Raw genomic sequence first — 56,945 nt, 5'->3', positions numbered from 1 at the left:
CCGCACGGTCTACGCCCACGCCGTACGCCACATGACGCGATCCGCCAACTCGGCGCTCCACCACGCAGGTTGGGCCACGGACACGGTACGGGCCTTCGTCGGCCACCAGGCCAACCAGCGCATCCTGGACTCCGTCGCGGACCGCCTCGGCATCGCACCCGCCCACCGGTTCGGCAACATCCGCGACCTCGGCAACACCGCGGCCGCCTCCATCCCCCTCGTCCTGGCCGACCCGGCCGTGCACCAGACCGTCGCACCCGGCGCACGCTCCCTGCTGACCGCCTTCGGCGGCGGACTCACCTGGGCCTCCGTCGCCCTGCACTGGCCCAGCGCCGCCCCCCGCACCGAAGCACCGCCCAGCGACCTGCTTCGCACCCCCGACCTCTCAAGGAGCCACCCGTGGACCGCGTCTACGACCACCTGGTGACCCTCCTCAGCGACAAGTTCGAAGTCGACCCCGACCGCATCGCGCCGGAAGCCACTCTCGACACCCTGGAACTGGACTCCCTCGCCGTCGTCGAGCTCTACGTCACCCTCCAGGAGCAGTGGCACATCCCGCTCGACGACTCCGCCGCCTCCGGCGAGCTCACCGTCGCCGACGTGGCTCGCGCGGTGACCGAGCTCCTGGACGAGAAAGAAGCCGCCCCGGGACACAAGGCCGCGCAGTGAGCGACGAGGTGGCCGTCACCGGCATCGGCCTCGTCACGCCCGGCGGCATCGGTGTGCAGGACACCTGGGAAACGGTGTGCGCGGCCAGACCCACCGCGCACACCGACCCCGTCCTGAGCGACCTGCCGGTGACCATGTCCTGCCGCGTGCCGGACCTCCCGCCCGGCCGGGGCCGCCTGTGGCGCTTCGACCGCGGCACCCGCTTCCTGCTGACCGCCGCCCGGGAGGCCCTCGACTCCGCAGGCCTCGATCCGGCCGACTGGGACCCCGCCCGCGTCGCCGTGGTCATCGGCACCGCGGCCGGCGGCATCGACAGCCTCGAAGCCCAGCACCACAAGTTCCTCACCACCGGCCCCGCCGCCCTGTCCCCCCTCACCATGCCCGCCTTCCTCCCCAACATGACGGCCGGCCACCTCGCCCTCGACCTCGGCATCACCGGCCCCTCCCTGCAGACCTCCACCGCCTGCGCCTCCGGGGCCACCGCCCTCATCACCGCCTGCCTGCTCCTGAACGCCGGGGCCTGCGACATCGCCCTCGCCGGCGGCACCGACGCCATGGTCACGCCCCTGTGCGCCGCCGCCTTCGCCAAAATGGGCGCGCTGTCCCGCCGCAGCACCGACCCCGCCCGTGCCTCACGTCCCTTCGACAAGGACCGCGACGGCTTCGTCCTCAGCGAGGGGTCCGGCATCCTCGTCCTCGAACGCCGATGCCACGCCGCCGCCCGCGCCGCCCGCACACTGGCCCGCCTCGCCGGCCACGGCACCACCAGCGACGCCCACCACCCCACGGCCCCCCACCCCGAGGGCGCGGGCCTGCGGGCGGCGGCCCTCACCGCCCTCGGCCAGGTGGGAGCCTGCGCCGACGACGTCGACCACATCAACGCCCACGGCACCAGCACCCCGCTCAACGACAGCGTGGAAGCCACGGCGATCCGCGACCTCTACCCCCGCCGACCTCCCTCCGTCACCTCCGCCAAAGGAGCCCTGGGACACACCATGGGCGCCGCCGGCGCCATCGAGGCCGTCCTCACCGTCCTGACCATCGCCCACGCCATCGCGCCACCCACCGCCAACTTCACCGCCCCCGACGCCACTACCACCGGCATCGACATCATCACCACAGCCCCCCGCTCCCACCCCGTCCACTTGGCCCTCAGCCACTCCCTGGGCTTCGGGGGCCACAACACGGTGCTGGCCTTCACCGCCCCGTGAGGGACGGGGCGTCGGGGGGCTAACGGCCCTTCGGCCAGGCACATGAGCAGAGCCGGCGACGTCACTCCATTGACTCCAGAATGCGGTCGAGCGTCCGGCGCCCCATTCTGCTCATCGTCGGATTGCTCTCGGCGTAGTACCAGAGGACACCCATCGCCTGCTCGAACGCCCATGCCTTGCCGCGCTCCCACTCCAGATCGTCACAGGCCAGTGCCCGCCGGAGCACTTCTCGTGGACCTGACTGCAACAGGTGCCAGGCACTGACCAGATCCAGCGAGGGGTCGGCCGGGCCGAAGCCACCGGTGTCGAGTACGCCGCTGAGCCGGTCTCCCGCGACCAGTACATTGCCGGGAATCAAGTCACCATGGCTCATCACGTCGGCACCCGTGCGCGGCAACTCCCGCAAGCGGCTCCACACCTGACGGAGCCGGGGCACGTCGAGCAGACCCTCACTCTCCTCGAAGCACTGCGCCATCCACGAGTCGTGGTCGGTGAGAACGCCGCCACGGTTTTCGCCGCTGAAACGCCGCCCCCGCGTCTCGGCGTCCCGCAGGTCGGCGATGAAGGCCGCGAGGTCCCTGGCGAAAGCGTCCGACCCACTCGGATCGGCATCAAACGCGACGGTTCCCGGCAGCCATGTCTGGACCGACCACGGCATGGGGTAACCCGCGCCGGGCTTTCCCAGGGCGACGGGTTGCGGGGCGGGGAACCGCGACACCTGCGCCAGCTCCGCGCTCGCCCGGGCTTCCTGCTCCAGAACAGCCAGCGCCTCGGCGGCGTCGACCAGACGCAGGGGGAAACGCGCGGAGAGGTCGTTCCCGATGCGGAAGATGGCGTGGACCGTCCCCGTCGACGACAGGGGCCGGATCGGCTTGCCGCTCCACTGAGGGAACTGCTCCTGGATCAAGGCCGCGACGATGTCGGTGGTCAGGTCCACCTGGTCGTCGTGCATCGTCATTCGCGCGGGCCTTCCACTAGTCCATTTCGAACAGTCCATCTCGAAACGCCGGAAGCAGGCCGGACCGCTGAGACGACAGCCAGTATTCATGCGCCAGCGGCCGGATCAACCGAGATTTTCGCCCACGCAGGTGTGCCGACCGTTCTGGTCGCCCCCGGTCCCTCCTCGTCATCGACAGAGTCACCGGCCCGCCGAAGGTGCAGCGGTCGACGACAGCAGCCGCCACAGGGACCGTGGCCCAGGTGCCCTCGTGGTGGGCACGCCACCAGACGAGCGGGATGGCGTAGGCGTAGACCGCCCGGCCAGTCGGACGCCACCTCCCTGCGGTGGACGGCATCCGACTGGCTGACCGCTGTGCCCAGCTACGCGCTCCGGGCCAGCAGACTGGCGTCGATGACCTCAGCGATCAGGCCGGCGCCGCGGCTGTTCTGGTGGATGTGGTCGGTCGTGAGCACGAGACGTCGCCGCCGCGAGATCGTGTCGAGGCTGCGGCGCAGCACCGCGTGCTGGAGGAGGACGCCGGCGACGGCTGCGGGCGTCACCTCCCGGTAGGTGATCGGCGGCGGGTCCGCGTGACGCAGTTCGTCGATCTGGCGTTCGTGGAGCGGCAGGTAGGCCACCTCGTTGGTGGCGGCGACCTCGGCGATCATCCGGCTGTACGCGTGCGATGCCTGTGCGGCTGCTCCGTCGAGTTGTTGGCCGAGTACCGGTATCGACAGCAGACCGACCGTCGCGTCCGTCTCCGCTCGCAGCCGGGCGACGACGGCTGCCAGGCACTGTTGGAACCAGTCGGCTGAAGGGCGATGGGGGAGCTGTTTCCGCTTCATGGCCTGCTCGACGGGGTAGCCGGCAAGGCTCGCTCGGGCGTCGTTGGTCCCGATCAGCACGGTGATCACATCGGGTGGGTTCGTGACGACGGCGTCGAGGCGCTGCAAGAGGTTGTAGGCGAAGTCGCCGTTGACGCCGAATCGGGCCGGCTGCACGTCGCCGGGAGGGTGGCGTCGTCCGAGACGATCCAGGTAGTCGACGCTGAACTGCGCGCGGGTGAGGCTGTCACCGAGGCACGCGATGCGTGTCGTCACGACGCTTCCTCCGGGCTGGGCGTGCCGACGCGCCCGGTCGGGAGAGTGTCGGTCCGAGGACGGTGGTCGGTGCCGAGGGTCGCGGTGATGGCCAGGATGGACGTGGGCCCCTCCATGTCGACCACGTGCCACACCCCGGCCGGGTTGATGGTGGCCTCGCCCGCCCCGAGCAGAACCTGCTCGGGCACCCCGTCGACGACGCGGGTCACCGTCACGGATCCGCTGAGGCAGACGACCAGTTCGTCGCCTGCGGGGTGGCTCTCCCAGTGGTCGCCGGGCCCGTCACCGTCGAAGATCATCACCATCCGGCCCTCGGCGCCGTCTGCCTCGACCGCGGCGCTGTAGGCCTGGAGCACCTCCGGGTCCCAGGCGAAGCCCTCGACGGGTTTCGCTCTCGATCCCAGTCCGAGGTGCACGGGGGTGGTGCGCAGGTCCATGGCATGGCGTTCGTGGTTGACGAGTCTCATGCCGGTGATCGTCCACGACGGCGACCGGGCGGTCTTGAAGAAAAGGGAAGGGAAATCGACGCGGAGGGCAGCGGGTTGGCGGCTACCCGGCTCCGAGGAGGACTTCGCCGCGACGCCAGACCGTCGGCGATCGGCCCGTGAACTCGCGCCAGTCCCGCACGAGATGGGCCTGGTCGGCATAGCCGGAGACGCTGGCCACATCGCCCCACGGGAGCGGGTCCTGCGCCGTCGCCAGTTCGTGCGCGTGCTCGAAGCGCAGGACTCGGGCAAAGGTCTTCGGCGACAGGCCCACCTCACCGCGAAACCGGTCGGTGAGGTACCGACGGCTCCAACCCAGTTCCGCGGCGACCGCACCAACCTGGACGCAACCCCGCGCGGCGACGAGACGGCGCCACGCCTCGGCCACCTCGGGACGCACCCCCCGCACAGGGTCGCCGCAGGCGCCACGACCGACAGCTCGCAGGAGCAGTGCGTCCAGCGCCGTGAACCGCGCCGCCCATGTGGTCGCCGATCGGAGCCGGTCGACCAACTCGACGCCCAGCGCTCCGAGGAGCTCGTCAAGTGGGACGAGTTGGTGGGCGAGTTCGGAGGCGGGCATGCCGTAGATGGCCCGGGCCCCGAGCGGTGTCAGCGGTACCTGAACACCCAGCTGACGTCCGTCATGGTGAATCGCCACGGACCGGCACATCAGACCGCCGGCCAGGCTGTCGAACCGGGTGACCGGTGACCCGTCGTCAACACCCGCCGCCACCTCCAGAGGTTCCGACAGGCTGATCACCGCCGTGAGCGCGCGACTCGGCGGGCCGCAGTGCACCCCGGTCGGGAGCCCGCGAAGGTCGAAGCCGACATACGAGTCGACGTACTGCCGCAGGACGGGCGCCGGACGTGCGCCGATCTCCGTGGCCGTATGGTCCTTCATTTTCGTCAGTGTACGAGCCGGCCGGTCCAGGAAGATCAGCATCCCAGGACCGATGACCGCGGTGCGGGCGCGCATCCAGCTCGGCGGGCCCATCGTGCTCGTCCGGGACACCGCATGCCGCCATCTCGCAGCCGGGATGCGGGAGTTCATCGCTGCGAACGCGGCGGGGGTCGCGCACACCGCGTCCGGCGAGCGCCGCCCGTGTGGGCCTTGGCGCCCACCGGGCGAAGCGTCTGATCTCGGGGCTGCGATCGGGGCTGGGGCCGTGCCGCCGGCTCAGGCGTCGATGATGACGGGGATGATGAGGGGCTTGCGGCGGTGGGTGCGGAAGGCCCAGTTCGCTACGGCGCGGGCGAGGAGCTGTTCCAGTTGGCGGGCGTCCCCGACGCCTTCCTGGGCCGCGGTGGCCAGGGTCTTCTCGATGACCGGGATGACCGGTTCGAAGGTGGTGTCGTCGTGGACGAAGCCGCGGGCGAGGAAGTCGGGGGCCTCGGCGAGGGCGCCGGTGTCCGCGTCGACGATCGCCACCACCGTGACGACGCCTTCCTCCGCGAGGGTGAGGCGGTCCTTGAGGGAGGCCTCGGTGGCGCCGCCGACTTCCATGCCGTCCACGTAGACGTTGCCGGCGGGCACCTTGCCGGTGATGGACGCGCGCCCGTCGATGAGGTCGACGACGACGCCGTCCTCGGCGATGACGACCCGGTCGGGGTCGACACCGGTACGGATGGCCAGGTCGGCGTTGGCCCGCAGGTGGCGCCATTCGCCGTGCACGGGCATGACGTTGCGGGGCTTGACGATGTTGTAGCAGTACACGAGTTCGCCGGCGCTGGCATGCCCGGAGACGTGCACCTTGGCGTTGCCCTTGTGGACGACGTGGGCGCCCCACCGGGTGAGTCCGTTGATCACCCGGTAGATGGCGTTCTCGTTGCCGGGGATGAGGGAGCTGGCGAGCAGGACGGTGTCGCCCTTGCCGATGCGGATCATGTGGTCGCGGTTGGCCATCCGTGACAGCGCGGCCATCGGTTCGCCCTGGGAGCCGGTGCACACCAGCGTGATCTTGTGGTCGGGGAGCTTCTCCAGCTCCTTGGTGTTGACGACCAGACCGGAGGGGACCTTCAGATAGCCCAGGTCACGTGCGATGCCCATGTTGCGGACCATCGACCGGCCGACGAAGGCGACCTTGCGGCCGTGCTGGTGCGCGGCGTCCAGGACCTGCTGGATGCGGTGCACGTGGCTTGCGAAGCTGGAGACGATGACCCGCCGCGGCGCGGTACGCATCACCTGCTCGATCGCCGGGTTCAGCTCACGCTCGGAGGTGGTGAAACCGGGCACCTCGGCATTGGTGGAGTCGGTGAGGAACAGGTCCACACCCTCCTCGCCGAGCCGGGCGAAGGCGCGCAGATCGGTGATGCGGTCGTCGAGGGGGAACTGGTCCATCTTGAAGTCGCCGGTGTGCAGCACCATGCCGGCCCGGGTGCGGATCGCGACCGCCAGGCTGTCCGGGATGGAGTGGTTGACCGCCACGAACTCGCAGTCGAAGGGGCCGAAGGTACGCCGGTCGCTCTCGCGTACCCGCACAGTGCGGGGCCGGATGCCGTGTTCCTTGAGCTTGGCCTCCAGGAACGCGAGCGTCAGCTTGGAGCCGACGACGGGAATGTCGCGCCGTTCGCGCAGCAGGTACGGCACGCCGCCGATGTGGTCCTCGTGGCCGTGGGTGAGGACGATGCCCACAATGTCGTCCAGCCGGTCCCGGATCGAGGTGAAGTCCGGCAGGATCACGTCCACGCCGGGCTGGGTCTCCTCGGGGAACAGCACGCCGCAGTCGACGATGAGGAGCTTGCCGGCGTGCTCGAAGACGGTCATGTTGCGGCCGATCTCACCCAGGCCGCCCAGGGCGATGACGCGCAGCCCTCCTTCGGCAAGGGGCGGGGCGGCTTTCAATTCGGGGTGCGGATGACTCATACCCCAGACGGTACCCGGAGTGCGGAACGAGATGATCCATTGGCTGTGTGATCTCTCCGCTCGCTGGGCAAGACCGCCGTCACCTGCGTCCGCACCTGGGCCGAGGAAGCCGTGACGCCTACGGCGGGATCCGATCAGCCGCTGGATCTCGACGGCCTCTTCATGCGGCAGGTCGCCGCCGACCACGAGCGCGCGCCCGGCAGCGAATGCGCAGCGCGGCGGCCCAGCCCTGTGGCCGCGGGAGGTGCCGGAGGGCAGGGCGAGCTGCCTTCGAGCCGCCTCACGACGTTCCCTCGCGCAGGGCGTCGGACACGGACTGTATGACGCCCCCGCGGTGCGCCAGCTCGGCATCGAGCCGCGCGTGGAGGTCTCCGTCGACAGCTTCCAGCTGCTGCCCCTGATGGTCGCAGGCACTCGGCGAATCGCTCTGGTGCAGGCCCGCCTCGCCCACTTGATGGCGCCGCTCGCCGCCGTACGAGGCCGTTCCCCTGGGGGAGGCACTGTGGTGGCACCCGGTGCACACCCACGACGCCGCCCATATCTGGCTGCGCGAGACGGCCACGCGGGCCGATCGCCGCGTCAACGACGGGAGCCTGACCGCCATGCGGATCGTTGCCGAACGGCCCGCGCGCCATTCACTCCGAGGCAGTTGACCGGGAGGGCTCGAGTGCCGCCGTCCCCCGCACCCGTAGTGCCAGTGGAGCCGCTGCTCCCGCCACGATGAACAGGGTGCCCAGCACCAGCCACCCCGCTCGCGGGTGGTCGCCGAGGCAGAGTGCCGCTATCAGTGCCGGAGCCACCGCGGTCGCGGCGCCGCGGCCCAGGGAGAAGAAGCCCTGGTACTGGCCGTGCTTGCCGTCCGGGGCGAGGGAGAAGCTCAACCCGAACGAGCCTGCTGACAGCCACAGTTCGCCGAAGGTGAGGGCGGCCGCGAACAGCAGCAGGAGGACCGTGGCCGACCAGCCGCCCAGGCCGCCGGTGAACGCCACCAGCACGCACGCGATGAACAGGGCCATCCCCGAGTTGCGGCACATCCGGGCGGCCCGGCCGTCGTCCTCGGCACCGCGGCTGAACCGTATCTGGAGACAGATCACCAGCACCGTGTTGACGGCGACGATGCCCGACACCAGGACAGGGGGAGCCTCGGTGTGCTGGAGCACCCACAGCGGCACCGCGAACGACAGCACCTGCGCCTGGAGAGACAGCACACCGCAGATCAGGGTGACGGCGGCGTACCGGCGGTCGCGCAGGACCTGCCAGCCGGAGCCCGTGCGTTCGGACGTCCCGGCCGGTCGGGTCTGGTCCGTCCGCAGCCACCACAGCGGCACCGCCGCCCCGGGGTAGGTCAGCGCCGTGCACCACAGCAGGGCCATGTACCCGGCCTCGGTGTCGGCCTGGATGACCAGCGCCGAGGCCGCCGCACCGACCGTGATGCCGATGTTGGTGACCACGCGCAGATAGGCACGCAGCCGCACGCGCTCGGCGCCCTCTCCGACCGTGGCGACCAGCGCGCCGCGGGCCGCGGTGCTCCCCTGTTCGGCCAGCAGGAAGACCAGGATGAGCGTCAGGAACGCCGGGAAGGTGCGGGCGAGGGCCAAGGCCGCCATGGTGGCGAACTGCACGCCGAGCAGGACGGTGTACGTCCGCCGGGGGCCGAACCGGTCCGCCAGCGTGCCCAGCGGCACGGCACCGGCCAGCGCCGCGATCCCGGCGACGGTGAGGCCGGAGGCCACCTGGTGCACGGGCAGTCCGACGACCCGGGTGAAGAACAGGGTGCTGGTGGTCAGGTAGAGGCCGCTGCCGATCGTCTTGACCAGCCAGGACACGGCGAGCAGCCGGGGTGCGCCGGGGGCGGGGAGCGCGGCGTCGAGGGCGGCACGGGCCCGGGCCGGTCGGTCTTTGCGCGCGGTGGTCATGCCGCGGGCTCCGTCATCGTGTGCAGCGCCGTGATGAACGCCTCGGCGGCCGTCTCGTCCGGAGCGGCGAAGTAGGCCTCCAGGTGCCCGGGGCTCGCGCACTCCTCGGGTGTCAGCACCTCCAGCACACCGGGTACGGCGAGCACGCGCTCCCGCAGGCCGGGCAGGGCGGGCAGCCGGGTGCGGCCGACCGTTTCGGGACGCGGTGCGTGGTCGGGCCGGCCGGGCCGTTCGCCGGTGGTGACGCGGACGAACTCCTCCCACAGGTCGACCCCGAAGGCGTGCCACCACATCCGGGAGATTCCCATGCCGCCCGGCCGGACGGCCACTTCGCCGATGACCGGGCCCGCCTCGGTACGGAACACCTCCAAGTGGGTGACCCCGGCCGACAGGCCGAGCGCGGCGACCACGCGCTGGTGCAGTTCGAGAACCTCGCGGGAGAACGGGTCCGTCTGGTCGGCCACGTACCCGCTGTTCAGGCTCGGCGAGGTGTGCAGCGGCGGGAGGAAGTAGCGGGAGACGGCCGCGCGGACCACCTCTGCGTCGTGGACGACGCCGTCGCAGTGGTACTCGTGGGTGAACCGCACCAGGCGCTCCACCTGGACCGGCAGCCGCTTCTCCGCGAGGTCGGCGAACTCGCCGCCGCTGTGCCGCGCGGCGAACTCCTCGGGGGAGTCGACGCGGTAGGTGCTCTTGGAGCCGGCTCCGAACACCGGCTTGATCATGACGGGCCAACCGACCCGCTGAGCGGCGCGGGGTACGTCGTCGACCGTGGCGGCCTGGGCGTAGTCCGTCACCGGGAGACCGGCGGCGCGCAGCGTGTCCTTCATGGCCCGCTTGTGGGCGCCCGCCAGGGACTGGTCGAATCCCGGCCCTGGCACCCCGAGCAGCATGCGGACCAGGCCGGCGGCGGGCACGCTCTTCTCCGTGGCCGCGACGACATGCTCGACGGGACCGTGCGCGGCCAGTTCGTAGGCTGCCTGCTCCACCTGCGTCAGGTCGGCGAAGCTGTCGACGTACGCCACCTCATGGCCCCGGTACAGGTCCGCGTAGGCCTTGCGGGTGATGACGCGGACCGTCACGTCGGGGCGGCGGGCCAGTGCCTGGAGGACCTCGGGCTTGTCCGAGTTGAGCAGGAGTACCTGCCGGGTCACTTCTTCTCCGTGGGGTGCGGGGCCGTGGGCCGGGGGCTGTGGGTCGGGGATCCGTGGTCGCGCGGGGCGTCGGTCAGAGGGCCGTGGGTGGTGGGGCGGTGTGGTGGTGGGTGACGGTGGCGGCGGCCTCGTCGACGACCACCCAGGCGGGGGAGGGGCCCCGGTCCGGGGCGCAAGCCGTGACGGAGCCGACGTTGACGACGTAGCGGCCGTCCGCCGCGAGCGGGAAGGGCTCCCCGAACCGGACGGGCAGCCGCTCCACCCGCACCGGACGGCCGGGGCCCTCCGGCCAGAGCCGGTGCAGTGCGCTGCGGTGGTGGTGGCCGTGCACCAGTGCCCGGCCGGGGAAGTCCGCGTCCGCCGGGCACCACAGCCCCGGCTCCGTCTCGCGCCAGGGCAGCGGATGGCCGTGGCAGTACAGGGCGAAGTCGGTGCGGTGTGCCAGCGGGGCGTCGAGCAGGGCGCGGGTCCAGTCGGGCAGCTCGGGGTCGGGCACCAGGGTGCGGATCCGCTCCTCCTGGTTGCCGCGCACCAGCTCGACCCCGTCCAGGAGGGCGGCGAGTTCGGGGTCCGCGTCGAACACGTCCGCGAGCCGGCCGCCGTACTCGTACCCGGCGGCCTCCCGCTTCCCGATCCGGCACTCGAAGACGTCACCGAGGCAGACGACCCGGTCCACCCCTTGCTCGCGGATCCCCTTCAGGACGGCCCGCAGCCGGGCGGTGTCCCCGTGGATGTCGGTCACGACGGCATGGCGCACCGTTCTCACTCACCCGTTTCGATCAGGATCCGGTCCGTCAGGTCCTCGCAGATCCGCGCGGCGTCGGCCGCGTCCGTGCCGTCGGCGATGACGTACCCGGCCCGGTCCTGGGAGCTGCGCACCGGGCGGATCCGGTCGCCGACCTTGACGTCGAGGTGGATCTCGGCGGTGGTGCCGTCGGTGTCGGGCAGGACGATGTTGCGGACCGTGCCGGGCGGGGGAGCGAGGAAGCGGATGGCCGCTCCCCGGCGGGCGGTGGGCGGGTCGGCGGGTGGCTCCAGCAGGCCGAGCGGGCAGCCCACGGTGAGGCCGACGACGTCCAACCCGTAGGCCCGGCGCAGCAGTTCGCGGATCTTGTCGCCGCCGATGCGGTTGTGCGACTCGAGGATCCGCGGGCCCTTGCCGGTGACCTTCACCTCGGTGTGGGCGGGGCCCTCGACGAGGCCCACGGCGTCCAGGAAGTCCTGGACGAGGGCGCCGACCTCCGCCAGGACGGGGGCGGGCAGGGCACTGGGCTGGGTGTGCCCGGTCTCCACGAACGCGGGACCCACCCGTTTGTCCGTGACGGCGAGCACGGTGTGCTTGCCGTCGTAGGAGAAGCTCTCCACGCTGATCTCGGGTCCGTCGAGGTACTCCTCGGCGACCGGCCGGGTGCCGCCCGCGGCCTCGAAGGCCCGCCACACGTCCTCGGCGGCCTGCGGTCCATCCACCCGGAAGACGGCCTGGCTGCTGGTGCCGGCCGCGGGTTTGAGGATGACCGGCCCGCCCGTCGTGCGGCAGAACGCGGCGAGTTCGGCCGCGCTGCCCGGGGCGGCGGTGTGCACCGGGCCGACACCGCGGGCGTTGAGGAGCTCCCGCATGCGCCGCTTGTCCTGCAACAGGCCCACGGTGTGCAGCGAGTTGCCGGGCAGAGCGAGCCGCTCGGCGACCGCGGCGGTGGGCAGCAGGCCGCGCTCGGTGAGTGACAGCACCCGCCCGAAGGGGCGCGCGGCGTGCAGCGGCGCCAGGGCCGCGTGCAGCGCGTCGGTGTCCGCCAAGTCCACGGCGAGGACCGCGTCGGCCTCCGCGGCCACCGGCGGCGCCGGCTGCGCCGCGTCGTGAACGAAGACCGTCTCGACCCCCAGGGCGCGTGCCGTGCGCACCAGTTGGGGGGTGCCCGCGAGCACCGCGATACGCGGTGTCGCGGGCACCTGCTGCCCGAAGGTCATGCCACGGGCTCCGGCTGGTCCGCCACCGCCTCGGCCGCCTGCGGCGCCACCGCCTCCGGGTCGCCGAAGCGCTCCTTGAGGTACGCGATGATGTCGGCGTTCTCCCGCAGCTTGCCGGGGATGATCGTGGCGCCGTCCACCAGGGCCGGGATGAACTTGCTGCCCGTGGTGCGGATCAGCTCGTGCCGCTCCTCGCGGGGCTTGGGCACGTTGATGTTGATGTAGGACACCTGGAGCTTGGTGAGCAGCTCCCGCACCGGCTTGCAGTCCGGGCAGGTCTCACGCTGGAACAGGACGAGCATCAGCGGCTCTCCTCGTGGAAGGTACGGATGACTTCGCCTACGCCGGAGCCCGGCGTGAACGTGTGGCCCAGGTCGAGCAGGGCCATTTCCAGGGCGCCGAAGATGCCGCTCAGGTCGAGGGCGTCGGCCGCGCCCACGTGGCCGACCCGGATCAGCTTGCCCTTCAGGTGCGCCTGGCCGCCGGTCATCGTCAGGCCGTACGACGTGGACAGCGTCTTCAGCAGCTGGCCGGTGTCGATGCCTTCGGGTGCGAGGGCGGAGGTGATGACGTGGCTGCGTCGGTGCGGGGCCTGCACGAAGGTGCTGAACCCGAGCTTCAGCAGGCCGCGTTCGGCTGCTTTGCCCAGGACGGCGTGGCGCCTGCGGAAGGCCTCCAGGCCTTCCTCGTCCAGCATCTTCAGCGACTCGTGCAGCGCGAGCAGCAGGGACACCGCAGGTGACGAGGACGACATCGGGTAGAAGTGCCGCAGCCGTTCGAACGACCAGTAGTAGTTCGGCCCGTTCGACCGTTCCACGGCCGTCCAGGCCTTGGCGGACAGGGCGACGAAGGCGAGGCCGGGCGGCAGCATGAAGCCCTTGTGGGAGGCGGCGAGGACCACGTCCAGGCCCCAGGCGTCCATCTCCAGCGGGTGCACCAGCAGGCCGCTGATGGCGTCGACGACCACGACCACGTCGGTGTCGCGGAAGATCCGCCCGATCGCCTCGACGTCGTTGAGCGCACCGGTGGAGGTCTCGCTGTAGACGACGAACGCGCCCTTGATCTGCGGGTGTTCGCGGTATGCGGCGGCCACCCGTTCGGGGTCGGCGCTGGTGCCCCAGTCGCTCTCGACGACGTGCACGACGAGCCCGTAGGCCTTGCAGATCGCCTGGAAGCGTTCGCCGAAGTAGCCGTTGGAGACGACCAGGACCTCGTCGCCGGCGGAGAAGCAGTTGGCGACCGCGGCCTCCATCGCGCCGGTTCCGGAGGAGGCGATGGTGTACACCGGGGCGGTCGTGCCGAACAGTGGCGGCAGGCCGCCGCTGATCTCGTGGATCAGCTGCTCCATCTCGGTGGAGCGGTGGTGGATGATCTCGCGGGCCCCGGCCATCAGCAGACGCTGCGGCACTTCGGTGGGTCCGGGGGTGGCCAGCCGCAGCTTCATCGGCTGTTCTCCTCAACCTCGGTCGGGTGGGGGTGGGTGGTCGCCGGCCGGGGCGCGTCGACGAAGACGCGGCGGGTGGCGGGCTTCAGGTCGAAGTCGAAGAGCACCACGCGGTGGCTCGGCGACATGGCGAGGCGGCCGTCCCGGAAGGGGACGAGCAGACTGGTGCCGAGCAGCGAGGACTTCAGGTGCGAGAAGCCGTTGGGGTCGGCGGTGGTCAGCTCGTGCAGATAGCGGCTGCCGTCCGCGGGGGACTCCGGGGCGATCCGCTCCAGGGTCCGCAGCAGGTCCTGGACCGCGCCCGGCTCGTAGCGCATCACGGTGAGGCCGATGGTGCTGCCGTGTGCGAACACCCCGGCGAGCCCGTCGCCCGTGCCGTGTTCCTGGAGGGACGCGGCGATCTGGTCGGTGAGGTCGTAGTGGGAGTTGAGGCCGGTGCTCTCCACCGTCAGTTCGATCACCGGGCCACCTCGGCGGGCCCGGCGATCAGCGGCGGTGTGTTCTCGGCCGTCAGGTCGCCCGGACCGGTGAGCGTCCAGGCGGGTACCTGGGACAGGGCGTCGGTGATACGGGTGAGCTGTGCGGTGTGGGCGGCGCGGTTGTCGTCGAGGTAGTGGTGCCATCCGGCGTTGGAGCCGTCGAAGGCCGACTCCACGTTGGCGCGCAGCACCTCGGCGTGCTCCTGGCGGCTGCCGGTCAGCGGCTCGACGACGGTGTGCTCGCCGGGGCCGATCGAGGGGTGCAGGATCGCCGCGACGGGCACCCGCACCCCGACCGGGGCGCTCGGGAAGCGGTCCCGGAACGGCAGCGGGTCCACGGCGAACTTCCCCACGGGCGAGAACGCGTGGCCCTCGGCGGGCACGTAGTCGTCCCCGATGCCGGCGATCTCCTTCAGCCCCGGGTACTTGGCGACGGTGCCGTAGCCCAGGTGCGGGTAGTCGGGCCAGCCGGCCGCGACGACCGAGCCGTCCGGCAGCTCGTGCAGCACGGTCTTGTCGCCGCTGAGCACCTGGTAGCCGAAGTGCTCCACCAGTTCCAGCAGCACCGTGCTCTTGCCGGCCCCCTTCGCCCCGGTGACCAGCACGACCTCGCCGTCGCGGTAGGCGGCGGTGGCGTGCAGCACCGCGGCGCCGGTGTTCTCCTGGTGCTTCAGCACCAGGTCGCGCACGAGCTCGACGAGGTCCATGTGCCCGCCGGCGCCGAGTGTCACGTCGACGGTGCGGGCGGCGCGGTCGAAGACGAAGCGGCTGCCCGTCTTGGTGCACTCCAGGAACTCGCGTCCGTCGACGACGGCCCGCCGGGCCGGCACGGTGAAGAACTCGCTGGCGCTCTTGCGGAGGTAGATGTCCTCCGGCACGGTCCCGGCCGGGGGTGCGAGCCGCTCGGGGTCCGGGGCGTGGACGCGCAGGGTCGCCACCGGCTCGCGGTCGCTCTCGCCGGGCTTGGCCTCCTCGGCGATCAGATGCGTGGCGAGGAAGGCGAGCGCGTCGTCGATGTCGGCGCCGGACGCCACCTCCAGGTCGAGGTGGGTGCCGTGGAAGTCCAGCCGCAGGGCGGTGACGTCGGTCGGGCTGGTCACTGTGCGGCCTCCGCGAGTTCGCGTCCCAGGGACTCGTAGCGTTCCTGCTGTTCCAGCATCTGCGGCATGCGCTGCAGGTCGAAGATCTCCTTGAGCGGGGCGAGTTCGGGCTCCACGTTCACGGTGGTGCCATCCCTCATGATCTTGGTGAGGGTCTCCCGCATGGCTCGGATCGAGCTGCGCAGCGCCTGGTTGGCGTAGATCGCCATGGCGAATCCGCGCTGCTCCAGCTCCTCGACGGTGACCTGGTTGTAGGTGGTCGGTACGACGATCACCGGGAGGTCGCCGCGGTAGGCCTCGCGGAAGGCGAAGACCTCCTCGGGGTCCTTGCGCTTGGAGTGGATGAGCAGGGCGTCCGCCCCGGCCCGCTCGTAGACGTCGGCCCGGCGCAGCGCCTCGGCCATGCCCTGCCCGGAGATCAGCGCCTCCAGGCGGGCGACGACGACCATGTCGGTACGGGTCTCCGTGGCGGCGCGGATCTTGCCCGCGAAGTCGTCCAGCGGGGCGAGGTCCTGGTTGCCCTCGATGAAGCTGTTGAGCTTGGGGAACTGCTTGTCCTCGATGCACACGCCGGCCACGCCGCGCGCCTCATAGGAGCGCACCATGTGGATGACGTTGTTGACGTTCCCGAATCCGGAGTCGCAGTCCGCGAGGACGGGGAGGTCCACGGCGGAGGCGAGGCCCGCGGCCGAGTCGAGGCACTCGCCCATGCTGAGGATGTTGGCGTCGGGCACGCCGGCCGTGGCGGAGATCTCCAGTCCGCTGGACCAGATGACGTCGAAGCCGGCCTCTTCTGCGAGGCGCGCACTGAGCGGGCTGTGCGAGCCCATGGCGCGGGTGAGGGGCGGGGCGGTCAGCGCCGTGCGCAGCCTTTGTGCCGCACTCGGTGTGCGGTCGTGCTGGTCCTGCCGGGGCGGTCGGCTGTGGGTCATGCGTCCCCTCCGTTGGTGGTCGTGGCCGCTGCGGCCAGCTCTCGGCACACGTCCTCGACGGTGTCGTCGAGGACCTTGCGCGGCTGTGCCGCGCCGATCCGCCGCCCGACCTCCCACGGGTCGAGCCCGTGGCGGGCGCTGATCTTCTCGATGCGGTCCTGGAAGTAGAAGTGGTGATCGTTGATCCCGGCCGCGATCTCGGCCCGGCGCACGGTCATGGGGCGCGGCAGCACCCGCTCGGCCACGTACTCGGCGGCCTCGGCGACCAGGGGCAGATCGGCGTGGGTGTCGTACTTGGGCCACGCGGTGAGGAACGCGGCCGCCTGCTCGGTGGCGAGGTTCCCGGCACCGCGGGCCATGGCGCACAGCGAGGCGTCGAGCCAGCTCACGCCCGCGTCCAGGGCGGCGACCGCGTTGGCCGCGGCGAGACCCAGGTTGTTGTGGGCGTGGATGCCGAGCGGAGTCGGCAACCGCTCGGTCAGCAGCTCGAAGCGGCGGCGGACGTCGTCCGGGGTGAGCGCGCCGAAGGAGTCGGCGATGTAGAAGACGTCCGGCAGCTCCGACGCCACGACCGCGGCGACCTCGGCGAGCTGCTCCTGGGTGGTGTAGCTGACGGCCATCAGGTTGACGCCGACCTTGAGTCCGAGCGCCCGCACGGCGCGGACGTACTCCGGTACCCCGTCGATGTTCCACGGGTAGGCGGCGATGCGCACCATGGACACCGGGCTGTCCGGCAGGTCGTCCATGGCCCGTACCGGGCACACGGTGGGGACGACCATCACGGCCAGTTCGGCGTGCGAGACGGGCGGCAGCGCCGCGAGGTACTCGGGCGTGCAGTGCGCCGAGGGTCCCGCGGTCGCGCTGGCCCTGCTGCCGGAGCCGCCGCGGTAGCCGACCTCGATGACATCGACGCGGGCGGCGTCCAGGGTGCTCACGATGGTGCGCACGTCGGTGGGGGTGAACTGCCAGTCGTTCTGGTTCCCGCCGTCGCGCAGGGTGCAGTCGAGCAGGGTGGGTTTCACACGGCTCCTTCCAGATGTGCGGCGGGGGTGCCCAACTGGGTGCGGAAACGTTTCACCAGTTGTTGTGGGGTCTGCTGCACGCGCTTGCCGGCAGGGTGGCTGCGGGGCTTGCAGCGGACTCGCACCAGCGTGGGCGTGCCGGTCAGGTCCAGGGCGGCCAGCTGGTCGAGGTCGTCCACGGTGTGGGCGGCGGCGTAACCGGCCGCGAGGGCCATGGCCGCCGGGTCGCCGAGGGCGGCGGTGCGCTGCCCGCCGGTGCTCTCGTGGGCGCCGTTGTCGAGCACGACATGGACCAGGTTCGGCCGGTGCTCGGCGATCATCGGGAGGCAGCCCGGATTCATGGCGAACGAGCCGTCGCCGTCCAGCACCAGCACCCGGCGGTCCGGATGGGCCAGTGCGATACCGAGCCCGATCGGCGCGGCCATGCCCATCGAGCCCACCAGATAGAAGTGGTTCGGGCGATCGGCGATGTTGTACACGTCGCGCGTGATGTAGCCGCACGTGCTCACCGTCAGGGCGGTGGACTCGCGTTCCAGCAGTGCGCCCAGGGCGTCACGAATGTCCAGCAACGCTCAGATCCCTTCCCGGACGATCAGTACGGCGGTGCTCCGCCCGGAGTCGTACTGCTTGAGGAACGCCTCGACGGAGTCCTCGGGGCGCTCGTTGTCCAGCACGGTCCACGGAAGGCCGAAGACGTCGAGCAGCCGGGTCAGTTCGCGCCCGATGACGTCGTGCTCGACTGCGTCCGTGCCGTCATGCCCCCGCCAGCTGACGACGATCGGCAGATGGACGTCGTAGATGAGGTTGAACGAGGTAAGGACGTTGAGCGAGTAGCCGAGGCCGGAGTTCTGCATGAGAACCACGGGCTTGGCCCCTGCCACGGCGAGACCGGAAGCCACGCCCAACGCGCTGTCCTCACGCGGCGCGGGGATGTACGTCACCGGGCAGTCGGGCTCCTCGAGCAACCGGAAGAACCCCTTGAGAAGGGAACACGGTACACCGGTGAAGTGCGCATACCCGCGGGTTGCGAAGGCGTTGAGCAAAGCCTCGGCGACTTTATCCCGGGATCCTGCCGCCAATGAAGATTCAGGCAGCACGCATGACCTTTCTTTTACGGAGCACGCGGACGTGATAACGCCCGGCCGGGAGCGTCTTCCCTGCTCGCGGCGATGTGGATCATGCATGACCTGTCAGTGAACCCGCAATTACGTTCCAGAATTCGGACAGCGGAATTCTATGGAATTTAGTAGACATGTCGCATATTCAGCGACCTTATGAGGCACCATCGAAATCGGCCGCCACCGGGCTCTGATGGCCGAATATCGATGTTTGAACCGCGGCGTCGCGGCGCCGCAATCGCAAAGGTAGGACGCCGGTCGCGGCAGGCGTGGCCCGGCGCGAACGCGCTGTCGCCGAGGACGGCGCGGGTGAGATCGACGGACTCGACCTCACCCGCGCCGTCGTGAGAGGCAGGCGCGAGCCGGCCCGTCGCTCCAGCAGCGCGGTCTGAGGGAGGGCCTGACGGTCAGGCCCCCTCCCTCAGGGAAGGCCTGACCGTCACGCCGCCGTCAGGGAAGGCCTGTCGGTCAGGCCACCGTCATAGAACCTCGGCGAGACGGTCCACCTGGTGCGCGTCGAGGCCGTAGCAGTAGAGCATGACCTCGTCGGCGCCGAGGTCGGCGAAGCCGGTGATCGCGTCGCGGATCTCAGTCGGCGTGGTGAGCATTCCGGCCACCATCCGGTCGGCCATGCCGGTGAAGGTGTAGTACGCGTGCATGTTGGCCTGGGCGTCGTGGACCACGTGTTCCGGGCCGAGCGCGACGTTGACCTGCGCGACGATGCGCGGTTCGCCGTCGCGGTCGTACTCCTTCCAGAACCTGCGGGCGGTGTCGAACAGGCCGCCCGCCCAGGAGGGCGCCGCGGCGGCGAGGAAGCCGTCACCCCAGCGCGCGACGCGTTCGATCGCGGCCGGCTGGAACCCTCCGAAGAGCACCTCCGGGCCGCCGAGCCGGGCGGGCGCAGGACCGATCGGGCCGACGCCGTCACCGTACGGCTCGCCGGACCACAGGCGGCGCATCACCGCCATCTGCTCGTCGAGGCGTCGGCCTCGGGTGCGCTTGTCGATGCCCGTGACCTGGTGGTCGTCCTCCCGGCCGCCGATCCCGAGGCCGAGGACGAGGCGGCCACCGGTCATCCGGTCCAAGGTGGCGGCCTGCTTGGCGAGGAGGGCGGTGTCGCGCAGCGGGGCGAGCAGCACCTCGGTCTGGACGCGGATGCGGGAGGTGGCGCCCGCGAGGACGGCGAGCGCGACCAGGGGTTCGGGGTTGTGGTAGACGAGCCGGTCGAGCAGGCCGAGCGTGCTGAAGGGCCCGGCGTCGGCGCGCTGGGCCCAGGTGAGCAATGTGGCAGGGTCGCCAATGGGCAGACCGATACCGACGTTCATGAAGGAGACCTCCGAAGGGAAGGGTCGACAAAGACTCTGCCGCCCCTCCGGCACCTCAGTGAGGTGGGACGCTCCCGCCCTGCGGCGTGCTTCTGGGGAACGTCTCGTCGAAGTGATCTCACCCTAGGGCGCGTCGGTTTGGTGGGACAAGCCAATTTGGGCGGGCCAGCTCCTGCCCCCGGCCGTTGGCCATCTGGAATTGGTCAGTGCAGACAAGGTCCGGCATGGCGGTGCCGTCGGCCGCGCTCGCCCGGGTCGGTTCGGGGCAGGGTCCGGATGCCGGTGAGGACCGCAGAGGGCGACGCCCGCAGGTTTGGCCCGCACGGCAAGGGCGAGCAGAAGGGCCGCGCCGCCGTCCGCAAGAAGCGGCCGTCAGGACCCGCGCCCGGTGTTTCGCCGGAGACGGACGGCGGCGACGGCACCCAGGAGCGCGCCGACCGCGATGACGAGGAGCCCGCGGGCCCACACCTCGCCCTCGATCTGGGTGGCCAGCACCACGCAGGACAATGCCCCCAGGACCGGGACGGCGGTCCACGCCCTGAAGTGGGGTCGCGCGGCGGGGTCGCGCCGCTGGACGAGCACCGCGGTGTTCACCAGGAAGAACACCACGAGCAGGAGCAGGACGAGGGTGGAGGCGAGGGTGGCCACGTCCCCCGTGAGAGCCAGCGTGAAGGACAGGGCGGTGGTCGCGGCGATGGCCGCCCACGGAGTACGGCGTCCGGGAAGCACGCGGGTCAAGAAGCCCGGGAGCAGTCCGTCGCGCGCCATGCCGTAGGCCAGGCGGGAACTCATGATCCCGGTGAGCAGGGCGCCGTTGGCCACGGCGACTAGGGCGATCGCGCTGAACAGCTTCTGCGGCACGCCGCCCGCCTCCTTCACCACCTCGAGCAAGGGACCGCTGGAGGCGGCGAGCGTGGCGGTGGGGACGGCGGCCGAGGCGACGATCCCGACGAGGACGTACACGGCGCCCGCCGTCGCCAAAGCGCCGAAGAGGGCGCGCGGATACGAGCGGCGGGGATCGCGTGTCTCCTCGGCCACGTTGACGGAGGTCTCGAAGCCGACGAAGGAGTAGTACGCCAGGACCGTTCCGCTCAGCGCGCCCGCCGCGGCCCCGGTGTCGGCGGTGCCGAGGCGGGTGAGCCGGCCGGGGTCGCCGTCGCCCCGCAGCAGCAGCCACGCACCCAGGCCGATCACCAGCAGGAGGCCGCCCACCTCGATGACGGTGGCGATCGCGTTGGCCCGGGTGGATTCGCTGATGCCCCGCGCGTTCAGCAGGGCCAGGGCGCACAGGAACACGGTCGCCACGGCCGCGACGGGCAGGGTGACGAAGCTCGTCAGGTAGTCGCCGGCGAAGCCGCGGGCCAGCGCGGCGACGGACACGATGCCCGCGGCAAGCATGCAGAAGCCGGCCAGGAAGCCGGCGAAGGGTCCATAGGCGAGGGTCGCGTAGTGGGAGGCGCCGCCTGCCCTCGGGTACTTGGTGGCGAGTTCGGCGTAGGAGGCGGCGGTCAGGAGCGACAGCAACAGGGCGAGCAGGAGCGGCACCCACACCGCTCCGCCCGATTCCGCCGCGATCTGGCCCACGAGGACGTACACCCCCGCCCCCAGAACGTCGCCGAGGATGAAGAAGTACAGCAGCGGGGTCGTCAGCGCCTTCTTGAGCGGGGCCGCCTCGTCCGGAGGCGAACCGGCGGATTTCTGGTCGGTAGATCTGGCCATTGCACTCCGGTACCCCGTGCGGCGGGTTCCCAGACGACGGACGGATGCACGGTCCGCACGTCGAGCGTCGCGGCACACCCCACCGTGGCCGCCATCCGCATCGGGCATCGGCCTCCGGGACAGCGGCGACCGTCCAGGCTCCGAGCACACGATCCACCCGGACGGCCCTCGGCAGCACCAACCCGGTCAGGGAGCTGTCGCCTCGGGAAGCGATTCCCCGAGACGGTATCGGTCTCGATGTCACGAAATAGCTGGCCTTGGCAGAATTGGTGGCGTCCCGTCGACAGCCACTGCTACTTTGGCGACGATGAGGGCGAACAATAGCTCGCCCTGCCGATCGGCTGATTGCTGTCGCTCGTTGCGAGGGGCGGCGCCGACGCTGTATCGCAAGCAGCCCGATGACCGTTTATGGCGATCGTCGTCACCAAAAGGACGCGGCACCTTTTCCGGCTCAATAAACGCGTGCACCGGGCACGCGTAAAAGGCGCTTCGAGCTGGTCGGTGGCAGCCTGGATGTCGAACACCTACGGCTGGGGGGCTTGGTGTCGAAGGTACGCATGGCGCTGTGGCCGGTGATCGTATTTCTTCCCGGCTTCGCCGCCTTATGGGTCTTCTGGCTGGCCGCCGAACGAAGGCCTGATCTACCCGGCCTCTTCGCATTCCGCAGCGCCACATGGGGCGACGGAATCCTGTTGCCGCTCCTCGCCCTCTGCCTGCGCGTGATGACGGACCGGCTGCGGCCGCCGCAAGGGATCGCCCATCGCAAGAGAGCGGTGACGGCGGGCGCCTTCGCAGGGGCGGCCGTCGGCGCAACCGTGGTGGGCACGTGGCTCGTCGAGGACCGGCCGGCGCTCAACTGGACCATGCAGAGGCCGCATTCCTTCACGGCGGCCGGCATGTGGCACGCGGTGTTTCTCGTCGCGGCATGCGCGTTCTTCGCCTGGCTGGCGACGGACCTGGCGCTGCACCTGCGGCACAGCGGTGACGCCGCGGTGAGACGGTCACTCTCGTCCTCCTGGGCGACTGTGGCCCTCGCGTGTACCGCGGGCTACGCCTGGCTCGGTATCTCCGACGCACTCGGCTCGGGCGGGAGCGTCGGCGGACCACGTCACTCGTGGTGCTGGTGGGTGCCGCGGTAGTGGTGGGCTGCGCCATGTTCCTCGTGCCCGGGGGATTCCATCGCCGGTACGCGGATGTGTTGCTCACCTCGTCGATTCTGACGGCGTGCCTGATCGTCTTCGTCGACGCCCATCCGCATATGGGAGCCCTCACCTACGCGGCACTCATCAGTGCTGTGACCTGTGCGGTCGGTCTGGCGGGGACGACAGTGGCCGGGGCGAGCATCTCGGCCGTGGAGACACTGGGGGTGTGCGGGCTCTTCGGGCTGGTGACCATTTTCGTCTCCACGATTCAGTCCGCCACTCTCTGGACCGTATTCGCGTGCCCTTTGCTGGCTGCTGCCGGCGCCGTCGCCTTGCGGTGGATCCGCGCGAACGTCACCCATCCACCAGCTCAGGCGCCTGTCAACGGCAAATACCTCACAGGTGTCGGCATCGCCGCCTGTCTGCTGGTGGGTTCCTCCTTCGGGGCATGGCTGGGGGAGCGGGATACCTACGAGGTCACCGGTGCGTTCGTCCTCACCATCGTGGGCGCCGTCCTCGGTGGCGCGTTCTTCCAGAATTTCAAGTCGGACTTCGAAGGACTGATGGCCATCGAGGGCGATCCCGCTCGCCGTTCCCCGGACCAACTGCCAGGCTCCGAGCAGCGGGACGTGGCCGTGCGCGTCTGGATCAGGCTCGCTGGTTTCAGCGTCGCGGCCTTCTCGGGGATCCTCGTACTGACGATCTCCCTCGCCCCGTCGCTGGGATGGCACGCGGGGCGAAGGCCCATCAACTGGGCCGCAGTAGCCGTCGTTGTCGCTACCGCCTCGCTCTGCGTGCTGCTCACCGCCAGAGCGCTGGCAGCCGCATGGCGGACGCACAGAGAAGGGGAGCCCCGAACCGTACCGGTACGCGGGGACGCCCCGGCCTGGATGTGCGCCGCGTGTGGGCTGTTGACGTGCGCCGCCACCGCGACCGCGATCTGGCAAGGGGGCGACGTCAACGTACCGGCGATGGCGCAGGCGATCGTCATGGCCTTCTTCGCCACCGAGGCGATCTGTGGCAACGGGATGTGGCTGCACTTCACGCGGCTGCGACCGAGCTCCCGCGGCGCCCTCGCGACGGTGGTTCCGGCCGTCGCGCTGAGCGTCTACTGGTCCCTGACCGAACTCATCCGCCCGAACGGTGCCGGAGCGGCCCTCGGCCCGTCCCTGTTCGCCTGGTTCTGTGCCGCGGTGTCGGTCTTCGCGCTGGTCGCGTCCACCACCTCGGCGGTCTACATGGCCGGCGGGCGGCCCTATCAGACGGACTACCCTCCCCTGAAATGCGCGATCCAGGACACCTTCCTGTTCACCATTCTCTGGCTGGCCCTCGGATGGGCCCCGCACACCGTGCTGACACATGTGCCGGCGGGTGCCCCGGAGCGATGGGCGGCGATCGGGACCATCCTCGCCGGCTTCATGCTCACCTTCTGCCCGCCCTTCCTGTGGGCCATCGAAAGCAATGACACGCACGTGTGCAGGCAGCGGCTGATCCGAGGCGCGAGTGACGCGCCCAGCTACGGACCGGCTTTCACGGATGCGTCCATCGAGCGCATCGCCGGTCTGCCCAGCAGAATCGGACGCTACCGCCGGGCCGTGACGAACGGCGAAGGCATGTCCGAGGCCGACCGCCAGGCCGACGACTTCCTTGTCCGGCTGAGTGGCCACACCGCCGTACAGAACACCGTCGCCCTCTCGATCGCATGCATCTCCCTGATAGGAGCCGTCGGCATCACGTCCGGCTTCACGGCCCCGCCGTACCGGCCCCCGACCTCGTAGACCCGCGACGGGCCCGGAGGTCGAGGCCCGGCTCGACCTTGTCGCGCCGCTTGGCTCCCCGTCGCAGCCTGCGTCGGCATGAGGTGCTGCCGCATTCCACCGAACGGTGTCGCCGCGATCACGCGCCCGACGCTGGCATCGAGCCCGAGTGCCGTTCGGGCGGCTGAAGCCCTGATAAGAGCAGCCTGTCAGCAGGCCCTGTAAATGAGCCGAGTATGCGATGCAACCCGCCCAAAGGGGACTGAGGTGAAGTCGCGCGCCTTGAATCGTCAACAAAATTGCTGATAGTTCTCTCGTCACATCGCGCGCGTGTCCTCAACGGTGTGCCGACAGTGTCGGAGCACCGTCCTTGCCCTTGTCTTCAGGGAGTGTTCGTGAGCAAAGAGAGAACAGCTCGGGCACGCAGCCGCCGTACGTGGCGGGCTGTGGCCGGCGTGGCTGCCGGTGTCGTCCTGGTCGGTGGAGGGTTCGCGGCTGCCAACGCCACGACGACCACAGGCGAGTCGAAGAAGGCCGGCGTCCACTTCCCGGTCAACAAGAAGGCCACCGGCACCGCGGCCGTGGTCAGCGCTGCCAACGCGTTCCTGAACACGCTGGACTCCGACCAGCAGGCGGCGACGGTCCTGGACTTCTCCCAGGCGAACGCGACCGCGTGGTCGAACCTGCCGTGTGGGTCCACCTGCCGCCCCGGGATCCAGCTCGGCTCGCTGAGCGACGAGCAACTGGCCGCGGCCGAGAACGTGTTGAAGGTGGCCCTGGGGTCCGGAAAAGACACCGGCTACCAGCACGTCATCGAGACCCTCAAGGCCGACGACGTGCTCGCCTCGGCGCAGAGCACCAGCTCCGCCGCGCCCGGCGGCGGCGCGTCCAACGCGCCCTCGGCCGACGCCTCCGCCTCGGACGCGCCGGACCCGACTGCCACGCCTACCGACGTCCCGACCGGCGCCCCGCCGTCCGGTGGCGGCGGTGGCGGTGGCGGCGGTGGTCTCGGCGGTTACGGCAGTGGTGTCTACTTCCTGGCGTTCCTGGGCGCCCCGTCGACGGACGGCACCTGGCAGTTGCACTTCGGCGGCCACCATCTCGCCGTGAACGTCACCTACAAGGACGGCAAGGTGGCCGGTGCCAGCCCGTTCTTCACCGGTGTCGAGCCCACCAGCTGGACCGATGACGACGGCACCACGCACGCGCCGATGGCGAGGTTCCGGGACGGTCTGCTGAAGCTGACCGGCAGTCTGAACACAGCGCAGTTGGCCAAGGCCAAGCTGTCCGAGTCGTTCGGTGACGTGCTGCTCGGCCCGGACGAGGACGGCCAGTTCCCGGCGACCAAGGAAGGCATCAAGGCAAGTTCCTTGTCGGCGAAGCAGAAGAAGCTGGTCCTGGAGGCCATCCACCCCTGGGTCGCGGAGGTGGACGACGCCACCGCCAAGCAGCTCATGAAGACGTACGCCAAGGAACTCGACCAGACCTACGTCGCCTACTCCGGCGGCACGGGCCTGGACACCCAGGGCGACTACGTGCGCATCGACGGCCCGAGCGTATGGGTCGAGTTCGTCTGCCAGGACGGCGTCGTGTACCGGGACCAGATCCACTACCACACCGTGTACCGGGACCACACCCGCGACTACGGCAGCGAGTTCTCCTTCTCATGACCGGACCGCGAAACTGGCTGACCACAGCACTGCGTCTGGTGGCCGGGATCGCGATCGCGGTACCGGCGGCGCTCCTCCTGGGGGCGTCGCCGGCCGCCGCGCATCCGATGCCGCACTCAGTGGTGCAGCTCGACGTGTACGAACACGCGGTCTCCGCCCGCCTGGAACTCCCGGTCGACGACTTCGCGCGGGCCAGCGGGATCGACGTGTCCGAGAAGACGCTGACCGCCCGGACCGGCGCCATCCGCGCCTACCTGGTCGCGCACCTCCGACCGACCGCCACCGACGGCCGGGCCTGGCAGGTCACCGTCGGCAGCCTGACCCTGAGCCGCGCCGAGCAGACCTCCACCGGTCCCTACCGCGAGCTGGTCGCCGAGGCCGTGCTCACCCCGCCGACCGGCACCGACGTACGGCACTTCACCTTCGGCTACGACGTCATCGTCCACCAAGTCGTCACGCACACAGCGCTAGTGACGGTGCGTCAGGACTGGAGCGGCGGACAGGTCGACGGCGAGGGCGCCACCCAGGTCGGCACCATCCGGATCGACACCCGGACCATGACCGTGCCCGCCCTGAAGGTCGACCTCGGCCAGGGCAGCGCCTGGCGCGGGTTCATCGCCATGGTGAAGCTGGGCGGCGACCACATCCTCACCGGCACCGACCACCTGCTCTTTCTGTTGATCCTGCTCCTGCCCGCGCCCCTCGCGGCCAGTGGACGGCGCTGGGACGGCCTGGTCGGCGCGAGGCCCGCGCTCAGCCGGATCGGCCGCATCACGCTCGCCTTCACCGCCGGACACTCCGTCGCGCTGGCCGCCACCGCGCTCGGCCATGTGGACATCCCCGGATGGCCGGTCGAGGCGTTCATCGCCGCGAGCATCCTCGTCGGCGCGATCCACGCTGTCCGGCCGCTCTTCCCGGGCAAGGAGGCGCTGGTGGCCGGGGTCTTCGGGCTCGGCCACGGCATGGCGTTCTCCTTCGTGCTGGCTGGGCTGCACCTGTCCACCGGACAGCTCGTGACCAGCCTCTTCGGCTTCAACCTCGGCATCGAACTGGTCCAGCTCCTGCTGGTCTGCCTCGCCCTGCCCTCGCTGCTGGTCCTCGCCCGCCTGCGAGTGCAGCCCGCGTTGAGGGTGACCGGCGCGGTGCTCACCGGCACGGCGGCCCTCGGCTGGCTGGCCGACCGCCTCGGCCTGCCCAACCCCGTCGCCCGGGCCGCCGACAGCGCCGGATCCCACACGACACTGATGCTGACCGCCCTCACGGCGACCGCGTTCGCCGCCACCACGTGGACCCTGGTCAACCGTCGGCACACCCGGCCGGATACATCGGACCCCTCCCCAGGGACAACACCTGGACCGCACCATCCGAACAGATCGACGCAGACCGCCGGCTCGGGGGCGACGTAGAGCGCCAACCCTCAACGAGCCGAGACCCCTCGCAGAGCGGACGATTTCCAGTCGCTGGTCATCCTGCTGTCGGGCTCTGCTGGCCATCTGCGCGCACGAACCCGTGGCTTCGCTCCACTTTCGCCACATGCAGCGTGTAGGTCTGGTACCACTGGGCTCGTCCGCGCTCTTGGCCCGCGCGGTGCTCGGCGTTGTTCCGCCACTGCGTGAGGGCGTCGGCGTCGCGGAAGTAGCTGACGGTGATACCCAACCCGCCAGGAGTCTGCGCGTGGTCCATCCCCAGGTATCCCGGGACGTCCTTCACCAGGTCTTCCAAGTGTGCACTGGCCTCGCTGTAGTCGCTCTGGTCCTGGGTTCGCATCGTGGTGAAGACGGCCGCGTAGTAGGGGGGTTCATGGGCCTGGACGGGCACGACAGGCGCTTCCGCATGATCGCTCATGGCGCCACCGCGAGACGGGATGCGCCGCCGCGCGTACACCTCTATCTCGATCTTCATCCGCGGGTCGGCGAGACCGCACATGAGCATCGTGGCGGCGGGCTGAACGTCGCCGAAATAGCGGCGAAGGACCGGCCAGCAGAGTTCGAAGTCTGCACGGTCGGGCAGGAGGTAGCGCACGCGCACCACGTCGGCGAAGGTGCACCCCGCCTCGGCCAGTGCGGCCTTGATGTTGCGCAGGCACTGCTCGGCCTGCTCCACCACGTCGTCGGAGATCGTCATGGTGGCGTAGTCGAATCCGGTCGTCCCGGACACATGTACCCAGTCGCCGTCAACCACCGCACGGGCATAGCCGATCTGTTCCTCAAAGGCCGAGCCGCTGAGGATCGCGCGTCGCTCTGTCATGCGCCGAACGCTAAGAGACCAGCACTGATACGTCTAATACGGCCGCACGCATGATCTGATATCTCTGGGCGTATGGAGCGCCCTGAACTCCCCCTACCGCAGCTGCACGCCTTCGTCGTGCTCGCGGAGGAACTCCACTTCGGACACGCGGCCGCCCGCCTGGGTATCGCACAGCCGCCGCTGAGCCAGCAGATCCGCCGCCTGGAGGACAAGGTCGGCCATGCGCTGTTCACTCGCGCCCCAGGGCATGTCGCCCTGACCCCGGCCGGCAGCGAACTGCTGCCCGCCGCCCGGCGGGCGCTCACCGACCTCGCGGCCGGTCTGGTCGCAGCCCGGGCCGTCGGCAGTGGCCAGGCCGGCCGCCTACGGATCGGCTTCGCCGCCTCCCTCGCCCTGACGGTCCTACCCGGCCTGCTGCGCACCTTCCGCCACCAGTTTCCCGGCGTGCACCTGGACATCCACGAGATGACCACCGCTCCACAGATCGCTGCCCTGCACGACAAGGCCATCGACATCGGTCTGCTGCGTGAACCGCCCGCCGACGAGACAGAACTCGGCTTCAGGACGGTGCTCAGCGAGCCTTTCGTGGCCGTGCTGCCGTCCACCCATCCTTCGGCCGCCCAACGGACCGTCCAGCTTGCACAGTTGGCGGACTCACCCTTCGTGCTGCTGCCCCGCACTGCCGGCCCGACACTGCACGATCAGATCATCGGCCTGTGCGCCGCAGCAGGGTTCGCACCACGGACAGTCCAGCACGCGGTGGAGTGGCAAACCGTGTGCGCCCTCGTGGAAACCGGTCTGGGAGTCTCCCTGGCTCCGGCGAGCATCCGACGCATCCGCCTCAAAGGCGTCGCCTTCCGCAGGATCGAACCCAACACCGCCCGCACACGAGTGGCCGTCGCCTGGCGCAAGAACGACCACAATCCCCTGGTCGCGCACTTGCTGGAGACCATCAGTCAAGATCGGCCGGACAGTCCCTAGTGCTGCGGGACCCGGCGGACCTGGCTGCGGCCAACCTCGATGCCCCGCCCCTTGGCGTCGACGGCCCGCGCGTCAGGGGGCCACTTCGGCAGCCCGGACTCATCCTCCGCGGCCGGCTCGCCGTCCGCCTGCACGGTCAGCCGGCCCGCCGCCGGCTGTCGGACCAAGCCGATGATCCATGCCGGATGTTCACGGGCCATCGCTGAGTGACGCGTTGTCCATCGACGCGATCTTCCGGAGGATTTCGACGGCCAGTCTCCGCTCGTCGCCGGGCAGCGCGTCGAGAAGTTGCTCGTTGACGTCCTCGGCCGGGCCGATCAGGGAGTCGAGCAGTTCACTTCCCTGGTCTGTGAGGCTCAGCAGGGTCCGTCGGCGGTCTTCCTCGTCACGTACCTGACTGACGTAGTGCTGGTCGGTCAATCGACGGACGATGTGGTTGACCGTGGAGCGGTCCAGCGAGGTGAAGCGCGCGAGGGTGCGCTGGTCGATGCCGGGGTCGCGACTGAGGGCGTTGAGGACGGCGAACTGCTGGGAGGTGATCTCCCGCGACACGTGCCGGTACCACAGAGCGGTGTGCACCTGTTCCGCGCGCCGGATCAGGTGCCCGACGTAGTTGTGCAGTTCCAGTGCGTGCGCCACGGTGTCCGTCCGTCTGTCGCCGGGGTGGTGCCGGCCGAGGGGGCGGCCGGTGTGGGGAGTCTACGAGGGCCGGCACCACCCGGCGGCGTGTGCGTGGTCAGTGGCTGTGGCGGCCGGGACGCTGGTTGTAAGGGATGGCGTGGGAGCCGTCGACGCCGACCTCCAGGCGGCCGACCTTCTCGATGTCCAGGATCACGCGGTCCCCGTGGGTGAGCGGGCCTACGCCGGCCGGGGTGCCGGTCGCGATGACGTCACCCGGATGCAGGGTCATGACGGAGGAGGCGTAGGCGATCAGTTGGCGGACGCCGAAGATGAGGTCCGCGGTGTTGGTGCGCTGCCGGGTGGTGCGCCCGACGTCGCACCGGAGGCCGAGGGTGTCCGGGTCCGGGATCTCGTCGGCGGTCACGATCCAGGGGCCGAGGGGCGTGAAGGTGTCGAAGGACTTGCGGGTGGAGCGGTCCTCGCCGGAGCGGACGGTGATGTCCAGGACGCAGGTGTAGCCGAAGACGTGGTCCAGGGCGTTGCCAGCGCTGACGTGTGACGCGGTGCGTCCGATGACGACGCCCAGCTCGCCTTCCTGGTCGGTGCGCTTGTCGGAGTAGGGGAGGAGGATGTCCTCGCCCGGGCCGATGACGGAGGAGTTCGCCTTGAGGAAGACGCCGAGGTCCGCGACCGAGGTGGTGTACTCCATCTCGGCCTTGTGGTCCAGGTAGTTGACCGGCGCACCGATGATCTTCCCGGGGCGGGGGAGCGGGGCTTGAAGGGCAGCTTCGGCCAACGGGATCCGGGGCCGGTCGGTGAGGTCGAAGCGGACGGTGTCCTCGTCGGCAGCCGTCTCGATATGGCGCTGAAGCACACCGGCGGGGCCGGCGGTGTCGGATCCGGCGACCTGGTCGGTCACGTCGATGAGGTCGTCGCCGTCGACGAGTCCGAGGCGTCCCTTGTTGAACAGTGCCAGACGCATGCTGGCCTCCTTGTGGGTGTCGGGTGGGCGGATCAGGCGCCGGCGTCGGCGTGTTCGGTGCGGTACAGGCCGAGGGAGCGCATGACCGGCTCGTCGCTGTAGGAGAACAGGACGGCGTCCGCGGAGGCCGAGGTGTTGACGTGGCGGTAGGACGCCCAGCCGGGGACGGCGAAGGTGTCGTGCTCGGACCACTCCAGTCGCTCGCCGTCGACGATCGTGGCGCCTTCGCCGCGGACGACGTTGAAGATGGTCGAGGCCGTGTGGCGGCGGCCGGCTCCCTGGAAGCCGGGGCGCAGCCGTTGGATGCGGCAGCCGAGGGTGGGCATGACCGGACCGCCGGTCCAGGGGTTCGTGTACTCCAGGACGACACCGTCGACGTCACTGCCGTCGGCTGTGTCGGCGATGGCGTCCAGAGCGCGCTCGGTTTCCTGCCAGGTGTACCGGGTGACGGGGGAGTTGGGTCCGTTCTGGGTGAGCCAGGCGGGGGTGAGCCGGCCGTGCAGGAACTGGCGGCTGCCTGCGTCGTCGGGCTTGGTCACGGGCTGGAGCCGCTGCGGGTACTGCTCGTAGAAGCCGGCTTCCAGGGCGTTGACCAGGGGATAGTCGAGGGCGTCGAGCCAGATCATCGGCGCGTCGCCTTCGTGGGTGTGGTCGTGCCAGTGCCAACCGGGGGTGAGCAGCAGGTCGCCGGGGGCCATGAAGACCCGTTCACCGTTGACGGTGGTCCAGGCGCCGTCGCCTTCGAGGATGAATCGGAAGGCGTTGGAGGTGTGCCGGTGTGCCTGGGCGGTCTCGCCGGGCAGGATGATCTGGAGGCCCGCGTAGAGGGTGTTGACCGTGGCCGGGGGGTTGGTGAGGCCGGGGTTGACGAGCATGAGGACCCGTCGTTCGGCCTCTTCCAGGGACAGGGCCTTGGAGAAGTGGAGGAGGTGGGGGCGGAGTTCGCGCCAGGTCCACCGGTAGGGGACGGCGCGGCTCTTGGGCTGGGCCGGGAACAGGTTGCCGTAGAAGCGCCACAGAGGCGCGGCGCCCAGACCTTCCAGGGCCTTGTAGGCGAGTTCGTCGGTTGTCATGTCGTCCTTCTGCGCGTTCCGGGTCACAGGGCGGGAGCAGGTGCGGGGGCGGGGGTCCACACCCAGGAGATGTCGTCGAACGCCTCGGGGCCGCGCGACGCAAGGAGCGTGTTGCGAAGGGTGGCTCCCATGCCTTCCAGGTGACAGATCTCGCCGAAGTGGCGGGCGTTGGTCTGGATGCGGGCCGCGCGGGCGGTGCGCCGGTCGGCGTACGCGGTGAAGGCGTCCGCGGGGTCGTCGGGGTGCCGGCCGAGGGCCTCGCCCAGCGCCACGGCGTCCTCCAGCGCCTGGCAGGCGCCCTGCGCGAGGTACTGGAGCATTGGGTGGGCGGCGTCTCCGAGGAGTGCGATCCGGCCGTGCACCCAGGTGTCGATCGGCGCGCGGTCGAACAACGGCCAGCGACGGTCGCGCGAGACGAGCGACAGGGCGTCGCGCACGGCCTCGCAGGTGCCGCCGAAGCGCTCCTCCAGTTCCGCCTCGGTGCCCCAGTCGTCGGAGTCCGGCGTGTAGTGGTCGCTCTCGAAGACGGCTACCTGGTTGTACAGCTCGCCGCGGCGTACGGGGTACTGCACCAGGTGCATGCGCGGCCCGGCCCAGACCATGACCGCTTCCGATGCGGCGAGCTGGGACATCCGACCGCTCATCTTCTCGGTGGGCAGAGCCCCGCGGAAGGCGACGTAGCGCGAGCAGACCGGTTCCCCGTCGCCCACCAGCGTCTGACGCAGACGGGAGTGCAGTCCGTCCGCTGCGACTACCGCGTCGGCGGTGAGCCGGACGTGGCCCTCCGCGAAGTGCAGATGTACGCCGGAGCCGTGCTGCTCGGCCTCGGTGACGGTGTGGCCCGTGTGCAGCGTGACACCGAGATGCTCCTGGCAAGCGGCGAGCAATGCGGCGTGCAAGTCGGTGCGGTGGGTGACCAGGTAGGGGTGCGCGAAGCGGTCGGTGTAGGCCGTGCTGCGCAGGTCGAGGGCGGTTACCTCGCCCCCGGTGAGGGCGTCCATCATCACCAGCCGGGGCGGCGTCACCGCGTGGTGTCGGACGGCCGGCAGCACGCCGAGTGCGTCCAGGGCGAGGGAGGCGTTCGGGGCGAGTTGCAGGCCGGCTCCGATCTCGGCGAACCGGGCGGCCCGCTCCACGAGCGTCACGCGGTGGCCTGCGCGGGCGGTCGCCAGCGCTGCGGCCAGTCCGCCGATGCCGCCGCCGACTACGGCGATGTGGAGTGGAGAAGGGGTGACAGGCATCTGGCCTCCAGAGGTCGGGATGGGAGGGCACCCGGGACGGCGGCGGTCCGGACCGGTCGCAATGATCTGTACAGCAATCATTGGTGTACGGAGCATATTGTGAGGGTGTTTCCTGGGTGTCAATGGTTCGTCGGTGGTGAGACCTGCTGTGCGGCGCCGGTCAGCAGGCGGCGGAGACGCTGTCCACTCGCAGCGCGGCTTCCGTCCGGGCCGTGATGTCCTCCACGGTGACGCCAGGGGCGGTCTCGACGAGGGCGAGACCGCCGTCGGTGACGTCGATGACACCGAGGTCGGTGACGATCCGGTGCACGCACCGCTCACCGGTGAGAGGCAGCGCGCACTCACGGAGGATCTTCGGACTGCCGTCCTTGGCGGTGTGTTCCATGAGGACGATGACGCGGCGGGCGCCGTGGACGAGGTCCATGGCGCCGCCCATCCCCTTGACCATCTTCCCGGGGATCATCCAGTTGGCGAGGTCACCGCGTTCGGATACCTGCATGGCGCCCAGGACGGCGGTGTCGATGTGACCGCCGCGGATCATGCCGAAGGAGAGCGCGGAGTCGAAGAAGGAGGCGCCCGGCAGGACGGTGACGGTCTCCTTGCCCGCGTTGATCAGATCGGGATCGACCTCGTCCTCGTACGGGTAGGGGCCGGTACCGAGGATGCCGTTCTCGGAGTGGAGGACGACGTGGACCCCGGGCGGGAGGTGGCCGGGGATCAGGGTGGGCAGGCCGATGCCCAGGTTGACGTAGGAGCCGTCCGAGAGTTCGGCGGCGGCGCGGGCGGCCATCTGGTCACGGGTCCAGGACATCAGGAACGCACCGTCCTCTTCTCGATGGGCTTGTCGGCGGCTTGCTCAGAGGTGAGCGTGACGATCCGCTGGACGTAGATGCCGGGCAGGTACACCTGGTCCGGGGCGAGTTCGCCGGGTTCGACGAGTTCCTCGACCTCGGCGATCGTGATGCGCCCGGCCATGGCGGCGAGGGGATTGAAGTTGGCGGCGGCGTGCCGGAAGACGAGGTTGCCGTGGCGGTCGCCACGCCAGGCGCGTACGAGGGCGAAGTCGGTGGTGATGCCGTGTTCCAGGACGTACGGGCGTCCTCCGAACTCCCGGGTCTCCTTGGGCGGTGAGGCGACAGCCACGTGGCCTCCACCGGGCGCGTACCGCCAGGGCAAGCCGCCCTGTGCCACCTGGGTGCCGACGCCGGCCGGGGTGTAGAAGGCGGGGATGCCGGCTCCGCCGGCGCGCAGCCGTTCGGCGAGCGTGCCCTGCGGGGTCAGTTCCACCTCCAGCTCGCCGCCCAGGTACCGGCGGGCGAACTCCTTGTTCTCACCGACGTAGGAGCCGGTGACCCGGGCGATGCGGCCCGCGGTGAGCAGGACGCCCAGACCGCGGCCGTCCACGCCGCAGTTGTTGGACACGACCTCCAGACCGGTCGTTCCCCGTGCGTGCACGGCGTCGATGAGGGTGGCGGGGATGCCGGAGAGGCCGAAGCCGCCGACGGCGAGCGAAGCTCCGTCGGGGATGTCGGCCACCGCGTCGGCGGCGCTGCCGCGGACCTTGTTCACGTGCTGGGCTCCTTCCGGGAGACGGTCGGGGGACAGGTGGTTCAGGCGGTTGCGCCGGGCAGGACGGCGGACCACCCGCCGTCGACCACGTGGTGGGCGCCGGTGATGTGCGCGGCCTCGTCGGAGGTCAGGAAGACGGCCGCGTCCATGACGTCGACCGGTGCGCCCAACCGGCCCGGCAGGGCATGGCGGACGACGCCGCGCATCTGGTCGTCGGCGAGCAGGGTGGCGCGTGAGCCGTCGGTGTCGATCCTTCCGGGGTTCACGCAGTTGACCCGGACGCCGTGCGGGGCGCCCTCCGCGGCGAGCTGCCGGGTCACCGCGATCAGCGCGCCATTGGCCGCCGGGTGCGCGGTGCGCGGGTTGGTGAGGGAGGCGTTCAGGCCTGCGGTCGAACCGATCGTCAGCACGCAGCCGCGGCTGCGGACCAGGTGCGGCCAGGCCGCCGGGACCGTCAGCCACACGGAGTCCAGCTCGGCGCGCACGAGGAACCCCAAGTCCACGGAGGACTGCGAGCCGATCGCCCCCAAACGGACGGCACCGGCGTTGGCACAGACGACGTCGACACCGCCGAAGGCGTCCACGGCATCCTCGGTCCAGGACCGCACGGAGTCCTCGTCGGTGACGTCCAGCGGGCCCGGTGTGAGGATGGTGCCGCCCTCACGGGCGACGAGCCGCTGGGTCCGAAGAGCCTCCTCGTGCATCAGGTCACCCCCGACGACCAGCGCGCCCTCGGCGGTGAACCGCAGGGCCGCCGCCCGGCCCTGGCCCCGAGCTGTGCCGGAGATCAGGGCCACCTTGCCGTCGAGCCGTTTCATCCGCCGGCCTCGGCGGCGAGCAGGGCGTCGGAGACGGACTTGACCCCGCCGTGCGCCGTCAGCCCGCCGTCCACGGGGATCTCCGCACCGGTGATGAACGACGACTCGTCCGACATCAGGAACACGACCAGCGGCGCCACCTCGTCGACCGTGCCGCTGCGCCCGAGCGGGGTCTCCCGGAGGTTGGCCTCGCGGAACGCGGGGGCGGCGGAGGCGGTCATCTCGGTCTCGATGTAGCCGGGATGGACGGTGTTGACGCGGATCCCACGGGGCCCGAGTTCGAGCGCGGCGGTCTTCGACAGGCCCCGTAGCCCCCACTTGCTCGCGGTGTAGGCGACCGGGTAGTGGGCGGTGAGCGCCGCCGAGGACCCGACGTTGACGATCGAGGAGCCCGGCGGCATCAGTGGGCTCAGGTGCTGGATGCCGAGCAGCGGGCCGGTCACGTTGACGGAGTGCACCCGCTCGAAGTCGTCGGCCCGCACGTCACCGACCCGGGCCCGCCAGGTGACGCCTGCGTTGTTCACCAGGCCGTACACCTGCCCGTACCGGTCCCGCAGTTCGGCGGCCAACGCGGCCCACTCCTCGCTGCTGCTGACGTCCAGGCGGCGGCACTTTCCGTCCGGGGTGAGGTCGGTGGCGATGACCCTGGCGCCCTCACGGGCGAGGGCCTCCGCCTCGGCGGCGCCCTGGCCGCGGGCGGCGCCCGTGACGACGACGACCTTGCCGAGCAGCCGCTGGCGGCGCAGGTCGCTCACGGCCGCTCCCGGCTGCGCCGTCGGCCGCTCGACAGGGGCACGGGGGCCATGCCGGGGACGACCGTGTTCGTCAGGGTGCCGATGCCCTCCACGGTCAGGGTGACGGTGTCGCCCGGCTTCAGCGGCGGCGGGGTCTGCTCGCCGCGCCGGCCCCACAGTTCGGCCAGGCAGCCGCCGTTGCCGCAGGTGCCCGACCCGAGGACGTCGCCCGGTACGACGCGGGTGCCGCGGGAGGCGTAGGCGGTCATCTCCTCAAAGGTCCAGCTCATGTTGGACAGCAGGTCCTCGCCGACCTTCTCGTCGTTGACCTCGGCGGTGAGGGCCAGGCGCAGGAAGCCGTCGGCATCCCGGTAGGGCTCCAGTTCGTCGGCGGTGACCAGGTACGGACCGAGGGTGGTGGCGGTGTCCTTGCCCTTGCAGGGGCCGAGGCTCACCTTCATCTCCGCGCTTTGCAGGTCGCGGGCGGACCAGTCGTTGAACACGGTGTAGCCGACGATGTGGTCACGGGCCTGCTCGGGGGTTAGGTCGCCGCCCTCCCGGCCGACCACCGCGCCCACCTCCAGCTCGAAGTCCAGCACAGCCGAACCCGGCGGTACCGGGATCTCGTCCCGGTGACCGTAGATCGCGTGCGGGTTGGTGAAGTAGAAGGTCGGTGCCGCGTACCACTGCTCCGGGACCCCGGCGACGCCGTCGATCGCGCGGCGCACGCCCTCGACGTGCTCCTCGAAGGTGACGAAGTCCCGTACCGACGCGGGCCGCAGCGGCGGCAGCAGCCGTACCTGGGAGACGTGAGGGCCGGGCGGGACGTCCAGGGCGGCCCGGGCGGCGGCGAGCAGTCCGGGCAGTCCGCCGGTCTCCGTGAGCAGGACGGTGAGTGAGGTGACTCCGGGCAGCGGGTAGAGGGTGCCGTCATCCTCCACGACGGCCACGCGGTGGCGGTGGTGGTGTTCGTAGGCGGCGAAACGCATGGTGCGGCTCCTGGGGGAGAGGGTCAGTCGAGGGGGACGCGCAGGAGGTCGTGGCCCACGACGAGGCGGCCTCGGTTGCCGGCCGCGCGAGCGGAGGCGCGAACTGCCGCTGCCCACGCGGGTTCGGGGAACGTGGGTGGGGTCGGTCGGCGCGAGGTGGCCGAGGACCACCCGGCGGGCTCTCGGGGCGTGGCGATGTCGGTGTGGACCTTGCGCATGTGGTCGACCACGGGGCGGGCATGTGCTGCTCCTCGCACGACGCGGTGTCGGACCGGTAGCCGTACGAGGGAGACATGTTGCGGCGCGGGACCCTGGTCGGCGTCACCCTCACGGTGGTCGCCTCCAGGCGATGCCCATCCGCTCGTCGTACGGCGGGGGACCGCCGGCCGTGCCCAGCAGGTGCACGATCGTGCCCTTGCCCAGGCGGGCCTTGTCCCGGGCCTCCTCGCGGGGCGCCGCGCCGCCGGCCGGCCGCGCCGGGGGAACGGGCTCGCCCCACCACGGCTCCCGCGGCGGGGCCGGGGGCGCGGCGGCGCGAGTCAGGGCGTGGACGCCGGTGGCACATCCCCGGCGGGCGGTGCCGGTCAGACCGGCGGGGCGACGAAGACGCCGCGGTCGGGGTCGTTGAAGGACTCCTTGGCGACGAGTTCGTTCATGGGGTTGGCGGTGCCCCACTGGTCGGTGACCTCGGGCTGGGAGAAGTCGTAGACGTGGGGGTGCCAGGTGTCCTCGTCCAGGCACTCCAGCTCGGTGGTGTACTCGACGGTGTTGCCGTGCGGGTCGAGGAAGTAGGTGAAGGTGTTGTCGCCCGCCATGTGCCGGCCGGGTCCCCAGATCTTCCGGAAACCGGCCCGTATGACGCGTCCCGAGCCGCGCATGTACTCGTCGATGCCGCGCATCTCGAAGGAGACATGGTGCAGGGACGTGTGCGGGCCCTTCGCCAGCGCCATCGAGTGGTGCTGGTTGGAGATTCGCATGAAGTGCATGACCTCGCCCATGTGCGGTGAGCTGAGCGTGTCGGAGAGGGCGAAGCCGAGGTGGCGCTCGTACCACTCGCGGGTGCGGTTCAGGTCGGGGGAGTTGAGGACGACGTGGGAGAGTTTGACCGGGATGGCCTCCTTCTCCTCGATCCTGCGGTGCTGCCGGACCTCGACGTCGGCGGAGACCTCGATGGTGCGGCCGTCGACGTCGAAGAAGCGGAAGCCGTAACCGCCGCCGGGGGTGTCCACCTTGCCCGGCTGTGAGATCAACTGCACGCCCCCGGCCAGCAGTCGCTCGGCGAGGGTGTCGACGTCGGCGGCGCAGGCGGCTCCGTAGGAGACGAGGTCGAGGCGCTTCTCGGTGGCCTTGCGGAGCCGGACGACGTAGTTCTCGGGGGAGCCCTCGGCAGCGAGGAAGGAGATGCCGGAGTCCTCGGCGACCGTGGTCAGGCCCCAGACGCCGGCGTAGAAGTCGAGCTGCTTGTCGTAGTCGGGCACGGCGAGGTCGACGTGCCTGAGGTGGGTCAGCAGGCGCATGATGGTCAGTCCTTCCTCAGGAGGGCGGCGGCGTTGCCACCCCGGACGGCGTGGAAGTCGGAGTCGGACAGGCGCGCGGCGCGCAGCGCGCCGAGGGGGTCCTCGGTGCCCATGTCGAAGGGGAAGTCCGAGCCGAGCAGTACCCGGCCCGCGCCGGCCACCCGGATCAGCTCGCGCAGGGCGTGCGGGTCGTGGACGAGGGAGTCGAAGTACAGGCGCTTCAGGTAGCTGCTGGGCAGGTGCGCGCAGCCGGCGCCCGCGTCGGGGCGGGCGGACCAGGCGTGGTCGGAGCGGCCGATGTGGGTGGGCAGGTAGCCGCCGCCGTGCGCGGCGATCACCTTCAGCCCGGGGTGCCGGTCGAGGACCCCGGAGAAGATCAGGTGGGAGAGGGCGACGGCGTTCTCGGTGGGCTGGCCGACGGTGTTGGACAGGTACCACTGGTCCAGGCGCTCGTCGAGGGTGCAGCCGAAGGGATGCAGGAAGACCAGCGCGCCGGTCTCCTCGGCGCGGGCCCACAAGGGCGCGTAGGCCGGGTCGGACAGCTCGCGTCCCGGGGCGTGGCTGGAAATCTCCACCCCGGCCAGGCCCTGTTCCAAGGCGTGGTCCAGGGCGCGGACCGCCTGCTCCGGGTGCTGGAGCGGGACCAGTCCCAGTCCGCGCAGCCGTTCGGGGGCGGCCGCACAGTGCGCGGCCGTGGCCTCGTTGGCGAGTCGGTGCAGCTTCTCGGCCGTCTCCTCGTCCGCCCAGTAGTGATAGTGCGAGGGGGAAGGGCTGACCAGCTGGACGTCCACGCCCTGGGCGTCCATCACGGCCAGGCGCACGGTCGCGTCGGTCAGCCTGGGGATGCGCTCGCGCACCATGGGGCCGCTGACGGCGAGGGCGGCCAAACCGTTGCGCCGGGTGTCCAGCGCCCGGGCCTCGGCGTGTCCGGGCAGACCGGCGACGAGCGCCTCTAGCTCGGGCAGCAGGACGTGGGCGTGTACGTCGACGGTGGGCGTGTCCGCGGCAGTCACGGCAGCTCCCTGAGCATGGTCATCGTGCGGCCCATCAGGCCGGGTACGTCGGCGTCGCGCACCCCGTCGAGCTGCCACTGACCGATCTGCACGGACGCCTCCACGACCGGGCGGACACGGGCGATCCGGCGTTCGTGGTACGCCTGGAACAGGGCGTCGTCCCATGTCTCGGACCCGGTCAGCATCTGCGCCAGCACCCAGGCGTCCTCGAGGGACAGTGCGGCGCCCTGGGCGAGGGTGGGCGGGCAGCAGTGGGCGGCGTCACCGACGAGGACGACGCGGCCGCGGTGCCAGGAGCCCTCGACCAGCAGCCGGTCGAACCAGGTGTAGTTGACCTTCGCCGGGTCGGTGATGTGCGCGGTGATCTCGGGCCAGAAGCCGCCGTAGTGCCGGGTCAGGCGGCGCATCTCGTCCGCGTACGACTCGGGCGGTATTCCGGACCGGTCACGGTTGGCCTCGACGACGTACGCGTACAGGGTGGTCTCGCTGGTCGGGCAGTAGCCGGCGATGTAGGCCGGCCCGCCGTAGGCGAGGTCGGTGCGGGTCACACCGGCGGGGCGCGGGGCGGCGACGCGCCAGATGGCCATGCCGGTCGGCTCGGGCTTGTCCGTGATGCCGATCGCGGCGCGGGTGGCGGAGCCGAGGCCGTCGGCGGCGACCACCAGGTCGTAGTGGCCCTCGGTGCCGTCGCTGAAGCGTACGCAGACACCGTCCGCGTCCTGGTCCAGGATCTCGGCGGTGGTGCCCAGGCGGACCGACGCGCCGCCGGCCCGCACCGCCTCGATGAGGATCTGCTGGAGGAGCGGGCGCTGCATGCCGACGGTGGCGGGCAGGTCGTCGCCGCCGGTGCGCAGGTCGTCCTGGGTGTGCAGGACGGTGCCGTCCGGGGCGGTGATGCCGACCGAACCGAAGCCGAAACCGGACGCCTTCACCTGTTCCCAGACGCCGAGTTCGCGCAGGACGCGCAGGGCGTTGCCCTGGAGGGTGATGCCGGAGCCGGCGGTGGCGTTCCAGTCGTCCTTGGCTTCGACGAGGTCCACCGCGTACCCGGCGCGGCGCAGCAGGATCGTCACGGCATTGCCGGCCGCGCCGCCACCGACGACGAGGACCGTGCGGGATGGGTTCATGGGGAACTCCCTTGTTCCTCTGATTACTTGACGGCGATCGGGTTGACGGGGGAACCGACCGCGCCGGTGATGGGCAGGGGTGCGGCCGTGAGCCAGAACGCGTACATGCCGTCGCCCGCGCAGTCCTTGGCCAGGTCGTCCAGGTCCCACATCTCGCCGATCAGCAGGCCGATGTGCGGGATGGCGACCTGGTGCAGCGGCTGGAAGGCGTGCTCGAACTCGTTCGGGCGGACCTCGAAGCCCCAGGTGTCGGTGGCGATCGCGGCGATCTCGGTGCCGTGCAGCCAGGTGGCCGTGGTGAAGGACAGGCCGGGCGCGGGGCCGCCGGCGTAGTCGCCCCAGCCGTCGCGGCGTACCCGGGCGAGCTGGCCGGTGCGGACGAGGACGATGTCGCCGCGCTCCACCCGCACACCGTGCGCCTCTGCGGTCGCGGTCAGGTGCTCCTCGGTGATCGCGAACCCGTCCGGCAGCTCGCCGTCCTCGCCGACGACCCGGCCGACGTCCAGGAGCACCCCGCGTCCGGCGACGTGCGGGGCCATGTGCTCGATGCCGGTGACGAGGTCGCCGTCGGAGGTGACGACCTTCTCGGCCGCCCGTCCGTTCCATGCCTTGCCGTGGTCGAAGATGTGCCCGAGCCCGTCCCACTGGGTGGAGCATTGGAGCGGCATCGCGATCACGTCGTCGGCGCCGCCTATGCCGTGCGGGAAGCCCTGGAGGCCGAGCGCGGCGTCGGTACCGGTGTCCAGCATGGTGTGTACCGGGTTGGTGCGTCGGCGCCAGCCCTTCTGCGGGCCGTGCATGTCGAAGGACTGGGAGAGGGAGAAGCTGACGCCCCGCCGGACCAGTGCGGCGCCCTCGCGGCGCTTGGCGTCGTCCAGGAAGTTGAGCGTGCCGAGTACGTCGTCCTCGCCCCAGCGGTTCCAGTTGGAGCACGCCTTCGCAGTCCGGGCGATCGAGCCCTCGGGGTCCGTGCGGTCCGGTGTCATCGGGCGGCCTCCGCCACGCACCGGGTGCGCTGGGCGCCGAGCCCGGTGATGGAGGCGTCCATGACGTCACCGTCGCGCAGCAGCCGGCCCCAGTGCATGCCGTTGCCGGCGGGGGAGCCGGTGAGCACCAGGTCGCCGGGGAGCAGCCGGGCGGTCTGCGAGGCATAGGACACCAGCCGCGCCACGTCGAAGATCATGTCCTTGGTGGACTCGTCCTGCATGGTTTCGCCGTTGAGCTTGAGCACCACACGCAGGTCGTCCGGGTTGGTGATCGAGGCGACGGGCACGATCCAGGGGCCGAGCGGCGTGAAGCCCGGCGCGTTCTTGCTGCGCAGCCAGTCGGTGCCGATCTGCGGCATGTCCCGGCGGAAGACGGTGGCTCGATCGGTCAGGTCGTTGGCCATGGTGTAGCCGGCGACGTGGTCGAGGGCCTCCTCGACGGACACCCGGTGGGCCGGGCGGCCGATCACCGCAGCCAGTTCCAGCTCCCAGTCGGGCTTGTCCGCCCAGGCCGGCAGGACGACGTCGTCGTAGGGGCCGGTGATCGCGCTCGGCAGGCCGATGAAGACGTACGGCAGGTCCTCGGCGGCCCGCCGGTCCATGATCTCCGCCGCTTCGGCGCGCCGCTCCTCCTCCGACCGGTCGTCGCCCGGGGCACGGTGCGCGACATGCAGGTCGATGACGTGCTGCCGGTAGTTGGCACCCGACTGGAACACCTGGCGCGGCTCGACCGGGGCGTGCACGTCGAACTCCGCCAGCGTCCCGCGTACGGGGGTGGCGGCGCCTGCCAGTGCGGTCAGCCGCGGCAGCATCGCGTCCCAGTCGTCCAGGACCCCCCGCACGGTCAGTGCGGCGTTGCCCAGGGCGGACCGCAGGTCGATCACCTGGGCGTCGGGAGTGACGAGAGCGGGGAAGGCGAGGCCCTCGGGAGCGGAAAGGGTGGCCAGGGCGAAGGGTCCGGCGAAGAGGGCGGACGCGGCTTCAGGTTTCACGGACATGTCCTCCTGATTGCGATGGCACTAATCTGGAGGCGCCACCCGCGATCAGGGAAATCGATTCTATGGATGACAGTCATCCACGCCCTGAATTTGCGCAGGTCATCGCAGGAGAGCTAGGAAAACCGCCCCGTGAATCTCAGTCGCCTCGACCTCAACCTCGTCGTCGCCCTGCGCGCCCTGCTGGAAGAGCGCAACGTGACCCGCGCCGGGCAGCGCGTCGGGCTCAGCCAGCCGGCGATGAGTGCGGCGCTCGCCCGCCTGCGCCGGCACTTCGACGACGACCTGCTGGCCCGGGTCGGCGGCCACTACGAACTCACCGCCCTCGGGCAGGTCCTTCTCGATCGCGCGTCCACCGCCTATGACCTGCTGGAACGCCTGTTCGCCAGCCAGGCGGACTTCGACCCGGCCACGGAGAGCCGTGAGTTCAAACTCGTGGCCTCCGACTACGCCGTCGCCGTCTTCGGTGCCGAACTCGCCCGGGTCGTCCACCAGGAGGCCCCCGGCATCCGGCTGCGGTTCGCCCAGACGCCGACCACCGTGGTGGACGCGACGGACGCGCTGCTGAGCACCACCGACGGTCTGTTCATGCCGCACGGCGTCATCAGCGACTTTCCCGCCACCGACCTGTACCAGGACCGATGGGTCTTCCTCGTCGCCGACGACCATCCGAGCGTCGAGGACCGGCTGACGCGGGAGGACTTGGCCCGGCTGCCCTGGGTCACCTACCAGCGCACCTACGACGCTCCGGCCGTCCGCCAACTGGGCATGCTCGGCATCGAGCCCCGGGTGGAGGTTTCCGTGGACAGCTTTCAGCTCATGCCGCTGCTGGTCAGCGGAACCCGGCGCATCGCTCTCATCCAGGCCCGCCTTGCCCAGCTGGTCGCGCCGATCGCCGCAGTACGCGTGGTGGAGCCTCCCTACGAGGCGGTGCCGCTGAGCGAGGCGTTGTGGTGGCACCCGGTGCACACCCACGACGCGGCCCACATCTGGCTGCGGGAGACCGCCGCCCGGGTCGGCAGACGGATGGCCGACGCGCCCGGCGGATGAGCGAGGCCCGCGCCCGCGCACCCGGGACGTCATCCACGGGACTGATGGAATCCATCCGCAACGTGCATGTCGGCAGGGGTGGGCAGGACGCCGGGCAGGACGCATGCTCGGACGGGACCGTCGGTGCGTTCCCGCTCGACGTCTGCCTTCGACAGCCGGATGATCCTCGTCTCCGGGGTCGATCTCCCGTACCGCCAGCCGGAGTTTTGCCGTGCCTGTCCCCTCCGCTGTGCCCGTCGTCGGTGCCGCACACGTCCCTCACGGCTGTGAGCGGGCCCGGTCAGCGCGCGGGTACCGCCATGGTCGACCGGCGAACGACCAGTTCGGGTTGCAGCACGACGTGGCTGTGCGTGTGCCTGGTTCCTTGGGCCGTGTCCTCGACGAGCAGCCGGCCGGCCCGCCGTCCCATGGCGGATGCCGGTCGTCGTACCGAAGTGAGCGGTACCACTGCCGACGCGGCGAATTCGATGTCGTCGTAGCCCAGCACGGCGATGTCGTCCGGCACTCTCAGGCCCGCCTCGTACAGCGCCTGGAGCACGCCCAGGGCGAGCAGGTCGTTGGCGCAGAAGACCGCGGTCGGACGGTCGGGCAGGCCGAGGACACGGTGCCCGGCGTCCCGCCCGGCGTCCACGGTCAGGCCGGCGCAGGGCAGTTCCCGCAGGGCGCTCGCCGCGACCCCCGCCTCACCGAGGGCGCCGAGTGCCCCCGCGCGGCGGTCCCTGACCTGCTGGAGGCGGTCGGGGCCGCTGACGTAGACGAGGGAGCGGTGTCCGCGCTCGAGGAGGTGGCGGATGGCCGCGTGGCCTCCCGCCAGGTCGTCGATCCCGACGGAGCAGGTGCCGGGCTGCGGGGCGTTCTGGTCCGCCATGACATAGGGGACGGCGTTGCGGCGGAAGGCCGCCGCGGTGCGTCCGGCGCCCTCCCCGGACGTCAGCACCGCGCCGCGGACCTGGTGCGAGGTGATCAGCGACAGGTGCCGTGCCGCCTCGGCGGGCCGGTGGGCGCCGGTGCACACCATGATGCCCAGGTCCGCCTCCCGCGCTGCCTCCTCCACGCCGGAGGCCAGCGCGGTGAAGAACGGATTGGCGAGGTCGTGGATCAGGACGGCCAGCACACGCGAGGCCCAGCCGCGCAACGGGCGGGCGCCTTCCGCGCGTACGTATCCCAGCGAGTCGATCACCTGGAGGACGCGCGACCGGGTGGACTCGGCCACGATCTCCGGACGGTTGAGGACATTGGAGACGGTGCCCAGAGACACACCTGCCTCGCGGGCCACGTCCTTGATGCCGACGCGGCGGATCCGGTCCCGGCCGGCATTCGGCTCGCAGGCAAGGAGTTCCTGTGCGCCGGGTACGGCGGCGGCGCCGGGCGTCCGTGGGTCCATGGCCTAACGGGTCCGCGGTCCGGCCGTGCTGCTTCGTACGACGAGCCGTGGGGTCATCGCGGTCCGCATGGCCCTGTCCCGCCGGCCTTCCACGCGTTCGATGAGCATGCGGGCGGCGGTGGCGCCCATGGTGTGCCCGGCCTGGTCGACGCTGGTCAGCTGGACGGGGGCGAGCGCGGCGAGAGCGGTGTTGTTGTAGCCGACGAGAGACAGGTCGTCCGGGATGCGCAGGCCCAGTTCATGGGCGGCGCGGTAGATGCCCAGGGCGGCGACGTCGGCACCGGTCATGACCGCGGTCGGGGGGCGTTCGGCGGTCAGCAGGGTCATGCCGGCCTTGAAGCCGCCCTCGTCGGAGTAGGCGGCGTGGTGGACACACGTGTGCCCGGCGAGACCGTGGCGTTCCATGGCGGCGAGGTAGCCCTCGGTCAGCACCGTCTCGGGAGCGCGTTTCCAGCGGCTGGCCTTGGTGCCCTGGGCGGAGACCAGGGCGATGTCGCGGTGGCCGAGCGCCACGAGGTGGTCCACGACCAGCCCGGCGCCGATGTCGTCGGCGTCCACGACGGAGTCGTGCGTGTCGGCGGTGTCGTGATGGCCGATGACCACGGTGGGTGTCGATGCCGCGGTGGCGAGCACCTCGTCGCGGGCGGTTCCCGGCGCGATGAGGATCAGCCCGTCCATCTGACGGTCCACCAGGGAACGAACTGTCTTGGCCTGTTCCTCCGGATCGAAACCGGCGGCGCCGATGAGCACGGTGTACTCGCTGTCGCGGAGTTCGTCGCGGATGCCGTCGAGGATGTCCGCGAAGAACGCGTTGCGGACGTTGTCGAGCAGCACACCGATCGTGTACGTCCGGCCCCGCAAGCCGCGGGCCGCAGCGTGCGGACGGTAGCCCAGCTCGGCGATCGCCGCCTGGACCTTCTCCCGCATCGCCGGGCTCACACCGTAGGCGTTGCGCAACACCTTGGAGACGGCGGCGACGGACACACCGGCATGACGTGCGACATCGGTGATGGTCACGCGTTTGCTGCGTCGAGGCTCCACGGCCCGGTCCATCGTCCACACTCCGGTTTTCGTAGGCGTAGGTGTAACGGTCTACACGCTCACCCCGGGGTGACGTCAAGTCGTCGACCGCATCACGGTGTCATTACAGCGCCGTGTCTTGACGGCGAGAGGAGAGGCGTGCAGGGTGTTGCTCGATCGAGGTAGAGAACGTTCTACATAACGGCTTGCTGCGGCGCACTCTCTGTCTGTCGCGTCGTCCGCCCTTCGCCCGGAGCCGCGCACTCGCCCCGGAGCCCTTCGTCAGCCCCTTCTCCATACAGCCCTCCTGGAGCTCTCCGTGTCCCCTCGCATGTCCCGTCCACGCCGCGTACGCCTGAGCCTGCTGACGTCTGGCACCGTCTCGCTGGCCCTCCTCGCCACCGCCTGCGGGGGCAGCGGCGGCGGCACCTCGGCCGCGCCCGAGGAGTTCAGCTACCTGAGCGTCACCGAGAACACGACCGTCAAGACCGCCCTGACCACGCTGTCCACCGGGGCGTGCAAGAGCGCGGACGACGCGCTGCCGCTGAAGGTGGAGACCGTGCCGCAGGCGAGCCTGGACCAGAAGCTGCAACTCCTAGCCGGCCAGAACGCCCTGCCCGTCCAGTTCGCGGCGGGCAACGCCCCGGCCCTCACCCAGCAGCTGGCGAAGTCGGACAAGGTGGCCGACCTGGAGGCGAAGCTGAAGGGGCTGGGCGTCTACGACCAGCTGGAGCCGGCCGCCGTCTCGACGATCAAGGCGCTGTACGGCGGCAAGCTGGAGGTGCTGCCGTACGAGTACAACATCGAGGGCATCTTCTACAACAGGAAGCTGTTCCAGGAGAGCGGCCTGAAGGTGCCCGGCACCTGGGACGAGCTGGTGGCGGCTGCGGCCAAGCTCCGGACCAAGGGCGTTCAGCCGTTCTCCGCCTCCGGCCAGCAGGGCTGGCCACTGACCCGGCTGATCAGCGGCTACCTCTACCGCAGCCTCGGGCCGGACGCGCTGCAGAAGGTGGCCGACGGCACGGCGAAGCTGACCGACCCGCAGTACGTGAAGGCCGCCGAGGAGGTCGCCGCGCTCGGCAAGAAGGGCTACTTCGGCAAGGGCGTCGGCTCCATCGACTACGACACCGCGATGAACCAGTTCCTCACCGGCAAGGCCGCCATGTTCTACATGGGCAGCTGGGCGCTGGCGAACATCGCCGACGCGAAGCAGAACAAGGTGGGTGCCGAGAACGTCGGCTTCATGCCGTTCCCGGCGGTGGCCGACGGCAAGGGGGCGATCGACCAGTACCCCTCCAACGTCGGCCTCGGCATCACCCTCGGCGCCAAGTCCTTCGACAAGAAGACGGGTGACTGGGTCACCTGCATCGCGAAGAACTACGGCAGCACGGCCCTGAAGGACCACGGCTCCATCTCCGGCTTCAAGGTCAACACCGAGGTGAAGGACGCCAACGCGGTCACCACCCAGGTCCGCGACACCATCAGCACCTCGAAGCGGAACGTGCTGTGGTTCGAGGCCCTGTTCAGCACCAAGGCCACCACCGTCAGCCAGACCAACGCGGCGAGCCTGGTCAACGGCGGCATGAGCCCGCAGCAGTTCATGCAGACCGTCCAGGACGCGCTGGCCGCCCAGTAGCCGGGCCGGGGGCGGTCCGCTCGGCCCTCCTGACACGTGCCGTGCGTTCCGCCCCCTGCCCTTCAACGGAAAGTGGACCCCTTCCCATGCACCGCGTACTCGGTGACCGCAGGGCCGTGCTGCTCCTGCTCGGTCCCGCGCTCCTCGTCTACTCCCTGATCATGCTCGTCCCGATGGTGTGGTCGCTCGGCTACTCCTTCGCCAAGGGCAACACCATCGACGGCTTCACCGGCAACGGCGTCGCCAACTTCTCCCGCCTGCTGGACGATCCGGCCGTCCACGACGCCCTGTGGTTCACCCTCAAGTACGCCGTCGTGGTCACCACCGGGCAGGTGGCCGCCGGCTATCTGCTGGCGCTGCTGTACGTGTTCTTCCTCAAGCGGGCCTCGGCGCTGATCCGCACGCTGGTGTTCTTCCCCGTGGTGCTGCCGACCGTCGCCGTGGGCCTGCTCTTCCAGAAGCTCTTCCAGGTCGCGCCGCAGACCGGACCGGTCAACTCCCTGCTCAACGCCGTCGGTCTGGACTCGATCGACTTCTTCGGCAGCGCGGGCAGCGCCTTCTGGGTCCTGATCGTCATGGACATCTGGCGTTCCATGGGCTTCTACGCCGTGCTGCTCTTCGCTGGCCTGGTCGACATCCCCGACGAGGTCCTGGAGTCCGCCCGCCTCGACGGGGCGACAGGGCTCAGGCTGGTCCGGCACATCGTGCTGCCCCTGTCCCTGCCCGTGCTGATGTCCTCGCTGATCTTCAGTATCAACGGCACGCTGAAGGCCTTCGACTCGATCGTCGCGCTGACCAACGGCGGTCCCGGCAACGGCACGACCCCGCTGACCCTGTACATGTTCCAGACGTCGTTCACCTACAGCGACTACGGCTACGGCAGCACCGTCGCCCTGCTGCTCACCGTCGTCTGCCTGCTGGTGAGCCTGGTCGTCTACCGCGTCTCGCGGCGCGACCTCACGGAGGGCTGATCCCCATGGCCACCATGGACACCGTTGCGAAGAGCCCCATGAGGGACACGAGCACCCCGCCGGCGAGGGCCCCGCGCGCCCGCAGCGGCCGGCTCTGGGTGAAGGTCGTCGTCGCGCTGCTGCTGGTCGTCGAGATCTACCCGCTGGTCTGGATGCTCCTGACCTCGTTGAAATCCAACGACGACTACTTGAACAACTCCACCTGGAGTCTGCCCACCACCTGGGAGTGGGGCAACTACAGCGAGGCGTGGACCACCGGGCACATCGGCCTGTACGTCCAGAACAGTCTGCTCGCCGTCCTCCCGGCGCTCGCGCTGATGCTGCTGCTGGGAACCGCCGCCGGCTTCGCCCTGCAGATCATGGTGTGGAAGGGCCGCAGCCTGACCCTGCTGGTCTTCCTCGCCGGCATGATGGTCCCGCCCCAGATGATCCTCCTGCCGTTGTTCACCGTGTACTTCCAGACCGGCCTGTCCGGCACCCTGTGGCCGCTGGTCCTGACCTACACCGGCACCGGCCTGCCCCTGACGGTGTTCATGATGGCCACCTACTACCGCAGCGTCCCGCGGGAGCTGTTCGAGGCGGCCACCATCGACGGTGCCGGCATCCTGCGCGCCTTCTGGACCATCAGCGTGCCCATGGTGCGCAACGCGCTCCTGACCGTGGGCCTGGTGCAGTTCTTCTTCATCTGGAACGACCTGCTCATCGCGCTGACCTTCACCAACGACCAGGACCTGCGCACCATCCAGGTCGGTCTGCTCAACTTCACCGGCGACTTCGGCGCCACCCAGTACGGCCCGCTGTTCGCCGCGATCTGCATCAACGTCTTCGGCACCCTCCTGATCTACCTGTTCCTCAACCAGAAGGTCATGAAGGGCCTCACCTCGGGGGCGGTCAAGGGCTGAGCGCACGTCCTCCTCGCCCCGCACACGCGACACGAAAGGTTCCCCTTGCTGTCCCCTCAGCCTTCCCCGGTGTCCTTCGAACACCTCTCGGACGGCCTCGGCATCGGCGTCCACGCCCCCCGCCTCACCTGGACACTCCCTCCTGGTACCGGCCGTCAGGAGGCGTACGAGCTGGAACTCGACCGCTCCGGCAGCCCGCACCGCACCGGCCGCGTCGACAGCGCCGCGCAGGTCCTCGTGCCGTGGCCCGGCGAGCCGCTGAACTCCCGTGAGCGCGTCACCGTCCGGGTCCGTGTCTGGGCCGCGGGCGTCGCGGAGCCGTCCGGCTGGAGCGAGCCGAGCACCGTCGAGGCCGGGCTGCTGGACCCCGCGGACTGGGCGGCGGTTCCCGTCGGCGCCGGCTGGGACGAGGACCCACACGCCGACCGCCGCCCGGCCCGTGTCCGCAAGGACTTCCGCCTCGACCGCCCGGTGGCCCGCGCCCGCCTGTACGTCACCGCGCACGGCCTGCACGAGGTCGAGATCAACGGCCGCCGCGTCGGCGACGAGATCCTCGCCCCCGGCTGGACGGTCTACCCGCACCGCCTGCGCTACCGCACCCACGACGTCACCGACCACCTCACCGAGGGCGCCAACACCATCGGTGCCTGGCTCGGCGACGGCTGGTACCGCGGCCGCTACGGCTTCGACGGGGGCACCCGCAACATCTACGGCACCGACCAGTGCCTCATCGCGCAACTCGAAGTGACGTACGACGACGGCACCACGCGCGTCATCGCCACCGACCGCACCTGGACAGCAGCCCCAGGCCCCATTCTGAGCAGCGGCCTGTACGAGGGAGAGACATTCGACGCCCGCCTGCACGACCTCGGCTGGGCCACACCGCGCACGTCCGACGCGCCATGGCCCCCCGTCCACGTCCACAACCGCGACCCCCACACCCTCGTCGCCCCCCAGGGCCCGCCGGTGCGCTGCACGGCGGAGGTCGCCCCGGTCACGATCACCCGCAAGGACGACGGCGGGTATGTGATCGACTTCGGCCAGAACCTCGTCGGCCGGCTCCGCGTCACCGCCGACGGCCCCGCCGGCACCGAGGTGACGCTGCGGCACGCGGAAGTGCTCCAGAACGGCGAACTCGCCACCCGCCCGCTTCGCGAAGCCACCTCCACAGACGTGCTCACCCTCGCCGGCAACGGCCCCCTGACCTGGGAGCCTCGGTTCACTCTGCACGGCTTTCGCTACGCCGAGATCAGCGGCTGGCCGGGCGAGTTGCCGCCGGACGCGGTGACCGCCCGGGTGTACCACACGGACATGCGCCGCACGGGCTGGTTCGAATGCAGTGACTCGCTGGTCAACCGGCTACACGAGAACGTCGTGTGGAGCATGCGCGGCAACTTCGTCGACATCCCCACCGACTGTCCCCAGCGCGACGAACGCCTCGGCTGGACCGGCGACATCCAGGTGTTCGCTCCGACCGCGAGCTTCCTGTACGACTGCGCCGGCATGCTCGACTCCTGGCTGACGGACGTCGGCCTGGAGCAGCTCCCCGACGGCACCGTCCCCTGGTACGTCCCCGTCATCCCCGGCGAGCCCATGTGGACCCCCATCCGGCCGGGCGCCGCCTGGGGAGACGTCGCCACCCTCACCCCGTGGACGCTCTACCGGCGCTTCGGCGACGTGGAGATTCTGCGCCGCCACTACCCGACGGCCAGACGATGGGTGGACCTCGTCGAACGACTCGCCGGCCCCGGCCGGCTCTGGGACACGGGATTCCAGTTGGGCGACTGGCTCGACCCCGCCGCCCCGCCCGACGACCCCGCGGCCGGCCGCACCGACCGCTACCTCGTGGCCACCGCCTACTTCGCGCACTCGTCCCGGCACCTCGCCCTGGCCGCGGACCTGCTGGGGAAGAATGAGGACGCCGAGCGGTACGCACACCTCGCCGACGAGGTGACGGCAGCCTTCCGTCGGCGCTACGTGAGTTCCACCGGCCGCATGACGAGCGACAGCCCCACCGCCTACGCACTCGCCATCGCCTTCGGCCTCCTCACCGAGGAGCAGCTCCGTGCGGCGGGCGACCGGCTCGCCGAACTGGTCCTCGCCGACGAGGCCCGTATCGCCACCGGCTTCGTCGGGACCCCGCTGATCTGCGACGCCCTCACGCAAACCGGGCACCTCGACGTCGCCTACCGCCTGCTCACCCAGACCGAGTGCCCCTCCTGGCTCTACACGGTCAAGCAGGGGGCGACCACCATCTGGGAACGCTGGGACAGCCTCCGCCCGGACGGGACGTTGAACCCGGGCGGCATGACGTCCTTCAACCACTACGCCCTGGGGGCCGTCGCCGACTGGCTGCACCGCGTCGTCGGGGGCATCGCCGAGGCCGCCCCCGGCTACCGGCAGATCCTCTTCCAGCCCCGTCCCGGTGGCGGCATCACATGGGCGCGGACCCGGCACGAGACACCGTACGGAACGACGGAGCTGTCATGGGAACTGGCCGACGCGGGCCGGATGCGAGCCCGTGCGGTCGTACCCGAAGGGTGTTCCGGCGTCGTCCGGCTCCCGCAATGTCCACCTGTAGCAGTGGGGCCGGGAGTACATGAACTCGACTCCTGGGAACTCATGGCCATGGCCACATCGGCATAACTTTACCCGTGCGTTTCGGGCGGCCCGGTCGGCATCTCGGATGCCTGCCGGGCTGTTCCCTTTCAGGGCGCGTGCGACCGCATCCATTCGTCGCTTCGATACTCTTCATCGATATGACTGATGACGACGGAAGAGTGTTCGCGGGATTGAATTGAAATTCAACACTGGGTTTCAATTTGACGGCGAATGTTGCCAGGTCAGGAGCATTTTTATGCTGTCACTGCTGAGGGGGTTGACCCGAAGAGGTGCGGCCCCTAGCTTTCGGTTCAACAAGTGGAAGAGGTGTGGAAAGCCTTTCTCTTTCACTGGCGTCGACTGTCCTGGGACGGCAGTGCATGGCTGGTAAGGCCAGGAATCCGATGCATTTACGCCCCCAGAACCGGGCCGGTCGTGTGCCCGACTCCTCGCCCGACCCCTTTGCAAGCGTCCGTAGCAAGGTCCCCTTCCCCCTTTTTTTCGGAGAGCCGCCGTGAAGAGAAGAGCCTTCCTGTCCGCCGCCACCCTCACCGCCCTGACCTTGAGCATGGCCCCCGCGGTGACCAGGGCGGCAGCTGCCACCACTGCACCGCAGGACCAAGCCGACGCGATGCTCGCCCGTATGACGGCGGCCGAGAAGGAGGCGCTCGTCCGGTGCGACTTCGCTGCCGTCGCTCACCTCGGCATCCCGGCACTGACGATGGTGGACGCTTCCGCCGGCCTGCGCGGTGAACAAGGTGTGACCGCCTTCCCCGTGCCCCTCGCCCAGGCGGCGACATTCGACGAGGAGCTCGCTGGCCGGATCGGCACCGCGATCGGCGCCGAGGGCCGGGCCAAGGGCTACAACAACCTCCTCGGTCCCACCGTCGACCTCGCCCGGACCTGGCACTCCGGACGGCAGGCCGAAGGCATGGGGGAGGACCCACTGCTCGCGGGCCGGATAGGCGCTGCCCTCACCACCGGCATCCAGAGCCAGAACGTCGCGGCCACCGTCAAGCACTTCGCCGCCTACACCCAGGAGACGAACCGCTTCTTCACCGACACCAAGGTCTCCGACCGCGCCCTTCACGAAATCCACGAAGCGCCGTTCCGACGTGTGGTCACCGCCGCTCCGGCCACCTCGGTGATGATGGCCTACCCGAAGGTCAACGGAACCTTCGCGACCCAGAGCCCCAGCCTCTTCGACGACCTGAAGAAGAGCATCGGACTTCAGGGCTACACGGTGCCGGACTTCTGGGCGGGAGACGACCAGGTCGCCGCCGCACGTGCCGGCATGGACCTCGCAGGACTCGGCCCCTCCGCGGTCAAGATTCGCGCCGGCGCGCTCACGGGCGGCACCGTACCGAGCAGCCGACTGGACGACGCGGCCCGCCGCATCCTCGTCACGATGTATGCCAACGGCCTTTTCGACCACCCCCTGCCCACGCCCGCGTCCGACGTCAGCACGCGGGCGCATCAGGACCTCGCCCATGAGGCCGCCGTCGCCTCCCTGGTGCTCCTCGCCAACCGCTCCGCGGCACTGCCCCTTCCGGCCGGACTCAAGTCCCTCGCCGTCATCGGACCGGCCGGCACGGACGCCGTCACCGGTGTCGCCGGCTCCAGCTATGTGGACCCCGGAACCTGGGCGACGCCGCTGGACGCCATCCGCGCACGGGCCGGCAGCGGAGTAGAAGTCACGCACGCACAGGGCACCAAGGGAGACGTACCCCTGACCACGGTCCCCTCCGCCGTGCTGCGCACCAGCTCCGGCACCACCGGACTGACCGGCGCCTACTACTCCGGTGCCGACGCCTCCGGCACACCCCTCATCACCCGAACCGACACCACCGTCGACTTCACCTCCGCCCCGGTGGACGGACTGCCGCACGTATGGTCGGCGAAGTGGAGCGGCACGCTGGTACCGACCACCACCGGTCTGCACCGCTTCTCCCTGCTGCCCGCCGGAACCGCCACCCTGAAGATCGACGGCACCACGGTCGTCTCCGGAAGCCGGCACAGCCGCCGCTTCTTCCTCGGCCCCTACGACTACCCCCTCCAGGGGACGGCCCGGCTGACCGCCGGACGGGCCGTCACCATCGAGCTGACCTACACCAACGCCACCACCGACGCCGGTACCTGCGGTCTCACCCTCGGGTGGCAGCCCGACTCCCTCATCCCCGCCGCCGTGGACGCCGCGCGCGCCGCCGACGCCGCCATCGTCTTCGTCAACCGGATCGCCGGTGAGGACATGGACCATGACGCGCTCGGTCTGCCCGGCGACCAGGACCAGCTCATCACCGCCGTGGCCGCGGCCAACCCGCGCACCGTGGTGGTCCTCAACACCGACGGTCCCGTGTCCATGCCCTGGCTGGGCGACGTCGAAGCCGTGCTCCAGGCGTGGTACGGCGGACGTGGCATGGGCACCGCGCTCGCGGCGGCCCTCTTCGGGGACAGCGATCCCTCGGGTCGCCTGCCCCTCACCTTCCCCGCCGACGCGACTCAGGGCCCTGGCACCACACCGGCGACCTACCCCGGCAACAACGGCGCCGTCTCCTTCGACGAGGGCATCGCCATCGGCTACCGCTACTACGACAGCAAGGGCCAGCAGCCGCGCTTCCCCTTCGGCCACGGCCTGTCCTACGCCACCTTCGCCCACGGCTCCCTCGAGGCCACCTACCGCAAGAGCGCCAAGACCGTGACGCTGAGCGTGACCGTCACCAACACCGGTACACGCAAAGGCACGGAAGTCGTGCAGGTGTACGCCGCCCTGCCGGGCGCCGCCGCTGCCGAGCCGCACCGGCTCGTGGCCTTTCGCAAGGTCACGCTCGCCCCCGCGGCCAGCCAGCGGCTGACGATCACCATCCTCGTCCAGGACCTGACCGTCTGGAACGCGGGCGCCTGGACCCTCACGGCCGGCACCTACACCTTCGCCACAGCGCACAGTTCACGCGATCTGACGGCGCAGCGGGCCGTGTCCATCAGCTGACACCACCGCAGCCGCGCGTCACGCCCTTCGCCTGCCCCGGCATGGCGTGACGCGCCGCGGTCAGTTCCACCATGCCGGACACAGCACCCCCTCACCTACCGCACGGAGTTGACTCGTGCCCCGCACATCCCGATCCCTCCATGCCGCCGCGCGTCTCGCGCTGGCCGCGACACTGCTGAGCAGCTGCTCCCTCATGAGCGGCGGCACAACGGATGCCCAGGTGTCCGTCATGGCCAACCTGACCGACAAGGCGTCGATGGGTGCCGTCGTCGCCGCCTTCCGCCGGGCACACCCGGACATACGTGTCACGGTGAGTTACGCCGACACCGACACCCTGCAGAAGGATCTGCCAGACCAGCTGCGGGCGGGCAAGGCGCCGGACGTTTTCACCGTCTGGCCCGGTAACGGCAACCCCGCCTCGGTCGTCGCCCTGGAGCGGGACCGCCTCCTGGACGTACTCACCCTTCGGCCGTTCGTCCGCCGCGTACCCGACAGCATCCGACCGGTCACCGACACGGACGTCGGCACCTACTTGGTCCCCGTCAGCTTCAGCGCCATCGGGGCGATCTACTCCTCGGAAACACTCGAAGCGATCGGCGGAACCCGTCCCCGCACCTACAGCGGCCTGCTTGCCCTGTGCGACGCCGCCCGCCGACACGGGAAGGTGCTCTTCGCACTCGGCAACGCATCCTCCTGGGTGACACAACTCGTCAACTACGCGCTCGTCGCCACAACGGTGTACGCCCACGACCCCGACTTCGACACGCAGATGGAATACGGCAAGAGAACCTTCACGCGGTCCGGTTGGCGCCAGGCCATGACCGAGTATCTGGACATGCGGGAACGGGGCTGCTTCAGTACGGAGCCGCTCAGCACGACGTATCAGGAGGCTCTCGACCAAGTGGCCGAGGGAAAGGCCGTGGGGACGGTCCAAGTGGCAGGAGCGCTGGCCGCATTGCGCTCGGCCGCCCCTGGCATGCACTTTCGGATGGCGGCGCTGCCTGCCACGGACCAGCCCGACGAGACGCGCATCCCAGGGGCCGTCTCTGCCGCCTACGGGCTGAACGCGCACAGCCGTCACCGCCGTGCGGCACGGGCCTTCATCGACTTCCTGGGGTCGGAGCAAGGCCAGAACCTCTACAACCGAGCGGGAGGGACGCTGCCGGCGCTGCCCAACAGTTCCTTTGCCGCAGACCCCGCCGTCGAAGAGGTGGTGCAGCGGCAGAAGGATGGGACGACGGTACCTTTCATGGACCAGAGATGGCCCAACTCGGCAGTGCAGCAGACGCACTTCTCCCAGGTGCGGGCTCTCTTCGCGGGGACCACGGACATCGCCCACGCGCTCGCGGCCATGGACGACGCATACCAGCGGGGGCGGGACAGGAATACGGCGGCCGGCTAGTGTCCTGAGTCGTTAGTTCGCTTGCGGTTGTAGGGTGTGGTGATGCCTGGTCCGAAGCCGCTGCTGCTGGAGTTGTCCGATCACGAACG

Annotated in this window: 52 protein-coding genes and 2 pseudogenes (1 of these 54 running past the window's edge); 16 read left to right on the top strand and 38 right to left on the bottom strand. The window is 70.4% G+C overall.

Annotated elements, in window-relative coordinates:
* The 3 genes in view from ACH41F_RS14305 to ACH41F_RS14295 are tightly spaced (each overlapping or abutting the next) and all read left to right on the top strand, a layout consistent with a single transcriptional unit that may run on beyond the window.
* A protein-coding gene (locus ACH41F_RS14305) for a beta-ketoacyl-ACP synthase III (protein WP_398835469.1) crosses the window boundary here: on the top strand, positions 1–427 show its end. 683 nt of this gene lie to the left of the window's left edge; 427 of the gene's 1,110 nt are visible here — the last part of the coding sequence; its start codon lies off the left edge, out of view; it ends in the stop codon at positions 425–427.
* Complete coding sequence (locus ACH41F_RS14300) at positions 400–669, top strand: phosphopantetheine-binding protein (protein WP_391231260.1); 270 nt, start codon at positions 400–402, stop codon at positions 667–669. The genes ACH41F_RS14305 and ACH41F_RS14300 overlap by 28 nt, the downstream gene beginning before the upstream one ends.
* Positions 666–1,880, top strand: coding sequence for a beta-ketoacyl-[acyl-carrier-protein] synthase family protein (locus ACH41F_RS14295; protein ID WP_398835466.1), 1,215 nt, complete (start codon positions 666–668; stop codon positions 1,878–1,880). The genes ACH41F_RS14300 and ACH41F_RS14295 overlap by 4 nt, the downstream gene beginning before the upstream one ends.
* A 61-nt stretch (positions 1,881–1,941) precedes the next feature.
* Here ACH41F_RS14295 and ACH41F_RS14290 read toward each other — a convergent pair whose 3' ends face one another.
* From ACH41F_RS14290 to ACH41F_RS14270, 5 genes are all read right to left on the bottom strand, one after another.
* Entirely contained in the window at positions 1,942–2,838 is an 897-nt protein-coding gene (locus ACH41F_RS14290) for an aminoglycoside phosphotransferase family protein (RefSeq protein ID WP_398835463.1), read from the bottom strand.
* A gap of 362 nt (positions 2,839–3,200) precedes the next feature.
* A complete protein-coding gene (locus tag ACH41F_RS14285; protein WP_398835461.1) occupies positions 3,201–3,920 on the bottom strand; it encodes an SGNH/GDSL hydrolase family protein in 720 nt (239 codons plus the stop codon).
* Complete coding sequence (locus ACH41F_RS14280) at positions 3,917–4,387, bottom strand: cupin domain-containing protein (protein ID WP_398835459.1); 471 nt, start codon at positions 4,385–4,387, stop codon at positions 3,917–3,919. The genes ACH41F_RS14285 and ACH41F_RS14280 overlap by 4 nt, the downstream gene beginning before the upstream one ends.
* A gap of 82 nt (positions 4,388–4,469) precedes the next feature.
* Positions 4,470–5,306, bottom strand: coding sequence for a helix-turn-helix domain-containing protein (locus ACH41F_RS14275; RefSeq protein WP_398836358.1), 837 nt, complete (start codon positions 5,304–5,306; stop codon positions 4,470–4,472).
* 276 nt (positions 5,307–5,582) lie between these two features.
* A complete protein-coding gene (locus ACH41F_RS14270) occupies positions 5,583–7,268 on the bottom strand; it encodes an RNase J family beta-CASP ribonuclease (protein WP_391231265.1) in 1,686 nt (561 codons plus the stop codon).
* Positions 7,269–7,587: 319 nt separating this feature from the next.
* Here ACH41F_RS14270 and ACH41F_RS14265 point away from each other — a divergent pair.
* Positions 7,588–7,921 (top strand): annotated as a pseudogene (locus ACH41F_RS14265) (LysR family transcriptional regulator); the annotation flags it as partial.
* On the opposite strand, the gene ACH41F_RS14260 reads toward ACH41F_RS14265, so the two are convergent.
* The 14 genes from ACH41F_RS14260 to ACH41F_RS14195 form a co-directional block, all read right to left on the bottom strand.
* Positions 7,904–9,184, bottom strand: coding sequence for an MFS transporter (locus ACH41F_RS14260; protein ID WP_398835455.1), 1,281 nt, complete (start codon positions 9,182–9,184; stop codon positions 7,904–7,906). The pseudogene ACH41F_RS14265 and the gene ACH41F_RS14260 overlap by 18 nt on opposite strands.
* Positions 9,181–10,338: an ATP-grasp domain-containing protein gene (locus ACH41F_RS14255; RefSeq protein ID WP_391231268.1), complete on the bottom strand. Its 1,158-nt coding sequence runs from the start codon at positions 10,336–10,338 to the stop codon at positions 9,181–9,183. Before ACH41F_RS14255 ends, ACH41F_RS14260 begins: the two co-directional genes overlap by 4 nt.
* A 73-nt stretch (positions 10,339–10,411) precedes the next feature.
* Positions 10,412–11,080: a metallophosphoesterase family protein gene (locus ACH41F_RS14250; protein WP_391231269.1), complete on the bottom strand. Its 669-nt coding sequence runs from the start codon at positions 11,078–11,080 to the stop codon at positions 10,412–10,414.
* 20 nt (positions 11,081–11,100) lie between these two features.
* Positions 11,101–12,303: an ATP-grasp domain-containing protein gene (locus ACH41F_RS14245; protein ID WP_391231270.1), complete on the bottom strand. Its 1,203-nt coding sequence runs from the start codon at positions 12,301–12,303 to the stop codon at positions 11,101–11,103.
* Entirely contained in the window at positions 12,300–12,605 is a 306-nt protein-coding gene (locus ACH41F_RS14240; RefSeq protein ID WP_391231271.1) for a glutaredoxin domain-containing protein, read from the bottom strand. The genes ACH41F_RS14245 and ACH41F_RS14240 overlap by 4 nt, the downstream gene beginning before the upstream one ends.
* Entirely contained in the window at positions 12,605–13,747 is a 1,143-nt protein-coding gene (locus ACH41F_RS14235; RefSeq protein WP_398835451.1) for a pyridoxal-phosphate-dependent aminotransferase family protein, read from the bottom strand. Before ACH41F_RS14235 ends, ACH41F_RS14240 begins: the two co-directional genes overlap by 1 nt.
* Entirely contained in the window at positions 13,744–14,208 is a 465-nt protein-coding gene (locus ACH41F_RS14230; RefSeq protein ID WP_391231274.1) for a YjbQ family protein, read from the bottom strand. Before ACH41F_RS14230 ends, ACH41F_RS14235 begins: the two co-directional genes overlap by 4 nt.
* Positions 14,205–15,326 (bottom strand): hypothetical protein, encoded by a 1,122-nt coding sequence (locus tag ACH41F_RS14225; RefSeq protein WP_391231275.1) that lies wholly within the window; start codon positions 15,324–15,326, stop codon positions 14,205–14,207. The genes ACH41F_RS14230 and ACH41F_RS14225 overlap by 4 nt, the downstream gene beginning before the upstream one ends.
* Entirely contained in the window at positions 15,323–16,258 is a 936-nt protein-coding gene (locus tag ACH41F_RS14220; RefSeq protein ID WP_391231276.1) for an isocitrate lyase/phosphoenolpyruvate mutase family protein, read from the bottom strand. Before ACH41F_RS14220 ends, ACH41F_RS14225 begins: the two co-directional genes overlap by 4 nt.
* Complete coding sequence (locus ACH41F_RS14215; protein ID WP_398835448.1) at positions 16,255–17,280, bottom strand: hypothetical protein; 1,026 nt, start codon at positions 17,278–17,280, stop codon at positions 16,255–16,257. The genes ACH41F_RS14220 and ACH41F_RS14215 overlap by 4 nt, the downstream gene beginning before the upstream one ends.
* Positions 17,277–17,849, bottom strand: a complete 573-nt coding sequence (locus ACH41F_RS14210) for a thiamine pyrophosphate-dependent enzyme (protein WP_391231278.1) — start codon at positions 17,847–17,849, stop codon at positions 17,277–17,279. The genes ACH41F_RS14215 and ACH41F_RS14210 overlap by 4 nt, the downstream gene beginning before the upstream one ends.
* Before the next feature lie 3 nt (positions 17,850–17,852).
* A complete protein-coding gene (locus ACH41F_RS14205) occupies positions 17,853–18,464 on the bottom strand; it encodes a thiamine pyrophosphate-binding protein (protein WP_398835446.1) in 612 nt (203 codons plus the stop codon).
* 413 nt (positions 18,465–18,877) lie between these two features.
* On the bottom strand, positions 18,878–19,723 hold the full coding sequence (locus ACH41F_RS14200; RefSeq protein ID WP_398835445.1) for an LLM class flavin-dependent oxidoreductase: 846 nt from the start codon (positions 19,721–19,723) through the stop codon (positions 18,878–18,880).
* Positions 19,724–20,095: 372 nt separating this feature from the next.
* Complete coding sequence (locus ACH41F_RS14195) at positions 20,096–21,442, bottom strand: APC family permease (RefSeq protein ID WP_398835442.1); 1,347 nt, start codon at positions 21,440–21,442, stop codon at positions 20,096–20,098.
* A gap of 542 nt (positions 21,443–21,984) precedes the next feature.
* On the opposite strand from ACH41F_RS14195, the gene ACH41F_RS14190 reads away from it, so the two are divergent.
* The 4 genes from ACH41F_RS14190 (at position 21,985) to ACH41F_RS14175 (ending at position 27,417) form a co-directional block, all read left to right on the top strand.
* The gene (locus ACH41F_RS14190; RefSeq protein WP_398835439.1) at positions 21,985–22,581 is read left to right on the top strand and encodes a hypothetical protein; all 597 of its coding nucleotides are present in this window, start codon (positions 21,985–21,987) and stop codon (positions 22,579–22,581) included.
* On the top strand, positions 22,557–24,362 hold the full coding sequence (locus tag ACH41F_RS14185; RefSeq protein WP_398835437.1) for a hypothetical protein: 1,806 nt from the start codon (positions 22,557–22,559) through the stop codon (positions 24,360–24,362). Before ACH41F_RS14190 ends, ACH41F_RS14185 begins: the two co-directional genes overlap by 25 nt.
* A gap of 374 nt (positions 24,363–24,736) precedes the next feature.
* Complete coding sequence (locus ACH41F_RS14180) at positions 24,737–26,011, top strand: DUF3500 domain-containing protein (RefSeq protein WP_398835434.1); 1,275 nt, start codon at positions 24,737–24,739, stop codon at positions 26,009–26,011.
* Positions 26,008–27,417: a HupE/UreJ family protein gene (locus tag ACH41F_RS14175; protein WP_398835432.1), complete on the top strand. Its 1,410-nt coding sequence runs from the start codon at positions 26,008–26,010 to the stop codon at positions 27,415–27,417. Before ACH41F_RS14180 ends, ACH41F_RS14175 begins: the two co-directional genes overlap by 4 nt.
* A gap of 58 nt (positions 27,418–27,475) precedes the next feature.
* On the opposite strand, the gene ACH41F_RS14170 is transcribed toward ACH41F_RS14175, so the two are convergent.
* A complete protein-coding gene (locus tag ACH41F_RS14170) occupies positions 27,476–27,856 on the bottom strand; it encodes an antibiotic biosynthesis monooxygenase family protein (protein ID WP_398836355.1) in 381 nt (126 codons plus the stop codon).
* 39 nt (positions 27,857–27,895) lie between these two features.
* Positions 27,896–28,258, bottom strand: a pseudogene (locus ACH41F_RS14165) (RidA family protein); the annotation flags it as partial.
* 72 nt (positions 28,259–28,330) lie between these two features.
* On the opposite strand from ACH41F_RS14165, the gene ACH41F_RS14160 reads away from it, so the two are divergent.
* Entirely contained in the window at positions 28,331–29,239 is a 909-nt protein-coding gene (locus ACH41F_RS14160) for a LysR family transcriptional regulator (RefSeq protein WP_398835429.1), read from the top strand.
* Here the strand turns inward: ACH41F_RS14160 and ACH41F_RS14155 are convergent.
* The 15 genes from ACH41F_RS14155 to ACH41F_RS14085 form a co-directional block, all read right to left on the bottom strand.
* A complete protein-coding gene (locus tag ACH41F_RS14155) occupies positions 29,236–29,406 on the bottom strand; it encodes a hypothetical protein (protein WP_391231289.1) in 171 nt (56 codons plus the stop codon). The genes ACH41F_RS14160 and ACH41F_RS14155 overlap by 4 nt on opposite strands.
* 22 nt (positions 29,407–29,428) lie before the next feature.
* Positions 29,429–29,878, bottom strand: coding sequence for a MarR family transcriptional regulator (locus ACH41F_RS14150; RefSeq protein WP_391231291.1), 450 nt, complete (start codon positions 29,876–29,878; stop codon positions 29,429–29,431).
* Positions 29,879–29,975: 97 nt separating this feature from the next.
* Positions 29,976–30,842, bottom strand: coding sequence for a fumarylacetoacetate hydrolase family protein (locus ACH41F_RS14145; RefSeq protein ID WP_391231292.1), 867 nt, complete (start codon positions 30,840–30,842; stop codon positions 29,976–29,978).
* A 32-nt stretch (positions 30,843–30,874) separates the two neighbouring features.
* Entirely contained in the window at positions 30,875–31,915 is a 1,041-nt protein-coding gene (locus ACH41F_RS14140) for a cupin domain-containing protein (RefSeq protein WP_391231293.1), read from the bottom strand.
* Between the two features lie 23 nt (positions 31,916–31,938).
* A complete protein-coding gene (locus tag ACH41F_RS14135; protein ID WP_398835425.1) occupies positions 31,939–33,237 on the bottom strand; it encodes an FAD-dependent monooxygenase in 1,299 nt (432 codons plus the stop codon).
* A gap of 79 nt (positions 33,238–33,316) precedes the next feature.
* Positions 33,317–33,967: a CoA transferase subunit B gene (locus ACH41F_RS14130; RefSeq protein WP_398835423.1), complete on the bottom strand. Its 651-nt coding sequence runs from the start codon at positions 33,965–33,967 to the stop codon at positions 33,317–33,319.
* Positions 33,967–34,725 carry a CoA transferase subunit A gene (locus ACH41F_RS14125; protein ID WP_398835420.1) on the bottom strand — a complete coding sequence of 253 codons (759 nt, stop codon included), beginning with the start codon at positions 34,723–34,725 and terminating at the stop codon, positions 33,967–33,969. Before ACH41F_RS14125 ends, ACH41F_RS14130 begins: the two co-directional genes overlap by 1 nt.
* Before the next feature lie 41 nt (positions 34,726–34,766).
* The gene (locus ACH41F_RS14120; RefSeq protein WP_398835417.1) at positions 34,767–35,543 is read right to left on the bottom strand and encodes an SDR family NAD(P)-dependent oxidoreductase; all 777 of its coding nucleotides are present in this window, start codon (positions 35,541–35,543) and stop codon (positions 34,767–34,769) included.
* Entirely contained in the window at positions 35,540–36,298 is a 759-nt protein-coding gene (locus tag ACH41F_RS14115; RefSeq protein WP_391231297.1) for an SDR family oxidoreductase, read from the bottom strand. Before ACH41F_RS14115 ends, ACH41F_RS14120 begins: the two co-directional genes overlap by 4 nt.
* Complete coding sequence (locus ACH41F_RS14110) at positions 36,295–37,266, bottom strand: fumarylacetoacetate hydrolase family protein (RefSeq protein ID WP_398835414.1); 972 nt, start codon at positions 37,264–37,266, stop codon at positions 36,295–36,297. Before ACH41F_RS14110 ends, ACH41F_RS14115 begins: the two co-directional genes overlap by 4 nt.
* Before the next feature lie 584 nt (positions 37,267–37,850).
* Complete coding sequence (locus tag ACH41F_RS14105; RefSeq protein WP_391231299.1) at positions 37,851–38,783, bottom strand: VOC family protein; 933 nt, start codon at positions 38,781–38,783, stop codon at positions 37,851–37,853.
* A 5-nt stretch (positions 38,784–38,788) separates the two neighbouring features.
* Positions 38,789–39,796, bottom strand: coding sequence for an amidohydrolase family protein (locus ACH41F_RS14100; RefSeq protein ID WP_398835410.1), 1,008 nt, complete (start codon positions 39,794–39,796; stop codon positions 38,789–38,791).
* Positions 39,793–40,923, bottom strand: a complete 1,131-nt coding sequence (locus ACH41F_RS14095) for an FAD-dependent oxidoreductase (protein WP_398835407.1) — start codon at positions 40,921–40,923, stop codon at positions 39,793–39,795. Before ACH41F_RS14095 ends, ACH41F_RS14100 begins: the two co-directional genes overlap by 4 nt.
* Before the next feature lie 23 nt (positions 40,924–40,946).
* Positions 40,947–41,909: a cyclase family protein gene (locus ACH41F_RS14090; protein WP_391231302.1), complete on the bottom strand. Its 963-nt coding sequence runs from the start codon at positions 41,907–41,909 to the stop codon at positions 40,947–40,949.
* Positions 41,906–42,907 (bottom strand): fumarylacetoacetate hydrolase family protein, encoded by a 1,002-nt coding sequence (locus ACH41F_RS14085; protein WP_391231303.1) that lies wholly within the window; start codon positions 42,905–42,907, stop codon positions 41,906–41,908. Before ACH41F_RS14085 ends, ACH41F_RS14090 begins: the two co-directional genes overlap by 4 nt.
* A gap of 129 nt (positions 42,908–43,036) precedes the next feature.
* On the opposite strand from ACH41F_RS14085, the gene ACH41F_RS14080 reads away from it, so the two are divergent.
* Positions 43,037–43,954 (top strand): LysR family transcriptional regulator, encoded by a 918-nt coding sequence (locus ACH41F_RS14080; RefSeq protein ID WP_398835404.1) that lies wholly within the window; start codon positions 43,037–43,039, stop codon positions 43,952–43,954.
* A 280-nt stretch (positions 43,955–44,234) separates the two neighbouring features.
* Here the strand turns inward: ACH41F_RS14080 and ACH41F_RS14075 are convergent, their stop codons facing one another.
* Complete coding sequence (locus tag ACH41F_RS14075; RefSeq protein ID WP_398835402.1) at positions 44,235–45,338, bottom strand: LacI family DNA-binding transcriptional regulator; 1,104 nt, start codon at positions 45,336–45,338, stop codon at positions 44,235–44,237.
* 3 nt (positions 45,339–45,341) lie between these two features.
* Entirely contained in the window at positions 45,342–46,355 is a 1,014-nt protein-coding gene (locus tag ACH41F_RS14070; RefSeq protein WP_391231309.1) for a substrate-binding domain-containing protein, read from the bottom strand.
* Between the two features lie 322 nt (positions 46,356–46,677).
* On the opposite strand from ACH41F_RS14070, the gene ACH41F_RS14065 reads away from it, so the two are divergent.
* The 6 genes from ACH41F_RS14065 (at position 46,678) to ACH41F_RS14040 (ending at position 56,856) form a co-directional block, all read left to right on the top strand.
* A complete protein-coding gene (locus ACH41F_RS14065; RefSeq protein ID WP_391231311.1) occupies positions 46,678–47,994 on the top strand; it encodes an extracellular solute-binding protein in 1,317 nt (438 codons plus the stop codon).
* Between the two features lie 86 nt (positions 47,995–48,080).
* Complete coding sequence (locus tag ACH41F_RS14060) at positions 48,081–48,965, top strand: ABC transporter permease subunit (RefSeq protein WP_391231313.1); 885 nt, start codon at positions 48,081–48,083, stop codon at positions 48,963–48,965.
* Between the two features lie 38 nt (positions 48,966–49,003).
* Complete coding sequence (locus ACH41F_RS14055) at positions 49,004–49,867, top strand: ABC transporter permease subunit (RefSeq protein WP_391231315.1); 864 nt, start codon at positions 49,004–49,006, stop codon at positions 49,865–49,867.
* 69 nt (positions 49,868–49,936) lie between these two features.
* Entirely contained in the window at positions 49,937–52,513 is a 2,577-nt protein-coding gene (locus ACH41F_RS14050) for a family 78 glycoside hydrolase catalytic domain (protein ID WP_391231317.1), read from the top strand.
* Positions 52,514–52,982: 469 nt separating this feature from the next.
* A complete protein-coding gene (locus ACH41F_RS14045; protein ID WP_398835398.1) occupies positions 52,983–55,454 on the top strand; it encodes a glycoside hydrolase family 3 protein in 2,472 nt (823 codons plus the stop codon).
* Positions 55,455–55,683: 229 nt separating this feature from the next.
* Positions 55,684–56,856 carry an extracellular solute-binding protein gene (locus ACH41F_RS14040; RefSeq protein WP_398835396.1) on the top strand — a complete coding sequence of 391 codons (1,173 nt, stop codon included), beginning with the start codon at positions 55,684–55,686 and terminating at the stop codon, positions 56,854–56,856.
* The last annotated feature ends 89 nt before the right edge of the window (positions 56,857–56,945 follow it).

Source organism: Streptomyces sp. NPDC020489 (genome assembly GCF_044386545.1).
Classification (GTDB): Bacteria; Actinomycetota; Actinomycetes; order Streptomycetales; family Streptomycetaceae; genus Streptomyces.
The sequence above is the reverse complement of the archived record's forward strand: the minus strand, read 5'-3'. Positions and strand labels throughout refer to the sequence as shown.

Bases quoted from the DNA above. Each gene is read 5' to 3' on its own strand.
- ACH41F_RS14290 (WP_398835463.1), bottom strand. From the start codon at position 2,838: ATGACGATGCACGACGACCAGGTGGACCTGACCACCGACATCGTCGCG.
- ACH41F_RS14280 (WP_398835459.1), bottom strand. From the start codon at position 4,387: ATGAGACTCGTCAACCACGAACGCCATGCCATGGACCTGCGCACCACC.
- ACH41F_RS14275 (WP_398836358.1), bottom strand. From the start codon at position 5,306: ATGAAGGACCATACGGCCACGGAGATCGGCGCACGTCCGGCGCCCGTC.
- ACH41F_RS14270 (WP_391231265.1), bottom strand. From the start codon at position 7,268: ATGAGTCATCCGCACCCCGAATTGAAAGCCGCCCCGCCCCTTGCCGAA.
- ACH41F_RS14260 (WP_398835455.1), bottom strand. From the start codon at position 9,184: ATGACCACCGCGCGCAAAGACCGACCGGCCCGGGCCCGTGCCGCCCTC.
- ACH41F_RS14245 (WP_391231270.1), bottom strand. From the start codon at position 12,303: ATGACCTTCGGGCAGCAGGTGCCCGCGACACCGCGTATCGCGGTGCTC.
- ACH41F_RS14240 (WP_391231271.1), bottom strand. From the start codon at position 12,605: ATGCTCGTCCTGTTCCAGCGTGAGACCTGCCCGGACTGCAAGCCGGTG.
- ACH41F_RS14235 (WP_398835451.1), bottom strand. From the start codon at position 13,747: ATGAAGCTGCGGCTGGCCACCCCCGGACCCACCGAAGTGCCGCAGCGT.
- ACH41F_RS14220 (WP_391231276.1), bottom strand. From the start codon at position 16,258: ATGACCCACAGCCGACCGCCCCGGCAGGACCAGCACGACCGCACACCG.
- ACH41F_RS14205 (WP_398835446.1), bottom strand. From the start codon at position 18,464: ATGCATGATCCACATCGCCGCGAGCAGGGAAGACGCTCCCGGCCGGGC.
- ACH41F_RS14200 (WP_398835445.1), bottom strand. From the start codon at position 19,723: ATGAACGTCGGTATCGGTCTGCCCATTGGCGACCCTGCCACATTGCTC.
- ACH41F_RS14195 (WP_398835442.1), bottom strand. From the start codon at position 21,442: ATGGCCAGATCTACCGACCAGAAATCCGCCGGTTCGCCTCCGGACGAG.
- ACH41F_RS14175 (WP_398835432.1), top strand. From the start codon at position 26,008: ATGACCGGACCGCGAAACTGGCTGACCACAGCACTGCGTCTGGTGGCC.
- ACH41F_RS14170 (WP_398836355.1), bottom strand. From the start codon at position 27,856: ATGAGCGATCATGCGGAAGCGCCTGTCGTGCCCGTCCAGGCCCATGAA.
- ACH41F_RS14160 (WP_398835429.1), top strand. From the start codon at position 28,331: ATGGAGCGCCCTGAACTCCCCCTACCGCAGCTGCACGCCTTCGTCGTG.
- ACH41F_RS14145 (WP_391231292.1), bottom strand. From the start codon at position 30,842: ATGCGTCTGGCACTGTTCAACAAGGGACGCCTCGGACTCGTCGACGGC.
- ACH41F_RS14140 (WP_391231293.1), bottom strand. From the start codon at position 31,915: ATGACAACCGACGAACTCGCCTACAAGGCCCTGGAAGGTCTGGGCGCC.
- ACH41F_RS14135 (WP_398835425.1), bottom strand. From the start codon at position 33,237: ATGATTGCTGTACAGATCATTGCGACCGGTCCGGACCGCCGCCGTCCC.
- ACH41F_RS14130 (WP_398835423.1), bottom strand. From the start codon at position 33,967: ATGTCCTGGACCCGTGACCAGATGGCCGCCCGCGCCGCCGCCGAACTC.
- ACH41F_RS14120 (WP_398835417.1), bottom strand. From the start codon at position 35,543: ATGAAACGGCTCGACGGCAAGGTGGCCCTGATCTCCGGCACAGCTCGG.
- ACH41F_RS14110 (WP_398835414.1), bottom strand. From the start codon at position 37,266: ATGCGTTTCGCCGCCTACGAACACCACCACCGCCACCGCGTGGCCGTC.
- ACH41F_RS14105 (WP_391231299.1), bottom strand. From the start codon at position 38,783: ATGCGCCTGCTGACCCACCTCAGGCACGTCGACCTCGCCGTGCCCGAC.
- ACH41F_RS14095 (WP_398835407.1), bottom strand. From the start codon at position 40,923: ATGAACCCATCCCGCACGGTCCTCGTCGTCGGTGGCGGCGCGGCCGGC.
- ACH41F_RS14090 (WP_391231302.1), bottom strand. From the start codon at position 41,909: ATGACACCGGACCGCACGGACCCCGAGGGCTCGATCGCCCGGACTGCG.
- ACH41F_RS14085 (WP_391231303.1), bottom strand. From the start codon at position 42,907: ATGTCCGTGAAACCTGAAGCCGCGTCCGCCCTCTTCGCCGGACCCTTC.
- ACH41F_RS14075 (WP_398835402.1), bottom strand. From the start codon at position 45,338: ATGGACCCACGGACGCCCGGCGCCGCCGCCGTACCCGGCGCACAGGAA.
- ACH41F_RS14060 (WP_391231313.1), top strand. From the start codon at position 48,081: ATGCACCGCGTACTCGGTGACCGCAGGGCCGTGCTGCTCCTGCTCGGT.
- ACH41F_RS14055 (WP_391231315.1), top strand. From the start codon at position 49,004: ATGAGGGACACGAGCACCCCGCCGGCGAGGGCCCCGCGCGCCCGCAGC.
- ACH41F_RS14040 (WP_398835396.1), top strand. From the start codon at position 55,684: ATGGCCAACCTGACCGACAAGGCGTCGATGGGTGCCGTCGTCGCCGCC.